This is a genomic window from Halomonas cupida (genome assembly GCF_900142755.1).
In the GTDB taxonomy this organism is placed as follows: Bacteria; Pseudomonadota; Gammaproteobacteria; order Pseudomonadales; family Halomonadaceae; genus Halomonas; species Halomonas cupida.
Genome location: NZ_FRCA01000012.1, coordinates 1 through 56621, shown reverse-complemented (window position 1 = coordinate 56621; position 56621 = coordinate 1). Strand labels below are relative to the sequence as shown.

Here is a 56621-nt window from a genome sequence, read left to right as displayed (position 1 = left end):
CGGCTACCCGTGGTCATGGATGGCTTCATTGCCACCGTGGCGGCCCTGGCGGCGACACGCCTGTGTCCAACGGTGAAGGATTACCTGATTGCAGGCCATCGCTCCGACGAAGCTGGCCATGGTCATGCCCTGGCGGCGCTGGATGTCGAACCCCTGCTGTCACTGGGGCTGCGTCTCGGCGAGGGCAGTGGGGCGGCGCTGGCGTTTCCCTTGCTGCACTCGGCCTGTGCGGTACTCGCTGAAATGGCCACCTTCGCTGATGCCGGAGTGGCTGACGAACCCTCATGATGTCGCTTGCCGAGATACTGTCTCCCGAGGTACTCGCTCTCGAAGTGCTGGCTCCCGAAGTGCTGTCTCCCCAACTGGGGGTAATGATCCTGCTTGCCCTGGGCCTCGATCTGCTGATCGGCGATCCGCGCTGGCTGCCTCATCCGGTGGTGCTGATGGGGCGCCTGACGGGGCTGCTCGAGCGGCACTGGAATTGCGGCACCGCACGGCATAAGCGCTGGCGCGGCATGGGTCTGACAGTGACGGTGGTACTGGGCACCTGGCTGATCGCGGCAGGGTTGCTGGCGGTACTCAGTGCCATTCATCCACTGTTGGGCAACCTGGCCGAGATCCTGTTGCTGGCTTCCTGTCTGGCGGTGCGTGGCCTGGTCGGTGCGGCGCGAGCGGTGTACCAGCCCCTGGCGCGTGGTGACCTGGCAGCGGCCCGCGAGGCGGTGAGTCATATTGTCGGGCGTGATACCTCTCAACTGGATGAGCGTGGGGTGACCCGCGCCTGCGTCGAGAGCGTGGCCGAGAATACCGTCGATGGCATTACCGCGCCGCTGTTCTGGGCGGTGCTGGGGGGAGCGCCATTGGCGTTGGCCTACAAGGCAGTCAATACCCTGGATTCCATGGTCGGCTATCGCAACGAGCGTTTTGCCGACTTCGGCTGGGCTTCGGCACGCCTGGACGACGCTGCCAACTGGTTGCCTGCTCGCTTGACGGCACTGGCCATGTGGTGGGTATCCTGGGGTGTGCCACGCCTGCACAGCAGCGGCGCCTGGCGTGCAACACGCCGCCAGGCGCCCGGCCATCCCAGTCCCAACAGCGGTTGGCCGGAGGCCATGGCCGCCAACCTGTTGGGTATACAACTGGGAGGGCGCAATCAATATGGTGACCAGATCTCGCAACGTGCCTTGATGGGAGAGCCGCGTCAAAGACTATGTGGCCAGCATATCAAGGGAGCCTTGACCTGCCTGTATGCGGGCACCCTGGGGGTCTGTGTGATGCTGGGAGGCTTTATCCTGGTACGCACCTTGATGGCGGGAGGACCGATATGACGCGACAGGGTTCATGGCCTGCCCATGGCGGCGAGGCCGGCGCCACGCTGGCGTGGTTGGGGGTAACTCCGCCACGACATTGGATCGATCTCAGTGCCAGCCTGAATCCTCTGGGGCCGCCCGACTGGGTGCCGGATTGGCTGAGTGCCAATCTTGTCGAGCTGTATCGCTATCCGGACGGCCAGTGTCGCCTGGCTCGCCAGGCGTTGGCCGAATGGCATGGCCTGTCCGAGGAGCAGGTGTGGCTAACCAATGGCGGGGCCGAGGCCATTGACCTGGTGACGCGAGCTCATCGGGGCGGGCGGGCCCTGATTGTCGAGCCGACCTTCGGTGAGTATGCCCGATCCTGTGCGAGCAGCGATATCACCGTGCAGCGCATCTCGCTCGAGGGCGATGACTTCAGATTACCGTTGATGTCGTTGCTGGAGCGGCTCGATGATGTGGACCTGCTGTTCCTGTGTCGTCCCAACAACCCCACGGCGACCTGTGTCTCGCGTCAGGAGATCGAGACGCTGCTCGAGGCTGCCCGGTGTAGTGATACCCTGGTGGTAATCGATGAAGCCTTTATCGACTTTGCCGTGGACCAGACACCGCTCGACGATCTGTTGGCGCAGGATTATCCGCTGGTGTTGCTGCGCTCGCTGACCAAGTTCTATACCCTGGCGGGGCTACGTATCGGTTATCTGCTGGCGGGTGCCGAGCGGATTGGCCGTCTTGCGGCACACCAGAGTGCCTGGAGCGTCAATGGCCTGGCGGCGGCCATCGTCCCGCCTCTGTTGAACGATCAGAGCTTTGCCGACGCTACCCGACAATGGGTGGCGGCCGAGCAGCAGCGGGTGCCAGTGCGCATGCGTGAAGAAGGACTGGTGGTGCCGGACTGTCAGGCCAACTTCGTGCTCTGTCGACCTCCCGGGGAGACGAGTGTTGAGCGTGGCGAGGCATTGCTGCGCCATCTGGCCGGGCACGGCTTCATCGGCCGCCACACCCACACCTTTGCGGGCCTTTCAGGTGGATGGGTGCGTCTGGCATTGTCGACTCCAGCCACCAATGATGCCCTGCTGGGGGTTCTCGCCGAGGCGTCTGGAGGCTTTGAGGGGGGAGGTCGCGGTTGGGGAGAAAAAGCGTGATCGTTTTCGTCAGTGGCGGCGTGCGTAGTGGCAAGAGCCAGGCCGCCGAGCAACTGGCCGAGGGGCTGTGGTTACAAAGGCCGGGGGTTGAAAGAGCGGGGGTTAAAGGAACAGGGGCACAACAAGGTGACCCCTCACGCTCGGAACTGACGGATGGAGCCTCGCGTCTGTGCTATCTCGCCACCGCGGCGGTCGGCGGTGGTGCCAGTGCTGGTGATGATGAAAGACCTGACGATGAGATGTGCGAACGCATCGCACATCATCGCGCCCGTCGTGGCGACAACTGGGTGACATGGGAAGCGCCGGTGGACCTGCTTGCTGCCTGGCGGCAGATCGCGCCGGGGGATACCGTATTACTTGATTGCCTGACACTCTGGGCCAGCCAACTGATGTTCGCCAGTTCGCTGAGCGAGGAGGAGGGGCTGGCGATGCTGCAGCAACTGGTGACCGATGCACGTCGACGTGATATCGCCCTGGTGGTGGTATCCAATGACATCAACGAGGACTTGCCGCCAACGGATGCGTTGGTTCGGCAATATCTGGCCTTTCTGCAGACACTGCACCGTGATCTGGCCCAACGGGCGGATCGGGTTATCGAAGTCGTGGCGGGCTGCTGGATCGATTGGAAGACCTCGAACACGGTGGCAACGACCGTCTCGAATGGCCTGAGGAAGTGCTGAAGAAATGTCGCGAGCGATGAGAGTCTGGCCGCCGCCGGAACGGAAAGGCCGGAGTTTACAAGAGCGTAAATGAGGATCTTGAGTACCGCCGGCGGCCAGAATATTGAGCGCAGTAGTTTATGCAGCATTTCCCTGATGGACAGGAGTTCTCCGATGAACGAAGGATCACAGCCATCGCGCCCAGCCTGGCGTGATGCGCTGGAAGGACTCGGATTGGCGCTACAGTTTCTGACCCGCCTGCCGGTGCCGATGCAGTGTGACTGGAATCTGGCCACGCGCCGCTGGGCGACCACAGCCTACCCACTGGTGGGGCTGATCATCGGCCTGCTGCTGTGGGGAGCGTCCGTGTTGCTGTCAGCCCTCCCCGAGCCGTTGTTGGCGTTGGTGCTGGTGTCGCTGTGGGTGGCCATCTCCGGTGGCCTGCATCTGGATGGCTTGATGGATCTTGCCGATGCGCTGGGCAGCAATACCTCGCTCGATCGGCGTTGGCAGATCATGAAGGACCCCCAGGTAGGGAGTTTTGCCATTCTGGCGCTGGTCTTCCATCTCGTCTGGAAGCTGGCGCTGGTGTGGACGCTACTGGTCTGGACATTCCAGGCGGGGGCCAGTCCAATCTGGCTGCTGGCGATTCCCGCGCTGGCGAGATTCATGGCCGTCGTGCTGCTGGTACGGGTGCCTGCCGCCCGCTCCGGGGGCCTGGCCTACGGCTGGCAGCAGGGGTTGGGTTGGAACGATCTGGTGCGAGCGGCAATCCTGCCGTTGGTGCTGTGTCTCGGGGGCGGAGGCGTCGGCGTGCTGATGGTTGTTGCTGGCCTCGTATTCGTCGTCGGCTTTGCCTACGGTGCCAGGCGTCTATTCAACGGAATCAACGGCGATATGTTGGGCGCCGCGATCGAAGGAGGAGAACTATGGCTGATGGTATGTGTCTCGAGCTGGTGGTGGTTCGCCATGGCCTGACGCAATGGAATCTCGACAAGCGCTACCAGGGGCAGCGGGATATTGAACTGCTGCTGCCTGATGCACTGCCCGACATGGATCGCCTACGCAATGAACTGGCCGGTGAATCCTTCGACGCCGTGGTCACCAGTGATCTCGGTCGCTGTCGCCAGACCCTGGCGCATATCGCCGAGGGACGCGACTGGCCCGAAGCGCGTCAGGACCAGCGGTTGCGTGAGAACGATTTCGGCGACTTCGAGGGCCGCAGTTGGGAAGAATTGAAGGATAGCGAGATCTATCGCGACTGGATTGATAGTGCCGGAGAACTGGCACCGCCCGGTGGCGAGTCCGCTGAGCAGCTTCGCCAACGCCTGCAGGCGGCACTGGCGGATATCTTCGCCACAGCGAAAGCCGAGGATCACCGCAAGGTATTGGTGGTCACCCATGGGGGTGTCATCCGTGAATTACGACGCGTCTACGACGGTGTGCCGTTCTGGGAAGGCGTGGTCGGCCAGGCGGCGGGGCGTCGCTGGATATTCAATGAGCAGAACGTCGATGGGCCAATTATCAACGGGCAAACATCCCACGGGAAAAGAGGAGAATGGCAATGCAGCTCTTCCTCGGAGGTACCTGTGCCGGCAAGCAGGACTGCGTAAGGCAACGTTTTCCCGATGCCCAGTGGCAAGCGGTCGGAGAGGCTCTTTTTCAGACGCAGAACCCCGCCCGGACACAGACCTTGCCCGATGCAGACCGCAGCCGCGACAGGCCGCTGGTAGTTCATGGCTGGCTGGACTGGCTGGCCGAGCAACTCGGCGAGCAGGATAACCAGGCCTTGCGTCGGCGCTGGCAGGAAGGTCTTGCCTATTGGGCTGACTCAACAGCGAATGAGTCATCCGGGCCGGGGGGGCTTGAGGTCGTATTGATCGTGCCGGAAGTCGGCCGAGGCATCGTACCGGTCGAACCCGAACAGCGGCGTTTGCGTGATCTGGCCGGTTGGCTGGCCCAGGACGCCGGGAGGCTATCGCACCGGGTGTGGTATGTGCGCCACGGCCTGGTGATGGCGCTCAAGGGACCTCCAGTAGAGGAATAAGCGCTGGCGGAACAAGTGCCATCAGAAAGCGTGGTATCAGAACGAGCGGCGAGCCTGCTGTTTGACGCCGGTGATCGCCACTGCTAGTTTACGCGACACTCTCAGGTGCCCTTGAGCGCGCGCAGATGCGCCGGGGTGAAACGGGAAGTCGGTGCCATTCCGACGCTGCCCCCGCAACGGTGATCGAGTCGAGTACGACCCTTGCATGCCACTGTGATCGACTTCTGAATCCTGCTTCCGGTAGTCAGAGGTGTCACGGGAAGGCGGTCGTACCCAACGCTGTGATGTTCCGAGCCACGCCTTTCAGCGTGGTGGTTCCCGGAACACCGGTGTTGACTCGTCAGCCCGGAGACCGGCCTGAAGTTCCATGCCAGGGGCGGTGGGCTCCCGACGGCAAGGTGCTTCCTGACCCGACGCCTCCGTTGCCATCCCGCCCCCTGGACGACTCCAAGGGTTAACGTTGTGCGGGTGCGCATGGCGTAAAGGGAATACTTGATGATTCGCTCCTTCTCTCCGGCCCGCGCCGGCCTCTCGCTGGGGCTGTTCGCCGCGCCATGGCTGCTGGTCGCCGAAGCCGGCGCCCAGACTTCCGATGATGGTGACACTGCCATCAATCTCGATCCCATGGTGGTATCGGCAACATTGGCCCCCAGTACTGCCAGTGACTCCCTGGCATCGGTTACCGTTATCGACGAGCAGGCTCTGCGCCGCCGTGACCCCATCAGTCTGACCGATACCCTGCGTGGCCAGCCGGGGGTGGATGTCTCCACCAGCGGGGGCTTCGGCAAGAATGCCAGTGTGTATCTGCGTGGTACCGGCAGCGAGTCCGCGCTGTTGATGATCGATGGTATTCGTCTGCGCTCGGCAACCAATGGCGGGCCGGGATGGCAGTTCCTTGATCCGCAGATGTTCGAGCGTGTCGAGATCGTGCGTGGTCCACGTGGCACCCTGTATGGCGCCGATGCCGTCGGCGGGGTGGTACAGCTGTTTACCCGCGATGCCGAGGAGGGGAAGCCCGAGCCTGGTGTCAGCCTTGGGGGCGGTTCCTTCGACAGCGTGCGCGGCTTTGCCAGCCTGGCCGGTGGTGCCAACGGCACCCGTTACCAGTTCAGTGCCAGCCGCCTCGAGACCGATGGCGCGCCGGTTCGCGAAGGCGGGGAAGACAAGGGCTACGACAACACCACTGGCCTGGCGCGCGTCACGCACCGCTTCGACAATGGCGCCGAAATCGGGGTGCTCGGGCTGCGTGCCAGCGGCAATACCGAGTATGAGGGCGGCGATTCCGACTACGTCCAGCAGGTGGCGGGTGCCTTTGCCGAGCTGCCGGTCACTGCTGATTGGACTTCGCGGGTGACCCTGAGCCAGGCACAGGACCAATTGGACGACTACGCCGAGTTCGGCAACTCGGTGTTTGATACCACCACCAATACCGTGCGCTGGGACAACACCTTCCGTCTCGGACGCCATCAACTGGTCGCGGGTGCCGAATATCTCGAGGATGAAGTTGATGGTTCCACCGCCTTCTTTTCCTCTTTCGACGAAGACAGTCGCGATAACGTTGCGGTGTTCGCTCAGGCGCTGATGGATTTCGATCCGCTCAGTGTTCAGGCCGGGCTGCGCCATGATGACAATGAGGCTTTCGGCGAGGAAGTTACCGGGCACCTTGCGCTGGGCTATCGACTGGACGATGACCACACGCTGCGGGCCAGCTATGGCACCGCCTTTCGTGCGCCGACCTTCAATGAGCTCTACTATCCGAACTACGGTAATCCAGACCTCGATGCCGAGCAGTCGGAAAGCGCCGAGCTGGGTGTGCGCGGTCAGTACCGTAACGCCTTCTGGGATCTGGCGCTTTACCAGACCGACATCGATGACATGATTGCCAATACGGTACGTGATGGGATTTCCGCCCCCTATAACGTCAACAGTGCCCGGATCCGTGGTGTCGAGTTGTCTGCGGGAGTCGGTCTCGCGCAGTGGGATCTGACGGCGGCACTGACCTGGACCGACCCGGAAGATCGTGACACCGGCAAGCAGTTGGCTCGCCGCGCTCAGCAGAGTGTGCGCCTGGATGCGGACCGTCAACTGGGTGACTGGAATCTGGGCGCCTCCTTCGTGGCTCAGAACCATCGTTACAACGATGCCGCCAATCAGCAGCGCCTGCCGGGTTACGGCACTCTGGACCTGCGTGCTGGCTGGCGCTTTGCTCCGGGGTGGAAGGCACGGCTGTCGGTCGAGAACCTGTTTGATCGCGAGTATGCGACGTCAAGTTCCTTCGAGGGTTGGGACTATATCAATCCGGGCCGCACTGCCTGGCTGACGGTCGGATTCGGCGAATGATACCCAGTGGGAGAAAGTCGGCGGGGTTGCTGAGGGGATTGGCGACGGTCCTGCTTGCGTTGGGCAGCGGTGGGGCGGCGCCCATGGCTCTGGCATCGACGGCCTGCGTGATCGATGATGCCGGACAGCAACTGTGTCTGGAACAGCCTGCGCAGCGCATTGTTGCGCTCTCTCCCAGTGTCACCGAGCTGTTGTTTGCCGCCGGGGCGGGGGAACGGGTGGTTGGCGCTGTCAGTTTCAGTGATTACCCGCCGGAGGCCGAGGAGCTACCACGTATCGGTAGCTACGACCGTCTGGACCTCGAAGCGTTGCTGGCACTGGCGCCGGACCTGGCGGTGGCCTGGGCCGGGGGGAATCCGCGTGAGCAGGTGGAGCGTCTTGGCGAGTTGGGCATCCCGGTCTTCCACGCTGATGCCTCGACCTTCGAGACCATTGCCACCACCCTCGAGCGACTCGGGGCCCTCGCGGGGACCGAGGAGGCGGCACATCGGGCGGCCGAAACGCTGCGCCAGGACGTAATCGAGTTGACCGAACACTATCGGGATGTCGAGCCGGTGGAGGTGTTCTACGAAGTCTGGGAAAGCCCGCTGATGACCATCAACGGCGAGCACTGGATCAGCCGCTCGCTGGCCTTGTGTGGCGGGGTCAACCTGTTCTCCGAGCAGCCGCCTCTGGTTCCGCGCGTGGCCGAGGAAGCGGTGCTGGCGGCCGACCCGGAGGTGATCATCACTGGCGGCATGGGCAAGGCGGATTCGACCTGGCTCGATGCCTGGCGCCGCTATCCACAGATGAGCGCTGTGCAGCGCGACAATCTGTTCTTCATCAATCCCGATCTGGTGCAGCGTGCCACCCCACGACTGGTCGAGGGCACGCGAGCTCTGTGCCGCCAGCTGGAGACTGCCCGTGCTCGCCGCTGATCGTGCCACTGCAGGGCATGGAGCGCGTTTCCGGCCATTGCTGTGGCTGGCGTTGCTGGGCCTTATTGCCATTCTGGTATCGCTGGCGCTGGGCAGTGTGAGCCTGACACCGCGCGAGATGCTGGCCACGTTGATTGGCGAGGGCAGTTCGCTGCATCACACCCTGGTATGGGAACTGCGCCTGCCGCGAGCACTGGCCGCCTTTGGTACTGGTGCGCTGTTGGCATTGGCCGGCGCACTCATGCAGGTGTTGCTGCGCAACCCGCTGGCCGACCCTTATGTGCTGGGGCTGTCCGGCGGCGCTTCGGTAGCGGCATTGCTGGCGATGCTGGCCGGGGTGGGGACGGCACTGGTGTCGGCCTCGGCCTTTGTCGGTGCTCTGGTGTCGACGCTGATTGTCTTCGCCCTGGCCCATGGCAGCGGTAGCTGGACACCGGCTCGATTGCTGCTGACGGGGATCGTCATGGCTTCCGGTTGGGGGGCGATCATTACCTTCCTGCTGGCGGTCAGCCCGGTGGAGCAATTGCCGGGTATGCTCTATTGGCTGATGGGGGACATGGCCTATGCCGGGTCGCCCTGGCCGGTACTTTGCGTGGCGCTGTTGAGCATGGTGGTATTGGTGCCGCTGGGAAGAACCCTCAATGTACTGGCGCGGGGTGGGCTTCAGGCCGCCGCGCTGGGGGTGGCGGTACGGCCACTGGAGTGGACGCTGTATCTGGCCGCGAGTCTGGCCACGGCCATGGCGGTGACTACCGCCGGTAGCGTCGGCTTCGTCGGCCTGATGGTGCCACATATGCTGCGCCTGAGGTTGGGTGCCGACCAGCGCTTGATTCTGCCGGCCTCATTGCTGGCCGGTGGCGCCTTGCTGACCCTGGCCGACACCCTGGCACGCTCACTGATAGCCCCTCAACAGTTGCCGGTTGGCGTGATCACGGCGCTGATTGGTGTGCCGAGCTTTCTTTACCTTCTACACCGGAGTCGGGGTTAGCGCATGAGACTCCACTGCGACGCCTTGCAGGTCGACATTCCCGGTCGTGCCCCGAGCCAACCGTTGTCATTGACGGTGGAGCCGGGCAGCCGCTGGGGCGTTCTCGGTCCCAACGGTGCCGGCAAGACCACTTTGCTTCATACCCTGGCAGGATTGCGACCTGCGGCAGCCGGACAGGTAGTGCTCGGTGAACGTCCGCTGGCTGCCTGGCGACGGCGCCAGGCAGCGCAGCATCTTGGTCTGGTCTTTCAGGAGCGCCATGATGATTTCCCGGCCACAGTGCTGGAGACCGCGCTGATCGGACGCCATCCCTTCCTGCATGCATGGCAGAACGAAAGCGCCGAGGACGCCGCAAGAGCGCATCAGGCGCTTGACCAACTGGGCATTGATCATCTGGCCGAACGACCGCTGGCGACGCTGTCCGGAGGTGAGCGTCAGCGAGTCAGTATCGCCACGGTGCTGACACAGTCACCGGATATCTGGCTGGTCGATGAGCCCACCAATCACCTTGACCTGCACCACCAGGTGGAGGTCATGGGGCTGCTTGACCACCAGGCCCGCAGCGGCCGGGCGGTGGTGATGTGCCTGCATGATCTCAACCTCGCCGCTCGCTGGTGTGATCATCTATTGCTGTTGTATCCCGATGGCACAGCTTGCTGGGGGCCACGAGATGACATCCTGGTGACCAGTACCCTGGAGCGACTCTATCGCCAACCCTTGATGACGGCCGAGATCGACGGCGTGCCGGTGTTTCTACCACGCGTCACGGCCCCCTCATCGTCCTCTCTATCCTCCTCCTCTCCATCAACATTCTCTCGAGGCAAGCCCCATGACGCGACCTGACGTGGACCCCGATCGCCATGCCCAACGCATGGCCGCCAAGCAGCGCATCATGCGCGAGCGTATCGCACGTGCCGACCGTGAGCAGGGCGTTCTGCTGGTGCTCACCGGCCCCGGAAAAGGCAAGAGTTCGTCGGCTTTCGGTATGGTCGGGCGAGCACTGGGTCATGGCATGCGAGTGGCCATCGTGCAGTTCATCAAGGGCGCTTTCGCCACCGGGGAAGCGGCGTTCTTCCGCGATCAGCCTGGTGTCAGCTTCCATATCATGGGGGAGGGATATAGCTGGGAGACCCAGGATCGCGAGCGTGATGTGCAGGCCGCCGAGGTTGCCTGGCAGCGAGCGCGCGAGGTACTCGCCGATGCCGAGGTGGATCTGGTCGTGCTTGATGAGCTGAACATTGCCCTACGCCGTGGTTACCTGGAGCTCGATAGGGTGCTGGATGACCTGCAGGCGCGCCCGCCCATGCAGCATGTGGTGGTGACCGGCCGTCACGCTCCCGAGGCGCTCATCGAACTGGCTGATACGGTGACCGAAATGAAGGTGGTCAAACATGCCTTCAAGGATCAGGGCATCAAGGCCCAGAAGGGCGTGGAGTTATAGGGAAACACTGAATAAACTGCTGCGCTCGACATTCTGGCCCCCGGCGGTACTCAAGATCCTCATTTACTCCCTTGTAAATTCCGGTCTTTGCGCTCCGGCGGCGACCAGGCTCTCATCGCTCGCGACATTTATGCAGCGTTTCCATCATCCGTAAAGGAAATATCCAGAATGACCACCTTGATGGTTCAGGGCACAACCTCGGATGCCGGAAAGAGTACGGTGGTGGCAGGACTGTGTCGTGCCCTTCATCGTCGTGGCATCAAGGTGGCGCCGTTCAAGCCGCAGAATATGGCCCTCAACAGTGCCGTCACCCCCGAAGGTGGTGAGGTCGGGCGTTCGACGGCGCTTCAGGCCCAGGCGGCCGGTGTGGCCCCGCATGTCGACATGAACCCGGTGCTGCTCAAGCCGGAGAGTGATCGCGGCGCCCAGGTGATCCTCGCCGGAAAATCCATCGGCAGCATGCAGGCACTTGATTACCACGCCTACAAGCGCCGCGCCCGCGAAACGGTACTGGACTGCTGGCAGCGGCTGTCACGCCGCTACGATGTGATCATCGCCGAAGGGGCAGGGAGCCCGGCGGAGATCAACCTGCGCGAGGGAGACATCGCCAACATGGGCTTCGCCGAGGCCATCGATTGCCCGGTGTTGCTGGTGGCGGATATCGATCGCGGCGGTGTTTTTGCTCAGATCTGCGGCACTCTGGCGCTGGTCTCGGCATCCGAGCGGTCGAGAATTCGTGGTCTGGTGATCAATCGTTTCCGCGGTGACATTAGTCTCCTCGAGCCAGGCCTGGAGTGGCTCGAGGAGCGAGAGAACAAGCCGGTGCTCGGTGTCCTGCCGTACCTTTCCGGCCTGATGCTGGATGCCGAGGACAGCCTGTCGCTGGAGCAATGTCACGATGGCGATGCGCAGGGCATGCTCAAGGTGGTGGTGCCAGTTCTGCCACGGATCAGCAACCATACCGATCTCGATCCCCTGCGGCTGCATCCACGGGTAGCGGTCAGTCTGGTGGGGCCGGATCAGCCCATGCCCGAGGCTGATGTCATTCTGTTGCCGGGCAGCAAGAATACCCTGGCGGATATGCAGTGGTTGCGCGCTCAGGGCTGGGAGTCGCGTATTCAGCGCCATTTGCGCTATGGCGGACGTGTGCTGGGAATCTGCGGTGGCTTCCAGATGCTTGGCGAGTGGATCAATGACCCGGACGGCATCGAGGGGACGCCAGGGGGCAACCCCGGGCTGGGCCTGTTGGAGATGACCACGACCATGGTGCCGGGCAAGCAACTGCGCCGGGTGAACGGTCGACTATCTACCTCAACTGGCACCTGCAGCATTCACGGTTACGAGATTCACAACGGGGTCAGTCGTGGCCCGGCGCTGGAGCGTCCGTTACTGATTCTCGACGGATTGGGTCTCGAAGGGCAGGGCCTGGAAGGACACAGCGAAGGCGCGATCAGCGCGGATGGACAGGTGATGGGCACTTATCTGCACGGCCTGTTCGATGGGCCGGATGCGTGTGAGGCATTGCTGGCATTACTCGGGCTGGCACCGAGTGAGCAGCGTCGGGTCGATCTCGATGCCCACCGCGAACGGCAGCTCGACCGGCTGGCCGACGCGGTGGAGGCGCACCTGGATATGGATGCCGTGCTGGCGCTGGTAAGGCCGCAAGGCTGATCAGCTCTGTGAAATGCCCGCTGCCACAAAGCGACCTGGGTCATCGGAAATGACCGTGGTAACGCCCCATTCCCAATACTTGTCGAAGGCAATCGGGTCATTGGCGGTATAGCAGAGCAGAGCCACGCCAGCCTCATGGATCTGGCGGGCGCGCTTCTCCTTGAGGCGCTTCCAGTCGGCATGAATGCTGAACGCCTGAAGCTGGCTGACTTCCTTTTCCCAGCCGCGTGGAATCGAATCGTAGAGGATGCCCAGGGCCAACTGCGAGGCATCGGCGAGGCCGCGGGCATACTCCAGGGAGGCGGGGCTGAACGAGGAGACCAGTCGCCGTTCGTAGGGCAGTACTTCGAGCAGGCGTGGAATCGCCGACTCCGCCAGCGCCTCGGGGTCGCGTCCGCGGGCGACCTTCAGCTCCAGATTGAGTCCCATGTTCAACTCGTCGAGCAGCGACAGCGCTTCGTCGAGGGTCGCTATGCGCTCGTCACGAAAGCCGTCGGCGAACCACGCGCCCACATCAAATTCCTTGGCCTGTTCGAGTCGTAGTTTCGTCAGCTTGCCGCGCCCATTCGAACAGCGCCGCATACCCGGGTCATGCCAGATCACCGGTGTGCCATCACCCAGCAGTTGGACATCCAGCTCCACCCACTCGAAGCCTGCGGCATGAGCAGCACGGATCGCCGCGAGGGTATTTTCCGGGGCATGGGCGGAGAGGCCACGATGGGCCATCAGGCGGGGTAGATCCATCGGGGGTCGATTCATGGAGGGTAGAGCCATTGCATCTCCTCGGCTGGCAGAGCATCCATGTCATTGCGTCGTCCGCCCATCATCGGTCAGTCCGGGAGGCGGCGCCAGTGTCATTGTCGAGGGCCTTGATGACGATGGTGTGGCATACCTCTGTAAGTGGCCAGCTCATGGTTGCGAACAGCAGGCATGGTCGTGGGGAACTGGGGAGGGGCATCGGAGAGGAGGAATGGGTTGGGGTGAACGGGAGAGGAGAGCCCGTTGGTGGAATATGGTAGTCTCGCCCGATTCACTGAGTCCGTCAGGCGGCGGGTGTGTATCACGTGCACTTGTGTCAGGTGCGTGGAGACGCCGCGGAACACAGCCGTCAGCAAACAGCAGAAGAGGTTTATTCATGAAGGTCGTCAAGATCAACAATCTCCAGCAGCGCGAGGCCTGTCTGGCGCGCCTGTGTGCCGAAGCCTACGGTCACGAGGCTGGTATCACGCCCCTGGTGACCTTCGCCGGAGTACTGGGAGTGCTGTTCAAGCAGGAGGCTGCGCGCCTGCTGGCACTGGTTGACGACCAGTCACGCCCCATTGCGCTGGCGCTATTGGTCAGCGACGAGGCGGGCAGCAGCATGTGCGTGGTACAGATGGTCTCACTGGACCCGGATGCCGAGAGTGGTCAGGCCAATACCGATGAGGAAAAGCCACGTTCGGGTGGCCTGAATCCGGCGCTGCGGCTGGTTGCCGAGTTGGCATCGCGTGCCCCTCTGCGGATTGATGCGCTGAGTGATGCCCACAAGGCACAGTTCACCGCTGCTGGTATCCAGCGTTGGCTACAGGGACCGGGAGATCTGCAGATTGGTCTCGGACCGAAGCATCCAGCCACCAGTCTCGAGGATCTGCCACGTATCCTCACCGTGGACGAGGCCTCGGTTGTCGCCAACTTCAAGCAGGATCCGAAGCTGTTCGAGGACTACAAGAAGCGCTTTATCAGGGGCCTGGAGCAGTTCCCCTCCACCTTGTAAGGCCTGTCGTCCTGCATGAAGAATGCCCCCTGCGGTTGTCCGCCGGAGGCATTCACATATCTAACGTCGTCATACTGGCCCGAGCGTTATTGAGGGCTTGGGTCGGCGCGACCATGCTGGTTGTGTCAACCCAGAGGGTTCATCCCGCGCACCGGCACCGTTTGCGGGAAGGAGTGCTGATCGCGCCGTCAGGATGGGGACCCACCAGTCGAGCTGCCCTCAAGGCCCGAACGACAGTGGCTATTATTAACATGGCAATCAAATAGCTCATCCTGATCGATTTGATTGTCGTCCGCACCCCACTGGCACAGATGCGCGGATCTGCTGGTATGGTGCGGTCTCGCGTCGGCCTGATGTCCGACGGCGGCACGTCCCTGTGCCGCCATTAACCCAACATGAAAACATGCCGGGTTAATAATGGATCTCCCATACTCGGTCGGAAGGTACGCCTATCAGGACTCGCTGACCTGGAAGGTACCTTTCATCAGTGAGTAATGGCCGGGGAAGGAGCAGAAGAAGGTCAGATCCTTGCCAGCCATTCCCTCGGTGGAGAACTCGATGGTGGTGCTCTCGCCGCCGCCGATCACGTCAGTGGCCGCCAGTACGCGATCATCGTCGGCAGGCAGATAGCCGGCATCGGGACCAGCCTGCATGCCTTCCTTGGCGACATCCTCGTAGTCTTCGGTGGCCGCCAGTACCCAGTTGTGTCCCATGGTGGTCGCGTCCATTGAGCCGCTGTGTTCCAGGGTCAGGCTGACAGTGGAGCAGCTTGCAGGCACGGCCAGCTCGCTCTGATCGAATTGCATCTGATCGTTGCTGGAAATGGTCAGGGCGCACTCTTCCGGGATGCTTTCCTCTTCTGCCATGGCAGAGGAGGCCCCGACGAAGGGCAGTGAGGCCAGGGCAGTGGTGGCCAGAGCCAGGCGCAGGGTGAGGGCTTTGCTACGTGTCTTCATGTTGTCACTCCTTTGAATACAGGCAACTTGTTGCTGTTGTTGGGCGGTGAAGTTCTCACGTCGTCAGTAAAAACTGTATACATTTCCAAATGTATTGTGAATACACTTTTCGTGTCAAGGGTCGACCGGCCTTCAGCATCAGGGTTGGCAAAATCACTGGCGGCGAATGACGGCAGTTGCCAGTCCCGCACCGACCATGCACACCGCTCCTGTCCTATGGATCAGACGCCTTGTCGGGGCTCTGAGCATCTGGCCACCGCTGGATGACAACAGGGCGTAGGCAAGGTCATTGAACAGGCCCAGACCAAGGAAGGTCAGCCCCAGCAGAATGAGCTGGGGAATGGCGGCGGTTGTTGGGTCGATGAACTGTGGCATGAAGGCCAGAAAGAACAGCAGTGATTTGGGATTGAGTACGCTGACCAGGAACGCCTGGGCGCCGAGGTGCCGTGTTCCGTTCACTGTCGGTTCGGCGTCACCCAACTGGCGAGCCTCGCGCCACATGCGCCAACCAAGATAGACCAGGTACAGGGCCCCCAGCCACTTGAGCAGCACAAACAGCTTTGCGGAGGTCATCAACAGGGCCCCGAGGCCGGCGAAGGACAGCACCATGGCCACCAGATCACCGAAGAAGTAGCCGGGTATCAACGACAGGGCTGCCCGTCGCCCACGAGAGAGACCGGTGCTGACCATCAAGGCCACGGCCGGACCCGGGGAAATGACCAGTAGCAGGGAGGCTGCGGCAAAGGACAGCCATACCTCCAGCGACATGACATCGGTGAACATGGTGAACTCCTCGCGGATTGGGCTCGTGCTCCCGTCGGCCAGGCAATGCCGACAGGAATCCATGCCGGAACAGGATGAACCCAGTCCAACACTCTGCCCATGACGGTTGTCGAGAGCAACTCTTGACCCGGAGAAGGCAGCGCGGTTGACTGATCAGGAAGATTATTAGCCTTATAAGGATGCAAGTCATGGTCAAGAGAGTCCAGTTTTCTCACACCGGAGGCTCCGAGGTACTCGAGCTGGCGGATGTCGTGATGGCCGATCCCGGTCCGGGCGAAGTCCGCATCACCAACCATGCCATTGGCCTGAACTTTATCGACATCTACTTCCGCACCGGGCTGTATCCTGCACCTGCTCTGCCCTCGGGCTTGGGCACTGAAGGGGCTGGCGTGGTTGATGCCGTGGGCGAGGGGGTGACGCACCTCAAGCCGGGAGATCGTGTCGCCTATGCCCAGGGGCCGCTGGGGGCCTATGCGGAGCAGCATGTGCTGCCGGCCGAGAAAGTGGTGCCGCTGCCGGATGGCATCGGCTTCGATACGGCAGCCGGCGCCATGCTCAAGGGGCTGACGGTGCAGTATCTATTGCGTCAGACCTATCCGCTCCAGGGCGGCGAGACCATTCTCTTTCATGCCGCTGCCGGTGGTGTCGGCTCGATTGCCTGTCAGTGGGCAAGAGCGCTGGGCGTCAAGTTGATCGGTACCGTCAGTTCCGAGGAGAAGGCCCAACTGGCGAAGCGCAATGGTGCCTGGGCGACTATCGACTACAGTCGCGAGGATGTTGTTGAACGGGTGCGTGAACTGACCAATGGCAGGATGGTTGATGTGGTCTACGACTCGGTGGGCAAGGATACCTGGTTGACCTCACTGGACTGCCTCAAGCCGCGGGGCCTGATGGTGAGCTTCGGCAATGCATCCGGCCCGGTCGAGGGCGTCAACATTGGCATTCTCAATCAGAAGGGCTCGCTGTTCGCTACTCGCCCGAGCCTCAACGGCTACGCGGATACTCCGGAGCGGCTACAGACCATGGCGGCAGAGCTGTTCGAGATGATCGGCAGCGGCAAGGTCGAGATCGATATTGCCCAGCGCTACCCGCTGGCCGAGGCCGGGGCCGCTCAGGATGCAGTGGCTTCAAGGAAGACAACTGGCTCGACCATTCTGCTGCCTTGATGGTAAAGCTGCTGCTCAGGGAAGAGCAGCCACATCAGCCCGCATGCTGCATGATCGGGCAAGGAGGCCGGCCTTTACCAGCTCTGGTCTGAATGCCCCGAGCGCTACAACGACGCCCCCAGTTCCTGAATCAAGGTCTCGCGCTGCTTGAGGGCGGCCACGCCCTGGTCGCCCAGGCGGTCGGCCACTTCGCTCAACAGGCCCTGGGCGAGCAGCATGAAGGCACACATGCTGTTGGAGAAGAACAGGCTGTCGTTGGGAACATGGAAGGCCAGCTCCGCATTCCGGGCCAGTGGTGAGCTGGTGCCGTCGCTCAGGGCGATTACGCGGATGCCGTGGCGTGCGGCAACTTCCGCTGTCTTCAGTACGCTGGTGGTGTAGGGAAAGCAGCTCGCCACCAGCAACACATCCCCAGGATCAAGCTGTGCCAGGGCATCGGCGGCACCATGACGGCTGGCATCGAGCTCTGCCACATCGGCCCGCAGCATTCCCAGACCATAGGCCACGAACTGGGCCAGCGAAGCGAACTGACGCTGGCCGTGTACCCGGACTCGCCTTGCCGTCACCAACGCCTCGACAGCAGCGTCGTAGTCGCCATCATCGAGCCGTTCGAGCAACTCTGCAAAGTTGGTGCTTTCCTGGCGTCCCAGGCGGGCAAGACGCGCTAACCCCTCTCCCTGTTGTCGATCTGTCGCCAGGCGGGCCGCCAGGTCGCTGTAGAAGTGCTGTCCCCCCTCGGTCAGCTCGCGGCGAAATACCGCCTGGAGTTGAGAGAACCCCTGATACCCCAGACGTTGTGCCAGCCGGGTCAGCGTCGAAGCGTTGACGGTGAGACGTTCAGCCAGCTCACTGATCGATGTCACCGCACTTTGCCTGGGGTTCTCCAGCAGCGCGGCCAGGACGCGTTGTGAGCGTTTGCCGAGACGAATCTCGCCGTCGCCTTGCTGTATCGCGACAAGTTGCTGGCGTAACGCTTCCAGCGAAGTAGCAACAGAGTCGTGTTCGGCGGGCATGGCTACTCCTGGCGAAACGGGGTGGGGACAATCGGCCCCGAGCCGCCGGGACTGCAAGGGCGGGTTCTCGAGACCAGGTCGAGGGCTGCATTCTGCCATCCCTGTGTCGGCAATTGAAGCAAATCTGAATTGCAAAAAATAGTTATGCACGATATTTTTGCAAATGTTGAGTGCATTCTGTTCTTGCCTGGAGCGTCCCATGAGCCATGTCTTCCACCGCCATTTGAAGCAGCAGTATCCCACCGCCGTCGCCGGTGACGGCCCCTGGTTGATCGATTCGCAGGGACGTCGTTATCTCGATGCCTGTGGTGGCGCTGCCGTGTCCTGTCTGGGACACAGCGACAGCGAGGTGCAGGAGGCGATCAGCGAGCAGGTCCAGCGTCTCGCCTATGCACATTCGTCGTTTTTCACCACCGAGCCGATGGAGGAACTGGCGGACTTCCTGGTGGCTCATGCACCTGAAGGTCTGGAGTCGGTGTATTTCGTCTCGGGGGGCTCGGAGGCGGTGGAAGCGGCGCTGAAGATGGCCCGCCAGTATTTCCTCGAGATTGGTCAGCCGCAGCGCCGCCATGTGGTTGCCCGTCGCCAGAGTTACCACGGCAATACGCTGGGCGCGTTGGCCGCTGGTGGCAACGCCTGGCGACGCAAGCCCTTCGAGCCCTTGCTGCTGGAGATGTCCCATGTCAGTCCCTGCTATGCCTGGCGGCACCAGTGGGCAGACGAGAGCGAGGCCGATTATGTCGAGCGTCTGGCGGCGGAGCTGGAAGAGCGTATCGAACAACTGGGGCCGGAGAATGTGATGGCCTTTGTCGCTGAGCCAGTCGTCGGGGCCACTCTGGGGGCGGTGCCGGCGGTAAATGGTTACTTCCGGCGTATCCGGGAGATCTGTGATCGCCACGGTATCCTGCTGATTCTCGATGAGGTGATGTGTGGCATGGGGCGTACCGGCAGCTTGTTTGCCGCCGAGCAGGAGGGCATCAGTGCGGACCTGATTACCATCGCCAAGGGCCTCGGTGCCGGTTATCAGCCGATCGGCGCGACCCTTGTCAGTGCGCGTATTCGCGATGCCATCGCCAATGGTTCCGGGTTCTTCCAGCACGGCCATACCTACATCGGTCATGCAACCGCCTGTGCGGCTGCTCTGGCGGTGCAACAGGCGGTGCAGTCACGTGGTTTGCTGGCACGGGTCAGAACCCTGGGCGAGGGGCTGAACCAGCGCCTCCAGCAACGCTTTGCCGAGCACCCCCATGTGGGAGATATCCGCGGGAGGGGGCTGTTCCGAGGCCTGGAACTGGTTGCCGACCGGGACAGCAAGGCACCGTTCGATGCCTCCCTGAACCTCAATGGTCGAGTCAAGATGGCCGCCATGGAGCAGGGGCTGATGTGCTATCCCGCCGGTGGTACCCTGGATGGGCGCCAGGGCGATCATATTCTCCTGGCACCCCCCTTTATTCTCGACGAGTCTCACCTTGATGAGATCGTCGACAGACTCGGCAGGGCCATTGATCAGGCCTTGCCGGCTTGACCCCTGCCATCGAGCCGTCGGCCCATCAGCAACTCAGCCAAACCATTAACAACTCCAGCCAGAGGCCCCTCCATGTCGATTCAATCGCGCCTGACTCCCCTGAACCCCGAGCAGATGAGTGATGACCAGCGCCAGGTGATCGAGGCCATTCTCAGTGGCCCACGCGGCAATCTCGATGGGCCCTTTCTGGCCTGGGTGCACAGCCCGCAGTTGGCGGATCATGCCCAGCAGCTTGGAGCTTTCTGCCGCTACCACACCCAGTTGCCGTTGCGTCTTACCGAGCTTGCCATTCTGGCGACAGCCAGTTGGTGGAAGTCCCAGGCCGAGTGGCAGATTCACGCTCCGATCGCTCGTGAAGCCGGAGTGGCCGAATCGGTGATCGAGGATCTGCGGCAGGGACGTGAGCCCGACTTCGAGGCCAGCGATGAAGCGCTGGTCTACCAGTTGGCACAGGAACTCTATGCCACCCGCCGTGTTGGTGATGCACTCTATCGGCAGGCGGTAGAGACGTTTGGCGAAGCCGCCGTGGTCGAGCTGGTGGGGGTGTTGGGTTATTACGCCCTGGTGGCGATGACTCTGAATGTGTTTGAAGTTCGCCGAGGGACCAACGAGTCGCTACCTTTTGATGAGACGCGTTTGATGGAACATGGTTAGAAGCATGAACTGCGACGGATAATCCAGGGCTGGTCACTCACCAGGGAGAGGCGGGTATGGCAGCAAGTTATCAGGTGTTCATTCTGCTCGGCGTAACTCTGGCGGCCTTTGTCTGGGGACGTTTTCGCTATGACCTGGTGGCAGTGGCCGCCCTGTTGGTGGCGGTAATCCTTGGACTGGTGCCTGCCGATGAAGCCTTCATGGGCTTCGGCCATCCGGCAGTGATCACGGTGGCGGCGGTGCTGGTCCTGAGTCGTGGCTTCGAGCGCTCTGGGCTGGTCGATATGATTGCTGAACAGGCGCTCAAGGTCGGTAGTCACCTGATGCTGCAACTGTTGGTGCTGACCGGCGTGGTGATGGTGCTGTCGGCGGTGATGAACAACGTCGGTGCCCTGGCACTCCTGCTGCCGGTTGCCCTGCGCATGGCTAGAGAGCACAACATCTCTCCCTCTCTCCTGTTGATGCCGCTGGCCTTTGCCTCATTACTCGGCGGCCTGATGACGCTGATCGGTACGCCGCCCAATATCATCATCGCCAACTATCGAGCCACCCAGACAGGGGAAGCCTTCGGGATGTTCTCGTTCTCCCCGGTGGGGGCGGTTGTCGGGGTTGTCGGTCTGGTGTTCATCATTCTGCTGGGGTGGCGGCTGGTGCCACAACGGGCCAGCAAGGCATCCACCGAAGCCATGTTCGAGACCTCCAACTATCTGGTCGAGTTGCGTGTGGACGAGGAGTCGCGGGCCAATGGCTGGTCGCTGCGTGAGCTGCGCCGCCAGCTTGAGGAGCCGATGCCGATTCTGGCGGTGATTCGTGATGAAAAGCGCCACCCAGGGCACGCCTTCATGGGCCAGTTGCAGGCCGATGACCTGCTGTTGGTGGAAGCCGGCCCCGACGAGATGGCCACCCTGGCCGACAAGGCCGGGCTCAAGCTGGGGCGTAGTGAGGATGACAACGAGTCGGATGAGTCAGTCGAGGCCGAGGATGGTAACGGCGAGGAAGCGAAGAAGCGCAAGGTCGATACCGAGGACCTGCAGCTGGTAGAGGCGGTGATTCGCAATGACTCGGTAATGGTCAATCGCACCGTCAACCAGTTGCGCCTGCAGAACCAGCATGGACTGCATCTGGTCGCGGTGGCCCGCGATGGGGGGCGGCTCAAGCAGCGCTTGAGAGACATTCGTTTCCAGTCCGGCGATGTGCTGTTGCTGCAGGGCGATGAAGGTGAGATCTCCGAGGGCCTGGCGGCACTCGATTGCCTGCCGCTGGCCAGCCGTAACCTGGCCATTGGTCAGCCCCGGCTACTGATGCTGTCGATCGCCATCTTCGCGCTGGCCATTGTGGCTATGCTGATGGACTTCATGACCTCTGCGGTGGCACTGTCCACGGCGGCGGTCATTTCGTTGCTGATCGGCGTGCTGCCATTGCGTGATGCCTACAAGGCCATCGATGGCTCGATCATCGTGCTGCTGGCGGCCATGATACCGGTGGGGCAGGCACTGGAGACCAGCGGCGGCGCATCCATGGTTGCTGGTGCCATGCTGACCCTGGGTAATCAATGGCCTCCGGTCGTCACCCTGGTGGCGCTGTTCGTGATTACCATGATGCTCTCTGATGTGATCAACAATGCCGCCGCGACGGTATTGATGGCGCCCATTGCCGTTAGCCTGGCCAAGGGCTTCGACGCCTCCATCGATCCCTTCCTGATGGTGGTGGCAGTCAGCGCGTCCTGTGCCTTTCTGACCCCCATAGGCCACCAGTCGAACACCCTGGTGATGGGGCCGGGGGGGTATCGGTTTGGTGATTACTGGCGGATGGGGTTGCCGCTGGAATTGTTGATCATTGCGGTGGCCATACCGATGATCCTGCTGGTGTGGCCGTTGTAGGGTTGTATGAGCTACGAGCTACGAGCTACGAGCTATGAGTTATGAGTTATGAGCTTCGAGCCAGAACCCAGAAAGCCAGGACTCAGAAGCCGGAAGCGGGGCTCTGCTGGACTCCATGAAAAAGGGCCCCGATGAGGGGCCCTTGAGGTTGTCGAGTCTGGCGGATCACGCCGTGGCGTTGTGTTTCACCACCTTGGTCTTGTCGATGACGAAGGCATCGAACTCGAAGTCGTCCACGGTCAGCATGTCGAGTACCTCGGCTTCACGCTTGCGCATGAAGTCGGCATCGTCGGTATCAATGATGCTGGCTGCCAGGGCGGCCTCGAGGCGCTCCTCGGGATGCAGGGCCTCGGCGGGCAGTTCACCCTTGTTGTATGCCTTGTTGATGCGCCGATACAACTCCTCGGCGCGTTCCTGGGTCTCGAGCAGCGCGTTGTAGCGAGCCAGCGGGTTGTCCTGTACCTGGTCGTTGCTGCCCCAGGCGCCGGCCAGCAGCTTGCGGCGCAGTGCACTGGCGCTGGAAACGTTGCCGGCGATGGAGCGCGCGAGGTCGTCGTGCGGACGAGCCCAGCGACGACCACGCGGCATCACTATCAGCTTGAGCGTGCGTGCCAGGGCGCGATTGGGCAGGTTGTCGAAGACTTCGACAAAGGCCTGTTCGGCGCGAGCCAGCAGGAAGTGGCTGGCGTAATGGAGCAGGTCCGCTTCGCCTTCAACCTTGTCGCTCTCATGCCATTGCTTGAGCACCATGCTCAACAGGTAGAGGTTGGAGAGGACGTCGCCGAGGCGTGCCGAGAGCATTTCACGCTGCTTGAGCGTGGAGCCGAGGCTGGCCATGGCCGCGTCGGCACACAGGCTGAAACCTGCCGAGATACGGGCCACATCCTGAGCGTAGGGCGCTGCGGTGGCATCGAAGGGGGTAGTGGGCTTGCCGATACCCAGCCCAAGGGTAAAGGCGCGAGCAGCATTGCCGAAGATCAGTCCGGCATGGCCGAAGAAGGCCTTGTCGAAGGCGTTGATGTCATCGGCATCGCGTGCGGCGAGTTCCTCGAGCACAAAGGGATGGCAGCGAATGGCGCCCTGGCCGAAGACCATCAGGTTGCGGGTCATGATGTTGGCGCCTTCCACGGTGATCGCCACCGGGTTGGCACTATAGCCGATACCGATATAGTTGCGCGGACCGAGGGTAACCGCCTTACCGCCATGGATATCCATGGCATCGGCGAGCACGTCGCGCTGGAATTCGGTCAACTGGCTCTTGAGGATGGCCGAGGGCACTGACGGCGATTCACCCTGATCGATGGTATTGGCCGTCTGATAGACCGCTGCTTGAGCAATCCAAGCCTTGGCGGTGAGACGGGCCAGAGGTTCCTGCACACCTTCCATTTCTGCCACGGGGACATTGAACTGGCGGCGAATCCGCGCGAATCCGCCTGCCCAGCCGATGGCATAGCGGCCAGTACCGGTGGCGCCGGAGGGCAGGGTGATGCAGCGTCCCACGGACAGACACTCGACCAGCATGCGCCAGCCTTCACCAGCCATCTTCGGTCCACCGATGATGGTATCAAGGGGCACGAAGACATTCTCGCCGCGAATCGGGCCGTTCATGAACGGGCTACCGATGGGGTGATGGCGGCGACCAATCTCCATGCCGTCGGTATCGCGGGGTATCAGCGCGCAGGTGATGCCGAGGTCTTCTTCCTCGCCGAGCAGGTGGTCCGGGTCGAACATGCGGAATGCCAGACCGACAACAGTGGCAACGGGGGCGAGGGTAATCCAGCGCTTGTTGAAGGTCAGGTTCAGGCCCAGCACTTCCTCGCCGTCGATGACCTTGCGGCAGACCACACCCACATCGGGGATCGAGGTAGCATCGGAGCCGGCACGCGGGCCGGTCAGGCCAAAGCAGGGAATTTCTCGACCATCCGCCAGGCGTGGCAGGTAATGGTCCTTCTGTTCCTGGGTACCGTACTTGAGCAGCAACTCGCCCGGGCCGAGAGAGTTGGGAACGCCAACGGTGACCATCAGGGTCTCGTTGACGGCCAGCTTCTGCAGCACAGCAGATTGTGCTTTTGCCGAGAAGCCCAGGCCGCCGTACTCCTTCGGAATGATCATGCCGAAGAAGCGTTCCTTCTTGATGTAGTCCCACAGCTCGGGGGGCAGGTCGGCGCGTTCCTGGGCGATGTCCCAGGCATTGCACATGCCCGCGGCGACGGTGCACTGGTGGTCGATGAAGGCCTGTTCCTCGTCGCTGAGGCCATCATCCTTGAACTTCATCAACTGCTGCCAGTCGGGGCGTCCGGAGAACAGCTCGCCATCCCAGGCCACGCTACCGGCTTCCAGCGCAGTACGCTCGGTATCGGAGACCTTCGGCGCCACCTTCTTGAACATACTGAACAGGCGTGGTGTCAGCCAACTGCGGCGGAGCGCCGGCAGGCCACAAGCGGCGATCACTACCGCGCCTACCAGCAGCAATACTCCCGCTACCAGGGCACCAGTGACCAGGCCGATCAAACCGATAACGGCGCACACCGCAAGAGCAGGCAGGGCACCGGCTTCACGTCGCGCAACGGCCGCGAGAGCGGCGATGGCGAGCACTATCAAGAGTAGGCTGAGCATTGAGTAAATCTCCCGAACATCATGGTATGAAGGCTGTGGAGACTGCTCTCGACGGCACCATCGCAAGGTGCAACCGAGAAACCGCAATCAAACAGTTGTTTTAATTTCTCTAGCCTAGCGGATTGCCGGGCCGGGAACCAGCACCAGCAACGTCAATTAGAACCAAGGTCGCATGGTTGGGCACCAGGAGTGAACAGCTATAGGCTAGCCTGGAAAGCAAGGTGGTACCGGATACAGGAACACCGCCCGCACTGATGATCAGCGGGGCGGTGTTCGACGGCAGCGAGATGCGCCGGTTTCTTCAGAGGGCTATGCCAACGGCTGGCCAGGCGTCATGCGGCGTCATGACGCCTGAGAAGCGACCAGCGCTCGCATCGCAGTCCGTCGCTCTTTAGCGTTGTTGGCCACGTCGCGCCGGAGCGCCATTGGCCACGTAGTAGGGCGCGTCGCTGGACGGCAGCATGTCGCGCTGGCGGATACGGTCGGCGATGCGCTCGGCGAGCATGATGGTCGGGGCGTTGAGGTTGCCGGTGGGAATCACCGGGAACAGCGAGGCATCGACCACGCGCAGGCCATCGACACCGTGAACGCGGCCCTGACCATCGACCACACAGTCATCACCGTCGCCCATGCGGCAGGTGCCACAGGGGTGATAGGCGGTCTCGGCGTGCTGGCGCACGAATTCATCCAGTTCGGCATCGCTCTGGATGTGGGCGCCTGGAGAGATTTCCTGGCCGCGATAGGCATCCATGGCCGGCTGGGCGATGATCTCGCGGGTCAGGCGGATGGCGTCGCGGAACTCCTGCCAGTCCTTCTCGGTGGACATGTAGTTGAACAGGATCGAGGGCGCCGCACCGGCATCGCGGGAAGTCAGGCGCACGCGGCCCTCGCTCTCCGAGCGCATCGAGCCGACGTGAGCCTGGAAGCCGTGAGCCTGAACCGCACTCTTGCCGTTGTAGCTGATGGCGATCGGCAGGAAGTGGTACTGCAGATTCGGCCAGGGTTCTTCATCATTGGAACGAATGAAACCTGCCGCCTCGAACTGGTTGCTGGCGCCCACACCGGTGCCATTGAACATCCATTCGGCGCCGATCTTCGGTTGGTTGTACCACTTGAGTGCCGGATACAGCGAGATCGGCTGGGTGCATTCGTACTGGATGTACATCTCGAGGTGGTCCTGCAGATGCTGGCCCACGTTGTCGTTGACGTGCACCGCTTCGATGCCGAACTCATCAAGAACATCCCGTGGGCCGATGCCGGAGCGCTGCAGGATCTGCGGTGATCCGATGGCACCACTGCACAGCAGGACTTCGCGACGTGCCATTGCCTCATGGGTCTGTCCCTTGCGCAGGTAGCGGACACCGGTGGCGCGCTTGCCTTCGAAGGTGATCACATCCGTGGTGGCATGGGTCTCGATGGTCAGGTTGGGACGCTGCCGAGCCTGATCCAGATAGCCGCGGGCGGTGGATGAGCGACGGCCCTTCGGGGTCACGAAGCGATCCATGGGGCCGAAGCCTTCCTGCTGATAGCCGTTGACGTCCTCGGTGGCCGGGTAGCCTGCCTGCTGACCCGCCTCGATAAAGGCGTGATAGAGCGGGTTGTTGTCGGCCTTTGGCGTGGTCACGCTGATTGGACCATCTCCGCCGTGATAGTCATTGGGACCGATGTCGCGGGTCTCGGCCTTGCGGAAGTAGGGCAGGCAGTTGGCGTAGTGCCAGTCTTCGAGGCCGGGACGCTGTGCCCAGTTGTCGTAATCCAGTGCATTGCCACGGATATAGCACATGCCGTTGATCAGTGACGAACCACCGAGGCCCTTGCCGCGCCCGCACTCCATGCGGCGGTTGTTCATGTGCGGCTCCGGGTCGGTCTCGAAAGCCCAGTTGTAGCGCTTTCCCTGCAGCGGGAAAGCGAGGGCAGCCGGCATCTGGGTACGGAAATCGAAGCGATAGTCGGGGCCACCGGCTTCCAGCAGCAGCACGCTGACGTCGTCGTCTTCAGTCAGGCGGGTCGCCAGCACGTTGCCGGCAGAGCCGGCGCCGATGATGATGTAATCGAATTCACGGAGCTGAGTCATGGGGGTCTCCGGTCCTCAGGTGTCAGGGGGAGACCGGCGCCATGCACGGCGCCGGTGATCAGGGAGCAGCAGTTATGTCGGGGAGTCCGTTGATGTCAGAATACGGATTCGAACGGCCCCATCTCGACCTGCACGGATTTGGTCTGCGTATAGTGGGCCAGGGTCTCGATACCGTTCTCGCGGCCGACACCGGACTGCTTGTAGCCACCAACCGGCATCTCGGCAGGGGACTCGCCCCAGGTGTTGATCCAGCAGATGCCGGCTTCGAGCTGATGAATCATGCGGTGGGCACGATTGAGGCTCTCGGTGAACACACCGGCTGCCAGACCGTAGGTGGTGTTATTGGCGCGGGTGATGGCTTCCTGATCGTCATCGAAGGCGAGAATCGACATCACCGGGCCGAAGATTTCCTCCCTGACGATGCGCATGTCGTCAGTGCAGTCGGTAAACACCGTGGGAGCAGCCCAGGCGCCATTGCCCCAGGCGTCCTGGTCCCAACGGTCTCCGCCGGCCAGCAGACGTGCGCCTTCCTGCTTTCCGAGTTCGATATAGGACAGCACCTTGGTCTGGTGTTCGAAGCTGACCAGTGGGCCGAAGTTGACCTCCGGGTCGAGGGGGTCGCCGGCTTTGATACGAGCGACGCGCTCGACAATGCGTGCCTCGAAGTCGGCCTTGACGGTACTGTCGACAAACACGCGAGTGCCGTTGGTACAGATCTGTCCGCTGGAGTAGAAGTTGGCCATCATGGCCGCGTCGGCGGCACGGTCCAGATCGGCGTCCCGACACACGATCAGCGGTGACTTGCCGCCCAGCTCCATGGTCACATCCTTCAGCGATGAGGATGCGGAAGCGGACATTACCTTCTTGCCGGTGCCGACCTCGCCGGTAAAGGATACCTTGGCGATCTGCGGGTGAGCAGTAATGGCCTGGCCAACGGAGGCTGCGCCATGCACGACGTTGAAGACACCGTCGGGTAGACCTGCTTCGGTGAAGATCTCGGCGAGTACCATGGTGGTCAGCGGCGTGACTTCACTGGGTTTGAAGACCACCGCATTGCCGGCGGCAAGTGCCGGGGCAGCTTTCCAGCAGGCAATCTGGATAGGGTAATTCCAGGCGCCGATGGACCCGATAACACCCAGAGGCTCGCGACGGGTATAGACGAAGCTGTCCTCGCGCAGCGGGATCTGACTGCCCTCGATGGCGGCGGCCAGTCCGGCGTAGTATTCCAACACATCGGCACCGGTCACGATGTCGACGCTGGCGGTCTCGCTCAACGGCTTGCCGGTGTTGAGGGTTTCCAGGTGGGCGATCTCGTCATTGCGCTCACGCAGCAGTGCAACGGCACGTTGCATGACACGGCCACGTTCCATGCCTGACATTGCCGCCCACACCTTCTGGCCACGCTCCGCCGATGCCACGGCGGCATCGACATCGGCCTCACTGGCGACCTGAACCTCGGCAAGGTGGCTGCCATCGTAGGGGTTGATGACGCTGAAGGTTTCACCCGAGGTGGCCTCGCGGTGCTGGCCATCGATGTAGAGTGTCTGGGGGGCGTCGAGAATTGCCATGGCATCCTCCTGTCGAGCAGATGTCACATCAGCCATGATGTGAATGAGTGTCAGGGTACTGGTGGCCTTGAATGGCCGGCCCTATTGCTGTGATTCGATAGATGCTGTGATTCGATAGATGCTGTGGTTCGACTGGTACGGGGATCAGCCGTTGTAATCGCGAATCAGCCGGTCGAGATACTCGAGAGCCACACGGCGCGCTCCGGCAACATCAAGGCCCTCCGGCGAGAGGGCGCCACGCAGCCATAGACCATCAATCATGGCGGCCATGCCACGGGCACAGTCGCGAGCCTCGTCACGCGGCATCAGACGGCGAAACTGGTGGCACAGATTGGCGTAGAGGCGACGATCATTGACGTATTGCAGGCGCTGCAGCTCTGGCTTGTGCACGGAGCTGGCCCAGAAGGCCAGCCAGGTCCGAGCAGCACTGGCATTGACCTGGGAAGAGTCAAAGTTGCCGTCAATGATGGCCGAGAGGTGGGCTCGCGGGCTGGTATCCGTCAGTGTCCGGCGCCTTTCGCTGACCGCAGTACCGAGATCATGAAGAATCTGGCGCATGGTCGCTTCAAGCAGGCCGTCCTTGCCGCCGAAATAGTGGCTGATGATGCCCGCGGATACGCCCGCATGTCGGGAAATGCGTATGACCGTGGCATCGGCAAGGCCGACTTCATTGATTGCCGTCATGGTGGCGTTGATCAACTGCTGCCGACGTATGGGCTCCATTCCAACCTTGGGCACTGCGTTATCCTCCAGCTTTGACCGGGCTTTCTGCGACTCGAGCTCTGCGTTTCCTGCTTGAGCTCTGTGTTTCATGAAAGTCCCGAGGTCTGTATGGAGAACAGTATGCCTTTTGTTGATTGCACGTTCAATATAAAACGGTCGCATCAGTAATGTGGTGGAAGGGCTTGCCAAGCCATCTTTCGATGTGCATAATTCAGCCCCGTCGACGCGGCCTAACCGGGTGCGAAGACAGAAAAAGGCTACGTAGCTCAGCTGGTTAGAGCACATCACTCATAATGATGGGGTCCCCTGTTCAAATCAGGGCGTAGCCACCAGATTCAGTAGAACGCCCACCAGGCCATGCCGGTGGGCGTTCTGCGTTATGTGTTCTAAACAGGGGTTTTCGACCCCCGACGGTTGAAAGTGGGAACGGGCTTGTGACTTGCTGGTTCAGCTTTCTCGGGGAAGGTTGTAGGATGAGATGGCTGCACCGGAAGGGAGGTGCTCGCGTCGGTAGCGAAGTCATCGCGGTATCAGAGAGTTAAGCCACAATTTGCCTTGTCAGGCTTGACGAATCGAAGACGATCCGTATACTACGCCCCGTGCTTGAGGCGATTCCCCGATAGCTCAGTTGGTAGAGCAAATGACTGTTAATCATTGGGTCGTAGGTTCGAGTCCTACTCGGGGAGCCAGCTTCTCATCAGAGAGCTGACTTTCTCGCCGCAGCACCGACAGTTCAAGGTCATTCCTCGATAGCTCAGTTGGTAGAGCAAATGACTGTTAATCATTGGGTCGCAGGTTCGAGTCCTGCTCGAGGAGCCACCTTCCTACCTGAACCTGTCGCTTGAATATTGCACATCGTTGTTCCCCGATAGCTCAGTTGGTAGAGCAAATGACTGTTAATCATTGGGTCGTAGGTTCGAGTCCTACTCGGGGAGCCATCATCCTCATCCTGTAGGGTGCTTTCGTGCTGAAGCACCGACAGTTCAAGGCCATTTCGCGGTAGATCGGTTGGTAGAGCAACTGACTTGTAATCAGTAGGTCCCGGGTTCGACTCCTGGTGTCGGCACCACATTTGAGTGAAAAAATTCAATTATTCAGTAGATTACTGAATATAGGAGCTGCCTTCAAGGGCGGTTTTTGTGTGTCTGTAACACTTGGCGCCTAGTACACATATTCTCTCTTTCAAGTGTCTTGGGTAGCTGGTACTCGACCCGGATCGTCGACGTGCTCGCTGCATCAGGTTGGCTTGGGGGCTTGTATTACTCTGGATACCCAAATATGACGTATCCTGTGGCTATACACGACAAGGACCTGACATCAGGAATGAATTGTGCCACGACACATGACAATCACCGGCTCGCCTGGCGCCTGGCCTCGTCTCTGACCCAATACCATGGGGAGTGAGGGTGAGAGGGCGCCTGACCTTGAATCCCCGCTTGCAGCCTGACATGAGAGTCATGTTGATGGTCTCCCGTTGGCGGCCTGCCCTTGTTGCGTTCTGGTTAGCTGGTGCATGGCTCGCTGAGCAACCACCACAGCGGTACGGCGACGCTGGAGGCCTCGCCGCCGTGACGATAGCAGGCGATCTCAAGGCGAGGACTGTCGAGGGAGTCTTGCAGCGACCGCAGCTTGCCGGTTTCCAGTTCGTGCTCGATATACGCAAAAGCATGCTGTACGACGAGGGAAAGGAAATGGCCAGGCATGCAGGAGTCACCTTGAAAACCGGAGCGGCCATTTACTTCTGTGACCTGCACTGTCGATGACGTTGGGGGTCCAACGAGAATATCAATGGGTCGGCCCGCGATTACCTTCCTAAGGGAACGGATCTATCGGTATACAGCCGGGAGGAGTTGGATGCCATTGCCTGAGCTGAATATACTCCCCTGCAAGTGTTTTTATTTCAAATGCCAACAGAACTGATGAGTGAGCTAATTGCGAAGTATCACGAAAGGCTATTACTCGTATAATGATATTGCTGCACTCAGGGTCTGCATCTGGCATCTTTATGAACAGACAAAGCCCTCGCTGATCATATCAGCGAGGGCTTTGTCTTACGCTCTTCATTCGGGGATAAGGTAACCGCCGATGAACCGATCAGGTCGCTTCGGGCGGGGGAGAGGACTGGGCTTTCAGCCCGGTCGAATGGCGCTTTTCCCACTTATCGTGCGCCTCGGGGGAGTAACTGCGCGACGGGGTTTGTTCAAGGCCGAGTTTTGCAGTACCGACGGAGACCAGTCGCAACAGCGCCGCGGTGGCACCCATGACGATGAACAGTGCAGGTACGCCACCAAGGTTCGAGAGCATCTTGATCCCGTCGATACCGACGAAGGCGGTCATGATCCATGCCACCAGACCAATGGTGGTGCCCCATATCAGCTTCAGGGCCAGTCGACCGTTGGAGCCTTCTGCGTCACCGGACAGGGCAGTCTGACTGTCCGTGCTGCACAGTTGACTGATCGCTTCCGTGTTGGAGTCGGCTGCGGTGACGTAGGACAGAAACGCAATCAGCAAAAAGGCTGCGGCGGTCATGCCGCTGAAGGGGAGCTCATTGAGCAGCGCATAGATCATGGAGCCGGCGCTGCTGTCGTCGAGTCGCTCAAACATGGCACCCTCGGAGGCCAGATCGAAATCGATCATGGCCCCACTGAACACCGTGATATAGGCAATGGAAAACAGCGCTGGGGCGCACAGGTTTATCAGTAGGAACTGGCGGACCGTGTAGCCGCGAGAGATCTTTCCGAGAAACAACGCAGTGATTGGTGCCCAAGTCATCCAGTTGGCCCAATAGAAAATGCTCCAGTTCTTGGGCCATGGGTCGTCGTCGAAGGCACCGGTGAACAGGCTCTTCTGCATGAAGGTGCCGAAATACTCACCGGCGGCTTCGACGCCGTAGTTGAGTACGGTCATAGTCGGGCCAAACAGGAATACGAAGATCAGGAACAGGAAGAAGGCCCGGGTGTTCAGAGCGGATAGCCGAGCGATGCCACGTTGCAGACCGCTGACGGCGGAGGCGGTGAAAGTGGCGACGATGGCCAGAATGATGACACCAAGCATGAGTGGTCCAGTACCGGTACCGAGAAAGCGATCGACGCCGCCGGCGAGTGTCATGGCACCAGTGCCAAGGGATGCTGCCATGCCGCAGACCAAGGCATACAGTGCCAGGGCATCCAGCGCTCGCCCCTTGCGACCGATCAGCTTGTCGCCGAACAGTGGCACGAACAATGCGCCCAGCGAGAAGGGTTTGCCGAGGTTGTAGTGCATCAGCGCAAACATCAACGCCGGCACACTGTAAATCGCATAAGGAGTGAAGGACCAATGCAGGTAAAGCGTCGATAGCGAGAAGCGCGCGGCGTCCGCTGACCCGGCCACTATACCCATCGAGTTGGGGGGCGAGTGCAGGTGATATAGCGGTTCGGCGGTGGACCAGAACATGATGCCGACTGCCACTGTGGTACACAGAGTGATCGAGAACCAGCGCCAGCGATTGAGCAGTGGAGTGGCTTGTTCGCCGCCAATGCGGATACGTCCAAGGGGGGACAGAAAGGCGATCAGGCAGGTGATGACCATGACAACGGCGGTCAGTGAAAATAGCCAGCCGATGCGCTCAAGTACTAAGTTATTGAGCGTAGAAGTAACAGCGAGAAAACCGTCAAGATCGATAAGGCTTGCGGTAACGGCAACCAGCAGCAGACTAAAGGGAGGCCAAAACACCAATGGCCTGATGGATGAACCGAACATGGCGAACTCCTTAGTGTTGTTGTGTGGTACGGCGGTGCGATATCGAGGTGGCACTCTCCTGTTGGGAGCCGACCCTGGGGGCGGCTCGGTGTTCTGGGGCATGACTTTCAGTTCTGGAGGGACAGGGCTTCAGCGGTAAGTGGCCCGGTCAGCGCGGGTAGCGGCAAGCCGGGTCTCGTCAAGCTCGATGCCTAGCCCCGGTGACTCATCCAGGACCAGCCAGCCTTCGGCGTCGGGCAGGATCGGCGTCTTAAGTGGGTAGTCGCGGGCCTCGGGCGTCCACTCCGGTGGGTCGAAGGGATACTCTAGATAGGGGCAGCCATCGGGCCCTACGGCGCCAGCGGTGAGGTGCAGGTTAGCCACAAGGCCGATGCCATTGCCCCAGGTATGCGGCGTGAACCATTTGCCGCCCTCGATGACTCTGCTTGCCAGCCGTGATAGGCCTAGCAGGCCTATGGAGCAGACCGCATCCGGCTGATAGACGTCTAGGCAGCCTTGGCGCAGCATCTCGATAAACTCGTAGCTCTCTCGAGTCATTTCACCACCAGCGATTTGCAGGCGATCGCCGGTCTCTGCGTTCAGCTCGGCCATGCCACGATAGTCGCCGCGGTACAGCGGCTCCTCCATCCACAGCACATTGTGGCGAATCAACTCCTCGGCCACCTCGCGTGCCTTGGCGAGTTCCCATGGTGCCTTGACGTCCCAGGGCATACGCCACCCCTGGTTACAATCCACCATCAGATCGATGTCGGCGCCGAGTGTCTTGCGCACGGCCGTTAGTGCAGCCAGGTCATCTTCGATATTCGCTCGTCCGAAGCGCAGCTTCAGCGCCGGGAAGCCGGCATCGCGGACGTCTTCTGCAAATGCCACAACCTGCTCCAGTGGACGATGAGTACCGCTTGATGCGTAAGCTCGCAGTCGGTTGGACACCCCTCCCAGCATTCGCCATACAGGCTCGCCGCGGATCTTACCTGCCAGATCCCATAGCGCCACCTCCAATGGCCAGCAGCGCCCGGCGTGAAAGCCGATGTTGTCGAGCACGCCGCTATGGCGCTCGAGAGCGATCGGATCCTGGCCGATGAATAATGACCGAAAGTCGTCGAAGCCGTACATCACGTCTCCGGATCCGATTCCCTCGCGCCCTTCGCTGTCGACCACGCGCACGATGGTGGCAGGAAACAGCTGGCGTGGTTGGCTATCCCAAGCTGCAGGGAAGGGGGGGTGCAGCGTCTGCTGGTGATGGCTGATCTCGATGCGCTCGATAACATTCATGCTGGCGACTCCTCGGCGATGGTCAGGGTGCTGACGCGTTGCTCGAACAGCGCCACTGTTGCTTTGGCCAGGGCTTGCCAATCGTCGGTGCCGGGCTGTCGGGCGGCGTTGTGAGCCATAGGGGCGTTTTCCTCAGCCTGCATGGCCTCGGCCAGAGCAGCGGGGTCCAGCCGTCGAGAGGCAAAGGTGGCTAACGCCTCATTGAAGTGGACAGCGTCCACCAGTTCGCTGAACAGTGTCGGCAGCTCGCGGGGGGAAGCGCCTTGGCGCAGCGCATTGGCCGAGGGCTCGAAGATGTCCTCGTTGCCTTCGATCGACCAGGCCAGGGTCGCCTCGACGCCGAGCGTCACAGCGATCCCATGAGGAAGATGATAGAGGCTACCGAGGGCATGGCCGATGTTATGGCCAAGGCCCGTACCGCCGTTATCGATGGCTTGGCCTGCCAGGCAAGCGGCAGCCTGCATTTGTTGGCGAGCAACGAGGTCGTTGGGCTCGCGAATGGCCTGCGGTAGGGCTCGTCCTACGAGCCTGATAGCCTCGAGGGCCGGCGCCTGGATAAAGGAGTGGCGGCCCTTCCCGGTGGTGGCCTCCAGGGCGTGGATCAAGGCATCGAGGCCGGTGGCGGCGGTCAGCGAGCGTGGCAGCGAGCGGGTCAGTTCCGGATCCAGCAGCACTGCGTCGGGCAGCAGCTCGTTGCCCCATGCCCACTGCTTTAGCCCATTCGCGTCGGCCACGATCGAGGTGCGGGTGACCTCGGATCCTGTGCCTGACGTGGTCGGGATCATCAACGCCAAGGCGCGCCCGGACCATGGCGTTTTTGCCAGCAGATAGTCCGACATGGAGCCGGGGCTGACCGCCAGAGCCGCTAACAACTTGGCGATATCGAGCGCGGTACCACCGCCTACGCCGATCACGATGGGCGTGTCGAGTCGGCGTACGGCCTCGGCTCCGGCATCGACTGTGGCGAGGTGTGGTTCGCCGCTGGGGGCCACAAAGGTCTCGATGCGAAGCTCATCACCGACGGCGGTGATGACACGGTCTAGCAAGCCGCTGTCACGGATGCCCGCATCGGTCACCACCAGCGCGCTTTTTGCGTTGTACGAGCGGCTCAGTTCAGCGAGGCGCGATAGTCCCCCCGCGCCCACGTACAGTTGGGCCTGTCGGCCAGTATCGAAAGTGGTCAGCATGTCAGTTCCCCAGGTTGATCCAGGTCGTCTTGAGTTCGGTGTACTTGTCGAACGCATGCAGTGACTTGTCGCGCCCCTGACCGGACTGCTTGAAGCCACCGAAGGGGGCATTGATCGAGGTGTGGTCATAGCAGTTGACCCACACGGTGCCGGCACGCAACGTGCGTGCAGCGCGGTGAGCATCGTTGATGCGATCGGTCCAGATGGCGGCGCCGAGACCGTAGTCCGAATCGTTGGCGATGGCGAGCGCCTCATCGACCCCATCCACCGAAATCACCACCAGCACCGGCCCAAAGATCTCCTCCTGGGCGATGGTCATGTGATTGTCGACGTCATCGAAGATCGCTGGCGAAATAAAGTCACCGCCGCTGTCCTTGAGTACCCGCTCACCACCGAATAGCAGACGAGCACCCTCGGCTTTACCGCGCTCGATATAGTCGAGTACCTTGTCGGCGTGGGACGGCTCGATCATGGCACCCATGGTGGTGTCGGGATCCAGAGGATCGCCTGGTTGCAGTCTCTGGGCCCATTCAGCGATGCGTGGCAGCAGATCGTCCTTGATCGCGCGGTCGACGATCAGGCGGGTGCCAGCGTGGCAGGTTTCGCCCTGGTTGTACCAGACACCGTAGGCGACGTACTGGGCGATCAGGTCCAGGTCGGTAACGTCACGGGTAACGATGTGGGGGCTCTTTCCTCCGCACTCCAGGCCAATGCGCTTCATGTTGGAATGTGCCGAGTATTCGAGAAATTTCTTACCGATCTCAGTGGACCCGGTGAAGCCGATTGCATCGACGTCGGGGTGCAGACCTAGTGCCCGGCCGGCCTCATGGCCGAGTCCCGTGATGACCTGGAAGGCGCTTGCGGGGATTCCAGCGTCGAGCGCCAGCGAGGCGACGCGTAAAGTAGCGAGGCTCGACTGCTCGGCAGGTTTGAGAATGACGGAATTGCCAGCGCCCAGTGCCGGGCCGATTTTCCAGCCAGCGATAATCAACGGATAGTTCCAAGGCACGACGGCAGCCACGACGCCGACTGGCTCGCGGTCGACAATGCACAGGCTCGTGGCGCCGTTGGGAGCCGTCTCGCCGTAAAGCTTGTCGAGGGCCTCGGCGTACCAACGCAGGCTACTGACCAGGCCGGGGACGTCGACGCTGGTGGTTTGGGTGATCGGCTTGCCGGTCTCTAGTGTCTCGAGCAGGGCGATTTCGTCAGTGTGAGCGTCGATGGCCGATGCCCACGCCAGCATACACGTCTTGCGCTCGGTGGGTGGCAAGTCCCGCCATTCACCGCTGGCGAAACCTTCGCGAGCAATGGCTACGGCGCGATCCACGTCAGAAGCTTGGCAAGCTGCAATTTCGGTTAGCACATTGCCGGTGGCCGGGTTCTGCGTGGCAAAGGTCTGGCCACTCTGGGAATTGCACCAAGTACCGCCGATGTAAGCCTGCCGGGGGAGTGGCAGGGACTGGGCCAGCGCGTGCCAGCCGTCGCGGTCACGGCTGCCGGGGGGCAGTGGCAATGTCATGGTGGACTCTCCGGTCGGGGAAGTGATGGCGTCAGTCTGAGGCGAGGCAGAAGGCTCGACAAACGACGATTTGGTCGCTCGGGTATGAGAAAAACACATGGGGTTGCCGACTAAAGGTGTACATTGTGAAGTTAAGGCGCTTTTCGTGAGACAAAAACGCATGACTGGAGGTGTTTCTTGAGTCGTCAGCTCCCGCCGTTGAATGCCCTCAAAGCCTTCGAGGCGGCTGCCCAGTGCCAGAGTTTCACCGCCGCAGCTAAGCGCCTGCACGTCACTCAGAGTGCCGTCAGCCGACAGGTGCGCCATCTCGAGGAGCAACTCGGTGTGTCACTGTTCGAGCGGCATCCCGGTCGTCTCCGGCTGACTGCCGCTGGCCGTCGCCTGGTGCCGGCGCTAAGCGCGTCATTCGATCGTATTGCGCTGAGCGTGCGAGACCTTCAGGCGCCGACCTCGGTCACCCGTCTGCGTCTAAATGTTCCACCTACCCTCGCTAGCCGCTGGTTGGTGCCTCGGCTCAAGGATTTACGTACGCGCTACCCGAGCCTGTCGCTGACGCTCGCGACCCGTGCTGATGACGGGCTGACAAATGACAGCGCCATGGACGCGGCGATTCGTTTCGGCGCCGGCGACTGGCACGACGTTGATACCCACTTCCTGATGCAGGAAAGCCACATCGCGGTGTGCTCGCCGCGACTGTTACGGGATGGCAGACCGCTTGAGTTGGCAGAGCAGACGTTGTTGCACGTGATGCGCACGCCGGAAGATCGCTTCCCTACTTGGCGTCACTGGCTCGATGCCGCTGGTATCGAACATGTCTCCACCGAAGACGGGCTTGAATTCGATCTTTTGGAGCTGGCGATCCGAGCGGCGTTGGAAGGACTCGGCGTGACCATCGCTGATCGTGCCATGGTGGCTCGGGAGCTCGCTCGAGGGGAACTGGTGCAACCACTGGCGGCTGAGATGCCGGGCCACCAGTCCTATTGGTTCGTGACCCGGCCCGGTCAGGCCGACCAACCTCCGATAAGGCTGCTCTACGATTGGCTGCTGAGTGTGGTGGCGGCACACTGATGAGCTAGCCGTACCACGGAACAACCCACACGAAGTCTAGTCTGGCGTAAGATCCCGCAGATGAGGATGCCACGGTGACCTCAACGGGTGTGGTGTTGTGGGATCCTGGGTGATGGATATAGCGAATGTTCTGGAGCCGACTGATGCGACGATTACCTTCCCTGACCGCGCTCAGGTTCTTCGAGGAGACTGCTCGCCAGCTTAGCTTCGGCAAGGCGGCCAAGGCGCTGTTTGTCACTCAGGGGGCCGTTAGCCGCCAGATAAAGTCTCTTGAGCAGTCGCTCGGTGTGACGCTGTTCGAGCGTCATTCCCACGGGCTCGTCCTGACCGACAACGGCAGGGCACTACTGCCTTGGGTGACGGATGCCTTCGATCGGCTGGAAGACGGCGTGACGACGCTGGATCCTGATGACGGAAGTGCCTGCCTGCGCCTGGTGGCACCACCGGCCTTTGCCACCCACTGGTTGTCACCTCGGTTGGGTGCCTTGGCGGCCCAGATGCCTCAGGTCGATGTATCGCTTCTGACTGCCGCCGATGAACGCTGTGATTGTGAGATTCGGTTCGGTACCGGGGCCGAAGCCAGTGGTCATTCGGAGCTACTGTTCGTGGAACGCCACATTTTGATGGGGCCGCCCTGGCTCGCCGCCGCTGAACTCGATGACCTGCTGGATGAGCAGCCTCTGCTGCACGTGCTGGAAGGAGGCCAACGGCTGGGCATGTGGACAGACTGGTTGGCCAAGGCCGAGCGAGAGGTTGACCGACGGCGCAAGGGGATCGAGTTTTCCAGTCTGACCCAGGTAATTCGGGCGGCTCGAAAGGGAGTGGGGCTCGCTCTTATCGACGCTCATATGGCGGTGGAAGAACTGGCCGAAGGCGACTTGGTACCGCTGTCGGACATTGAGGTCAACGGCCCCTATGGATACTGGCTCGATATTCCTCAACGATCGATGGCTGTAGGACGCGTACAAGCCTTCGCCCAGTGGTTGCAGGAAGAGAGCTCTCGAGCGCAGTAGCCGGTGTGCGATCACTGACGTTCCAGCCCTCTTGAGAGGGCTGAGGCGCCAGTGAATCGCCGTGGTCACGGTTGCAGTGGAGGGGCCTTGATCAAAGGAGCGCAACGGCGGGACTCCCAGGTATCAAGGGCCCTTTCGGTCAGCAAGGCACCCTGGCTTGTGAGTTCGACCTGACGACACATCTTGAGGAAAGCTGCCGCGGCGCAGACGACGATCATCAGACCGGGAACCCCTGATAGATTGAAGAGCATCTTGATGCCATCGACGCCGATATAGCTCGCGCTGACCCAGGCTACGAAGGCCACGGCACCTCCCCACATGGCCTTGACCCAAAGCGGTGACGAAGTGTTGTCGGCGGTGACCCCGTGGGTACAAAGCCCTCCGATGGCATCGGTATTGGAGTCCGCGGCGGTGATGAAGGTGATGACGCAGGCAAAGATGAAAAGTGCACTGAGGATCGTGCTACCTGGTAACTGATCGAACAGAATGTAGATCAGCGAAGCGAAGCCGCTCTCCTGATAGGCGTTGTACATGATGTTGTTCTGGGTCATATCGAAAAACAGCGATGATCCGCTGAAGATGCTGAACCAGAGAAAGCTAAAGGCTGATGGCAGTAGCAGGTTGACGATGATGAACTGCCTGACTCGATAGCCGCGCGCAATCTTACCAAGAAATAGGCAGCTCAACGGTGCCCAGGCAAACCAGCTGGCGAAGAAGGCAACGGTCCACCAACCGGGCCACTGGCTATTTCCTGAGGCACCTGTCGCCAGAGACCTTGAGAAGAAGTCGGACAGATAGACGCCGAGTGATTCGACGCCGATCGAAAGAATGAAGGTAGTAGGGCCGACCACGAAGATGAAAATGGCACCGATGAAGTACAGCCAGGTATTGATGCGAGCTAGTGTCTGGATACCGCGGTGCAGGCCGGTGGCGGCCGACAGGATGGCAGACCCGATGATGACGATGGCGATGATGGCCAGCACCAGTGGCGACTTGCCGATACCGAAGGTCGCCGCCAGTCCGTCGGCAATGACCAGAATGCCCGATGACAGGGTGGCTGACATGCCGAGCACAACGGCGAACAGGGCTATGCCATCGATGATCTGCCCTCCGAGGCCGTTGACTCGCTTGCCGAGCAGCGGACGCAGCATCGACCCGATGGAGAACTTGAGTTTCAAGTTGTGAAAGGACAGCGCGAAGGTCAGGGCGGCCACGGTGTAGATGCTGTAAGGCGTGATAGTCCAGTGAACGAAGATAGTCGACATGGCGAAGCGCATCGCCTCTGGAGTCTGGGCTGTGATACCCAGGTAGGCGGGTGGCTCCTGATAGTGCACGATCGGCTCGGCCACCGACCAGAACAGGATGCCCATGGCAATCACCGTGGTCAGCGAAATAGCGAACCAGCGGAACGGGGTAAGCAGTGGCGTTGCATCTTCACCGCCGATTCGCACGCGGCCGATGGGCGCAAAGAACGCATAGATGACGACGCCGACCAGGAACAGGGCGCTGAGATCGAATAGCCACGACAAGTGGTCGATGATGGCGTCGTTGAGCGACGACGTTGCCGAAATGAAGTTGTTCTTGTCGATCACCGTGTAGATGATCGTCACGCATAGACAAAGGCAGGCAGGCCAGAACGTTAGAGGGCGGATTCTTTTCATGGTGATGAGGCTCTTGGAGTTCTTGGGCATCACGGTGGGGTTGGCGGAAGGACGTCGGGCGCCACCTGACGTGGCTCCCGACGTGTATCCTTCCGCGTCGGCGTGCAGGAGGGGTTATAGGCCTCCCATCAGCAGGTACTTGATTTCCAGATATTCGTCGATGCCGTATTTCGACCCCTCGCGGCCGAGCCCCGACGCTTTCACGCCACCAAAAGGCGCCACTGGGGTGGAAATCAGGCCTTCATTAATGCCGACGATGCCTGCTTCCAGCCCTTCAGCGACTCGCCATACTCGGCCAATATCCCGAGCATAAAAGTACGCCGCCAAGCCGTAGTTGGTGTCATTGGCCAGGGCCATGGCCTGGATTTCATCCTCGAAGCGAAAGCAGGCTGCGACGGGACCGAAGGTCTCGTCGCCGGCCAGCATCATACCGGCCTGGGCATCGGCGATTACTGTGGGCTGATAGAAGGTCCCACCGAGGGAGTGACGCTCTCCGCCACACAGCACCCGACCCCCTTTCTCGCGCGCATCGGCGACGTGGAGCTCGACCTTGTCGAGAGCACGATCGTTGATCAACGGCCCCAGCTCGGCCCCGGAGGTAAAGCCGTCGGCCACGGTTAGTGCGGCGACGCGCTGGGCGAGTTTATGGGTAAATGCCTCGTATACACTGTCCTGTATCAGGAAGCGGTTGACGCAGACACAGGTCTGCCCAGTATTACGAAACTTCGAGGCCATGGCACCTTCCACCGCAGCGTCGATGTCGGCATCGTCGAAGACGATGAAGGGCGCATTGCCGCCGAGCTCCAGAGACAGCTTCTTGACCGTGTCCGCGGCTTGACGCATCAGCAATTGACCGGTGGCGGTGGAGCCGGTAAACGATAGCTTGCGCACTACTGTCGAACTCATCAGCGCGGCACCGATGCCGGCGGCATCGCCTGAGACGACGCTGACGACACCGGCAGGAACACCAGCGCGCTCACCCAGCACCGCCAGAGCATTGGCTGACAGCGGTGTTTCCTCGGATGGCTTGACCACGACGGTACAACCTGCGGCCAATGCCGGCCCGACCTTGCGAGTGATCATGGCCAGTGGGAAATTCCAGGGCGTGATAGCGGCGACGACGCCGATCGGTTCCTTGAGCGTCAGAATCCGGGCGTCAGCCTTGTGGGTCGGAATCACATCACCGTAAACACGCTTGGCTTCCTCGGCGAACCAGTCGAGAAAGCCCGCTGCGTAGGCCACTTCACCCTTGGCTTCGGCTAGCGGTTTGCCCTGCTCAAGGGTCATTAGCCGGGCAAGATCGTCGACGTGCTCGTGCATCAACTGTGCCCAGCGCTTGAGAACACCTGAACGCTCGGTGGCGGTGGTGGTCTTCCAGGTCGTAAGGGCCTGCTCGGCGGAATCGATGGCAAGCTGGCACTCGTCACGACCCGCGCGAACCACGTCGGCAACGACGCTTGCATCGGCGGGATTGTAGACGCTGTAGCGAACTCCTTGTTGGTGCCATTGGCCATCGAGATAGAGCCCCGTCTGCAGCAACTCGGAATCGTTCAATATGATCGCCGTCATAGCGCCATCTCCTGTGTAATGAATCGTCCTGCCGCGGGACGAGGTGCACGACTGATACGGCACCCGGCAGTGTCGTCGCGGATCACGTCGCAGGGGGTGTAGTTGCGACCCAGTTCGTGGCGTTCCTCGTCATCGAGCTCGAGGCTCAGTGCACTGACGGCCGTATCGAGCTGTTGTGCACTGTCCACGCCGACCAGCATCGAGGCGACTCCCGGGCGTTCCAGCACCCAGGCCTGGGCAACCTGAGCGGCTGTGATCCCTCGTGCTCGGGCGACGCGCCCCACCGACTCGGCGATCTGGATAGAGATGTCGTCGCCGTACATTTCACCGGTAAAATTGTCGGTGCGATTACGCGTTGACTGGCTATCGCCGGACAGCAAGCCACGGGCCAGGGGGCTGAAGACGGTGACACCGATGCCCTGATCCTGGCAGAAGGGGACCATTTCCCGTTCTTCCTCGCGATAGGCACAATTGAGCTGTAGCTGCATGTTGATCGGACGCTCCCAGCCGTGCTTGTCACACAGCCAGAGCATGCGAGCGAACTGCCAGGTGCTCATGGTCGATACTCCGATATAGCGCGCCTTGCCGGCGCGAACGATATCGTTGAGTGCCGACAGTGTCTCCTCCATCGGCGTTTCCCTGTCGAAAAAGTGCAGCATATACAAGTCGACAAAGTCGGTGCCAAGGCGTGCCAGTGACGCATCAATGGCGGCCATGACATGCTTGCGCGAATGGCCTTGCTGATTGGGTGCGTCGCCCATCGGATAGCCGACCTTGGTGGTGAGGATGATCTCATCACGTGGCACTAGGCTCTTGATCAGGCGACCGACGACTTCCTCTCCTACACCTGTGGAATAGAAGTCCGCCAGGTCGATGAAGTTGATGCCGTGATCGAGTGCACGACTGACCAGCGGGCGGCTCTGATCTTCGTCGAAGATCCAGGGCTTCCACTGAGGCGTGCCCATGTTCATGGTGCCGAGGCACAGGCGCGATACCTTGAGGCCACTGTGGCCGAGTCTTACATAATCCATGCCAGGATCTCTCGTGTCTGGCGCCTAGGCGCTCGGTGTGTAGAAGGGGTTGCCGAGCTGCTTAAGGGCCTCACTCAAGTTATCTCTGGTGGGGGCTCGGTCGAGCGCCATATGCAGGGCGGTGCGGGTAGCCTGATAGTTGTGCTCGAACACGGCATCAAGATCGTCGCAAGCCGGATTGACCCAATTGGCGGTGACGATAGCCCAGTCGTCCTCGGCTTCGCTTGGCAGCACTCCCTCCAGCAGTGCTTCGGTGATGGCCTTGGCGATACCTGCTTGAGACGCGCCCCAAGTAGCCTGGCCGTGCAACTCGCTCTCGATGGGGGTCTTGTTGCTGTAAACCGTCATCGGCTTAACCGGGGTTCCAGGTCTGACGATCAGCATGAACGGGGCGTGACCTTGACTCGGTGACGCGAGGGCGCCGACGAATGCCTGGCCGACAGGGCCGGTCTTCGGACCCATCATCAAATTGACATGGGCCGCGTTGACGCCGGGTCCTTCGAATCCTTCACCGATCAGCATGGTGCTCATTAGTATCTCCTGGTGGTGATTGGCTGGTAGTGGAATAGGGGCGAGTCGCGAGCCATCTCAAACTGGGTCGTTATCGCTGGTGAGTAGTGAATCACCGTGCTTCAGGAGTGGGGTAACCATGAAAACTCATGGGGGCATGTCGTCTTGTTATTAGACGAATGTCTCATGAAGAAGGGGCATGATCTCCTTGCCGCTTCCAATCATGCTATGGACGTCGTATAGCGCCGGGCGCTGGCTGGCAGGAGCGGGATGCAAGCAAACCATAATAGAGAGGGAACTGATGTCAGGTCTGTGTATCGTGATTCTATTGGTTGCATCCTTGGTGCTGTTCGTATGCGTCATCAATCCACGCTGGGCCTTGCCGTGGTCCTCCACGCCCAAGCGGTTTAACGCAAAAGACCTCTTTTGCAGGCTTCGGACTGATGATGGACGCAGGAACGAGAGAGCAGATCGCAGAGGAGGCCTGGCCGCCGTGACGACAACAGGCGGCCTCAAGGCGAGGACCGCCGACGGAATCCAGCAGTAACATCAGCTTGTCGGTCTCCAGGTTGTTCTCGATCAGCCCGTGAGGCAGCCCTTCGTCCCGCGCCCGCTCATGGCCATCGCGAGATTGCCGCCGGCCGAGCGCCCGCAGAGGATGACATGATCGGCACCGTACGCTTCGATCGCGTGCCCGTAGACTGCCAGCAATCCTCCAGAGCGTCCGGATAGGGGGGGATCCGGGGGCATCCGGTAGTCAACACCATGCCATGCAGGTCTGCGTGCATCCGCGCACTTTGGCGGCAGGCTTCTCCACCACCAAAGACCAGTGCGCCGCCGTGGTGAGCCGCAGGGCGACAAACAACCGTTAGTCTGCCCGGCACAATCCCGATCGACACCAAAGTGCGCCGACTTTACCTGATCGAGCCGGGTGGCGTTGCGCAAAGCTATGAGATCGGTGTTGGTGCCGAGGGCTTTGGCTGGTTTGGCACCGAAATCATCAGTGCCAAACGGGAGTGGCCCGATTGGCGACCGCCCGCGCAGATGCGTGCCCGTCGATCTGATCTGCCCGCCTTCGTTCCTGGGGACCGGAACATCCAATGGGTCCCCGGGTACTGTATCTGGGCCAGACTCTCTATCGGATCCATGGTTCGAACGAGCCTGAGGCCGTAGGCGATGCGGTTTCCTCCGGCTGCTTTCGCATGACCAATGCCGATGTGATCGATCTCTACAATCGTGCCCGGATCGGCTGCGGGTTCGAGTCTTCTGGCAAGGTGTTGGCGAAGAAGCGGGCGTTGCCAAAGACTTGCCGTCACGGCTTTGTCATCGGGTCAGCGTAGTTTTTTGCTGGAAGCCTTGCTGACTATTCATTGTCCAGGAATATTCCCATGTCGAAAGTCGCCGCCTCTGCCCCCGTGGATCCTAAATCGGTCGATCCCGACAACACTAAAGCCTGGAACGAGGCCAAGGAACAGGCAAAGGACGCCGGCATCCGTTGGGAGCGTCCAGAAGACGACAAGCGTACGGCGAAGGAAATTCTGAACGATAGCTCGCTGCTGAAAAACCTTGGTAATCAGGCTGGCGTGCGCGAGTCGCTGGAAAAGCGTGTAGGTGGCAAGATCGGCGAGGATGCCGACGCGACCTACCGCGCCGTGCAGGTGCTGGAACATGTCGAGCGCTACGATGGTGACGGAAAGCGTCTGATAGGTGACGATATTGGCAATGGCGAGATCAACGGGTTCTCGAATAGCGGAGAGGCTTATCACGGCACTGAGGCCGGGCGACTGCAGGATTTTGGCAAATACGGTTTCGACAACCTCAAGGGTGAATTGCAGCATATCAAAAGTGCGTCTGAAGACCCCAAGGCCCGCGAACGAGCCGAGGCCCTGGGGATCGAATGGGAACTGCCCGAAGGCGACGACAGTACCGCCAGGGACATCATCGACAAGAACCCATTGCTGAAGAACCTTGGCAATCAAAGCCACGTCAAGGAGATGCTGAAAGAACGGGTTGGCGATTTCGAAAATGATCCGAATGCTGCCCACCGTGCTGTGCAGGTGCTGGAGCACATCGAGCAATATGATGAGGACGGTAATCGCATTGCCAGCAAGGATATCGGGAACGGCGAGATCAACGGATTCTCGAAGGACGGAGAGGCCTATCACGGCACTGAGGCCGGGCGTCTGCAAGACTTCGGCAAATACGGTTTCGAAAACCTGAAAGGCAAGATCCGTGACAGCGACAACGCCGCCGACGACAAGGATGCGCGTGCCAAGGCCGAAGCTCTGGGCATCCATTGGGAGCGCCCCGAAACGGACAAGCGCAGCGCCAGGGATATTGTCGAGAACAACCCGCTACTGAAGAACCTGGGCAACCAGTCCGATGTAAAAGACATGCTGAAGGAACAAGTTGGCGATTTCGAAAATGACGCCGACGCTGCTTTCCGTGCAGAGCAGGTTCTGAAACATATCGAAACTTATGACGCCACCGGCAATTCGACCGGCGGGGAAAGCGATGGCAAGATCAACGGCTTTGATCCCGAAGGTCGGGCCAAGACCAACACCGAGGCGGCCCGGTTGCAGGATTTCGGCAAGTACGGCTTCGACGCCTTAAAGGGCGAGATGCCCGACGAAATTACCCCCAAGCATGAGGCGGCGGTCGAAAAGGAACGTATCGACGCCGTCAACAAGGCGCGTGAGGATGCCGGCCTGCCGCCGATGGACAAGCAGGATGTGACGCAGCTGCTGACCTCGGACAAGGACGCCGACGGCAATAACCTAACGGTGACCGAATCTGCTTGGCAGCAGGTTATGTCCGACTGGAAGACCGGCATCGAGAACGGCTCGATCAAGGCCGATGACGACCGTGCGAAGCTTTACAATGCGATGAAGGCCGGCGCATTCCTCGACAACGGTGCGCAGATGTATACGCTGAACATCAGCGAGGGAGTCACCACCCGTGCCGTCACCGGCCACGACATGGAAGACATCATCGATGGAGAAAAGATCGATAAGCAGATCTCCGAGTTGATGGAATCCGAAGCGGTGAGCAAGGACATCACCGAAGCCCGCGAGACCGCGCTCGGTAAGGTCGAAGGCGGCGACAAGGTTGTCGAAGGTCTGAAGAAGATGGCGGAAAGCCCGGAATACGCGAAATACATACAGGATCTCAGCAAGGACCCGGAGATGAAGCAGGTGGCCGAAGACGACATCTCTTCGACCTATACCTCACTTCTGGCAGCCGATCCCGAAGCCGCGGCCAAGTTCGCTCAGAACATGCAGATCGACAGCTTGACGATGGAGCTGGACGCTCTGATGGCTGATCCCAGCAAGATCAGCGAGGAAAACCTGAACCTTGCCGGTGCTGACGCGGGCAAGATGATTTTGACGCTGCTCAAAAAGGCTGGGCTTGACCTGGGTCGCCGCGCAGCCGAGGCGCAGAAATTCCTGGAAGGGATGATCGGCGACAAGAAGACCAGCAAGGAATTTGCGCAGGCAATGGCCGAGATCGGGGCAAAATTCTCGCATAGCGGCGAAATCACTACCAAGGATGTCGAGAAGATCATCGGCAGCGGTAAATACGAGGGCTTGCAAAAAGGTGGTGCGCGCGCCTTCTTTGAGGAGATGACCAAGGCGGGCGTTATCGGCTCGCTGGGTGGCGTGGTCTCGCTGGCCTCGGGGATCTATCAGCTAGCGGGCAAGGGCGGCACGCTGGCCGACACGACCGAGGAGCGACTGGCCATCGCCAAGGATTTCGTCAGCTTCATCGGTGCGGGCAAGCATTTCGCTGATCTGGGGAACCACATCATCGGCGAACACAACAAGGACGTGATCAAGTTCAATGAGGACATCGACAAGCGGTATGTCGCCAGCGATGTCCCGCATGACGGTAACGGTCCTGACCCGCGCGAGGACGAATCGCGCGAACTGAGAACCCAGGCCGAAATCGACGAGATGAAGAAAAAGCCGTCGCAGTCGCTGCTGGGGCTGGACAAGACGTTGGGCGATTTGCTGCGCGGCCCGTCGGTTACCACGCCTGCCGGGCCGCATAACCAATACGCTGATTTTCATGCGGCCTTCGAGGAAGCACTGAACAACTCAAGCAAAAGTGACAAATACACTGAACGGCTGAGTCAGTTCAAATTGGACAACAAGGAAGGTGAGAAACTTATCAAGTCAGTGGAAGACGGATTCCAGGCCCGGCCGGGGCTCAAGGGGCCGGACGGCAATCCGGCCAGTTGGCTGCACAAGGGCTCATCCGCGTTCCTGCTGGTGGCAAGCGCCGGTGCAGACACTTTTGCAGGTGCCGCTGACATCGCCATCGGTGCGCTGACGATCAAGAAGGGGCTCGCCAAGGGCGATGATACCACCACCGCCAAGGGCGCGCTGCAGGTCGCGGCGGGAGGTTTCGGCTTGACGGGAGGTGTTGCTTCTTCCCTGGGCTTGCTGAAAAGCCTCCAATTCGTCAAGGCGGCCGCGGCACCGAGCTTCCTTGTTTCGGCAGTGCTGGCGATCGCTACGGTCATCCCGGACATCATCAACGACATCAAGAAGACCGACCAAATCAAAGGTTACCGCGAGGACCTGCAGGAATTCATGACGCAACTGGACGATCAGGGCCTCTTGACCGAAGACGGGCTGGACAAGTTCCGCTTCCTCGACAGCTACATGGCCAACTATGGCCAGCGTGATGCGCCAGACGGCCTCAGTATCTTCGATTACCGCGACGAGGAAGTAGATTACTTCCTGAACTATTGGAATGGTGAAGCCGGCGAGAAGGCCGAGGAACGCGGCCAGTTCTCCTCCACCTTTGGTTTGGATGAGGACAATCACGCAGATTACGGGGGAGACGGCGACAACCTGAACACCGATATGGAAGATCAGGGCGGCCTGTCCTGATCCTTGCGCGAAACCTGACGATCCCGGTTTTCCGGGAGCGGATTTTGCCACATTTAATTCATTAGGTGGAATGCCCTCAGAAGGCTGGACACCGTCAAGCCTCACAATGAGGCCTGCTCAAAGGCCCCCGGGCTGACGCCGGCGCGATAGGCTGTATCCCTTCGCGACGACTACCTGACCCGGATCTTCGAAGAGGGCTACACGCCGATACGTGCTGGTGAGAACGCACGTTTCCATGGCCCGCCAGCTCGGCAGTTAAAGCGGGTCTGATCATACTCACTTCTCTGAGGGGCGACGCCTGACCTCGGGGAGAGCTCGCTCCTTTTTCTTACCACGGAGGCGAGCATGACGACTCAACCCCGGCTCCGGCGCCTGGAGACGGCCCGGGGCTTTTTCTGGACAGCTATGTCGCTGATAGCGACAGCGCAGTGTTCCTATCCCTCTGGGGACGGGATACCGCGATCCATGAGCTGATGGCCAAGCTGACGTTGCCGATTGGCGAAGGCGGCCTGGACAGTTTGACCTTGATGGGAGAGCGGCCAGTCCGGTTGCACTTGAACCGCGACCGACCAGGTAAGCGCACCACGCGGACCTATCGACAAACGCGATTCGGCAGTCTGCTGAACCTCTGGCTGTTCGATCAGTGCTACCAGGAGCCCGACCGGGCCAATCGGCAGTGCTATGCCATCTTCAACGAAAGAGATTCCCTGCAGAACAAGAGCGCGATGCCCTGGTCAAGATTGCGTGACCTGATGGCATATCCGCTCCCGAATCACTGGCGACCTACGATCGTGCAGCTGCTCCTCGAGCATGGTGGCATTCGCATGCGCGATCGCACGTCCGAGCCTGTCTGTTAGGGCTCGACCTCCTCCGGCTCAACGGCTTTCGTGGGAGGGATCTGTGACCGCGCCTATGGCCGTCGCAATGACCGTGCTGCCGCCGGTCACTTCCAGGATAGTACGGCTGACCTCAGGTGCATGCAGCAGATCGACAATGGTCGCTGCCACGTCGTCCCGGGCGATCTCTCGGTGGGTCTGCGCCAGGCCCAGATCGACCATTCCCGTACCGGGATCATCCGTCAGGGCCGAAGGTCGGAGGATCACCCAGTCGAGACCGGATCGCACGAGCTCAGTTTCGGCCTTCTTCTTCTGGAGCATGTAGTGCTCGAAATTGTCGTTCATGTGCCGCTCGCGCCAGGCTTCCGGGAAAACCGAAACCAGCAGGTAGCGCCGGACGCCAGCAAGCGCCGCGGCGTTGGCTAGTTTGCGGGGACCATCGCCGTCGATGGCGCTCGTTGCTGCTGGACCACCCTTTCCACCTGCGCCGGCGGTGAACACGACAGCGTCGCTACCATGCATCGCCTGTGCAAGCTCCGCCACCGACATGGTGAGGATGTCGCCCTGGATCGATGGTACGCCGTGGTCGGCCAACTGGTCGATCTGTTCCGGGCGCCTCACGGGGCCGATGGCCTCATCGCCCCGCGCTATCAGCGCCTTGGCGAGCCGGCGGCCGATGCCGCCGGCGATTCCGATGACAAAGACTTTCATCTTCATTCTCCCTGGGGTCGTTCAGGTTGACTTCCGTGAGGCCCGACTGGGACGCACGCGACTGATTCGGAAACAGGAGCGGCGGGGCGAAGCCGCCGGCCGGATCGCGTAGCAGTCCGACGATCGCCCTCGATCCACAATCACGGTCGGAATGTGTCTGGCGATGGAGCGCTCGACCCCATCGCCGGAGTGCTCAGTCACCGATGAATGCCAGAAGATCGGCGTTGATGATCTCGGAATGGGTCGAGGCCATACCATGCGGTAGACCCGGATAGGTCCTGAGCTCACTGTCCCGCAGAAGTTCGACCGCCTTCAGCGCAGTAAACTCGATCGGTACGACCTGATCGTCCTCGCCATGCATCACGAGGACCGGCACCTCGATGGACTTGAGATCCTTGGTGAAATCGGTCTCGGAAAAGGCCGCGATGCAGTCGAACTGTGCCTTGGCCCCACCGGCCATACCCTGCCGCCACCAGTTGTCGATTAGACCCTGGCTGACTTCGGCACCTGACCTGTTGAAGCCGTAGAACGGGCCCGAAGGCACGTCGATATAGAACTGGGCCCGGTTCGCCGCCAGTGCGGTGCGGAAGCCGTCGAAGACTTCCATCGGGAGCCCGTCGGGATTGTTCTCGCCGAGCAGCATGATTGGCGTCACCGCCCCAATCAGCACGGCCTTCGCCACGCGGCCGGGCTCGGCACGGGCGACATAGCGGGTGACCTCACCGCCGCCGGTGGAATGGCCAACATGAATCGCGTCACGCAGGTCGAGCGCGCGGACCAGTTCCGCTACGTCTGATGCGTAGGTGTCCATCTCGTTGCCGGTATCGGTCTGGTCCGACCGTCCATGGCCGCGCCGGTCATGGGCGAGGACGCGGTAGCCCTTCGACAGGAAGAAAAGCATCTGATTGTCCCAGTCGTCCGCGCTCAGCGGCCATCCGTGGTGAAAGACGATGGGTTGGGCAGTCTTCGGGCCCCAATCCTTGTAGAAGATGCTGGTGCCGTCTGTGGTAGTGATGAATCCGCTGCTCATTGGTCTGCTTCCTTTTCGGGGTCGAGAAGTCGGTGGTCGTCGCGACCGTCCTGGTCAAAATGCAAGTCCTGACGCCAGGGCACTGCCCGCAATCAACAGGGCCCAGCGGCTCGGGAAACCGGTGTGAAAGTCGCCTGTCATGCTGTGTCGCTTTTGGTTGGACGGTTCCGTCCGGGACGGACGCCGGCTATCTTGTTCAGGCAGTCCCGGCCCTGGCCAGGGCGGCGAGAAGGGTACGTGCGGTCTCGGTCGAGGACGCCGGGTTCTGACCTGTGATGAGACGTCCGTCGGTGACCGTGTGAACGCCCCAGTCCTTGACCTTCGAAAAGATGGCGCCCTGGCCGATCAGTTCGTCTTCGACGAGGAACGGCACGACCTCGGTGAGCCCGACGCCTTCTTCCTCGCCATTCGTGAAGCCAGTGACGTGTCGGCCCTGAACGAATGGGGTGCCGTCGGGGTTCGTGACGCGACGTAGGGCCCCTGGCGCGTGACAGACGAGAGCCATCGTCTTGCCAGCCGCCCAGAAGGCTTCGATCAGCGCGATCGAGTAGGGGTCCTCGGCCAGATCCCACATCGGGCCGTGACCGCCGGAATAGAAGACCGTGTCAAAGTCCTTCTGGTCGACGCTGTCGAGCCTCACAGTGTCGGCGAGCAGCGCGTTTGCTGCTTCGTCGGCGACGAAGCGCCGCGTCGTGTCGGTCTGGAAGCCGGGATCCTCGCTCTTGGGATCGAGCGGGGGCTGGCCGCCAGCAGGCGAGGCGAGGGTGATCTCGGCGTCGGCATCCTTGAAAACGTAGTAGGGTGCGGCAAGTTCCTCGAGCCAGAAACCTGTCTTCTTGCCGGTATCACCGAGTGTGTCGTGAGAGGTGAGAACGATGAGAACCTTCATGAGTTTGATCCTTTTGGCTATCCGGCACGGTCTCATGCCGGTGGCGGGACGATTTGCGAAACACGTCAGGGTCTCTGTAGCCCTGCCGATGAGTGGAATGTGGCAGGACCATAGATGTTTAGCTAATTTACTTCTCAAACTTTAGATATTCATATCGTTTATATTTTATGAAATACGACCTGAACTTGTTTCCAGCCTTCATGGCGCTGATGGAAGAGCGGAGCGTGACACGCGCGGCCGACCGATTGGGAATCACCCAGCCGGCGTTGTCGAACGCGCTGAACCGTCTTCGCGAGACGTTTCGCGATCCACTCTTCATTCGGCAGAGATACGGTATCGCGCCGACGGAATTCGCGGAGAGCATTGCCCCGACCATCGCCACGGCACTGCGGCAGTTCGATGACCTCGTCCTCACCCAGCAGGAGTTCCACCCCGAGAAGGCGGACCGCCTGTTCACGATTGCGCCCAACAGCTACGTGGAGATCGTTCTTATGCCGCTTCTCGTCGCTCGGCTTCGAGAGGAAGCGCCGGGGATCCGCCTGCGGATGACACCGTTCGGCAGCGATCTGACCGAGTCGGGTATCATGTCCGGCACGACCTCTCTAGCACTCGGTCGTATGGTCGATCCCCCGGACAACCTTGTCGTACAGCATCTAATGGATGAAGGTCTGGCCTGTGTGGTGCGTGTCGACCACCCGGATGTCCAGGACAGCATTGATCGTGCACAATACGAACGCCTTAGGCATGTCAACGTTCTTCCGTCGGGCCGGTTGCGTGCCGGTCTGTACCAGGCGCTGGACAGGCAGGGCCTTCGGCGCAAGGTGGCCGTCTCAGTAACCCACTTTCTGGCCGTACCCGAGATGATCGCCGTTACGGACTATTGTGCCACGCTGCCCCGCCTGATCTGCCACGGGTTCGCGCGTGATTCGCGACTCAAGGTCCTCCCGGCGCCCGTCGATCTCGGCACGTTCCCCGTCGAGATGGCATGGCACGTGCGGTATCGTCAGGATGCCGCGCATCGCTGGCTCAGGTCTGTCGTCGCGGATCTTGGGAAGGAGCTTCATCAGCGAAGCCTCGAGTCATGAGAGCAGCCAGATCTCGGCGGTGAAGGATCAGCATGTTGCGCCTGCAAGGTGCTTTGGCCTCGGCAATGCTCCCTAAGGGCTGTCCTTTCGAACAACGGTGATTCTGCAAACGCTAACTGCATCTGTTCCAGGACGGTTGATAGGGGCATAAATGGTGAATCCGTTTCAGCAATCACGAAGGTCTGGTTTCTTTTGACGTACGACCTTGCCTCCTACCGGAGTTGACCTTTGGTGCAGAGCTCCTCTTGGGACATACCTGAGTCGGACCTGGATACACAAAATAGTGGTGGCGAGTCGGTCGAGATGGAGTTGGCGAGGCAATTTGCCGCTTGAACCTGCGATAGTTCCAACGGCCTGAGTTCTGTGTTTCACAGGGCTCAGGTCTGTCTACGTTAACGCCTTATATGGGCGGTTCAGTAGCCGCGACGAGCAACTTATCTTACAGTATCATGGTGATTTCAAGTGACCTCAATGGAGCTGAAGCCTTGAAGCTTTATCACTTCATCTCAGTGACAATGGCAGAGTAAATTTTTGATATTGGATTACAGCCTGGATTTCATCAGGCACCCTGATGGATATAAAGAGAAATCATTTGGCTTGCCAAGTCAGATACCCCATCTTTTATTGGTGTGCCTGACGGCTCAAAACTGCTGACCGAAAGGCAGGGAATGTATCAGGAAAAGTTAATAGGAAAAGAACAAGAAAGCTTGGAATAGAATAATAAAAAAGAGATAAAAATCACATTGAATCCTCAGGATGGAATTGATGGGCTTTTACGGTTTAGGGACTTGACCCGAATGTGCGGTGGTGACCAGTATTGGGAAAAAAAGTTGGATTAAGTTCAGTTTATGACTTGAAGCGCCTCGATTCAGAAGAACGTCGTTCCCTAATGAATAAAAATAAAAGTTCGGGTAAAAGGAGCTGGTATGTCTGCACAAAGCCAATTCCACTTTATAAGATCGAATGTGTGGAATATTTTGATGGAAGGAGGTATGTTGATTATGAGTACCCTCTTCAAGGAGTTAAAACGCTTGAAGACAGCGGCTACATCCATGTCCCCATGGAAATCAGTCGGCCTTTGCTGGAAGGTATAAAGCCAAGTCATCCGTATGATCCTCCCACAGTAGTTGCCTTCTGGGAGGATCCGGATGGAGATCAAAATATTCAGCTGATGGCTTGCAGAATCGTTGTTGATATTACACTGGGAGAAGTTGTTCATATAAAAGATCTGAGTGGGTGATTATAGCCGAAATTTATCCAAAAAACTGGTCTCAGATTGAGCCTGTGTACATAAAGATATATTGCGAAAGTTTGGGGGAGCGCAGTAGGACGGTTCTATGTCTATTATCCGAAGCGCCGTAAACAGGGCAGTATTTCGCGTAGTTGGGCGTAGTTGGGCGTAGTTTGGCGTAGTTGGGCGTAGTTGGGCGTAGACATGGGCTGCTCTCATTGGGCTTCAGCAACAGTAGCATAGTGTGTTGCATGTCATGGTCAGACGTGTGTCGGCCTCGCTTATTCCCCCCGGAATGAAACATTTCCAGTGATCATTATTTTCATGGACATGGGAATAAACTACCAAGGCGAGCGTCACACGGGTTCCGACGCAGCCAAACGCGCTGTGGGTGTCGGATTTCACCTATGTCGCGACTTGGCAGGGCTTCATCTATGTCGACTATGTCATTGACGCCTTTGCCCGACGGATCATCGGCTGGCGAGTTTCCCTCACACCGCGCACCGACATGTCGCTGGATGCGCTGGAGCAGGCGCTTCATGAGCGCCCCCAGCGATCTGGCAGTGACTTGATCCACCATAGAGATAGGGGCGTGCAATATGTCTCTATCCGCTATACGGAGCGCTTGGCGGATGCCGGCATCGAGCCGTCGGTTGGGAGCGTGGGCGATTCGTACGACAACGCGCTGGCCGAGACGGTCACCGGGTTGTTCAAGCCCGAAGTGATCCGCCTACGCTGGTCATGGCGAAACCTGGCAGCCGTTGAGTTTGTCACCCTGGAGTGAGTCGACTGGTTCAATCACCGGCAGCTACTGGAGCCGATCGGCAACATGCCACCGGTTGAGCGAGAGGCCCTGTATTACGAGCAACAGGGTCAGGCCAAGAAGGCGGTCTGACTCAAATCAACGAGTCTCCGAAAGCCGGTACGGTTCAGTTCAGGACGCAAAGGACTGGAGATTCCAACGTGAGCAATACAACGCTTGAAGATCATTATGCAAGACTGGTCAGGGTCAGGCCCCGCATGCTGTCTTTCGCCCGCCTCCATCTGCGGGATCACACGGCAGCCGAGGATGCGGTACAGGAGGCCCTGATTGCAGCAATCGAGAAAAATGACAGTTTTTCCGGTCGCTCCGGTTATGAAACCTGGGTATTCGGTATTCTCAAGTACAAATTGCTTGATCAGATGCGTCAGCAGAAACGTCAGGGCAAATGGGAGCCCTTCGATGAGGACGCTGGCGAAGAGATACTTGATCAGATGTTCAAACGCAGCGGCAGCTGGGCACCCAGCGCAGCCCCTCAATCCTGGGGGGAGCCGGACAAGGCACTGGAAAACGAGACCTTCTGGCAGGTATTCGGTGCCTGTATGCTGGCCCTGCCGGATAACGTGGCCAGAGTCTTCTCACTGCGCGAATTGATGGGACTGACCACGGAACAGATCTGTGAGGAAGTCGGCATCAAAGAGAACAATGCCTGGGTCATTCTCCATCGTGCACGCCTGAAACTACGCTCCTGTCTCGAAAAGGGATGGGTGGAGAACGACGCATGATGATGTGTCGAGCCGCCACCAGGCTCATGTCGAAACAGCTTGATGGTCCTCTGAGTCTCTGGGGGGCCACACTGCTTCGTATCCACGTAATGATGTGCAAGGCCTGTCGCCGTTGCCAGCAGCAATTCAACATGCTGCACGACATTCGCGACCCATTCTTCGAACGTGCTTCAGACAGCACCGAGAACCATGAACGCCATCAGCAGGCCGAACCGTCCCGGTTATCTCAGAGAGCTCATCGTTTATGGGCGGATGCAGGTTCTGAGTGCAACACTATTAATGAGTCAATGACGGGGCTTCATGATACTTCGCCATCAGTTCGCTCATCATCTCAATGGGACACTTGAAGTCGAAGCGCTTTCGCGGGCGCATGTTGAGCTCAAGCGCTATTTCATCCAGTTCTTTCTGGCTGTAGACCGATAGGTCCGTTCCCTTGGGCAAGTACTGCCGTATCAGTCCATTGATATTTTCGTTGGCGCCTCTCTGCCACGGGCTGTGCGGGTCGCAGAAGTAGATGGCAACGCCGGTGTTCTGGGTGATTCTGGTGTGCTTCGCCATCTCACGTCCCTGGTCATACGTCAGGCTCTTCCGTGCGGCCA

49 protein-coding genes, 4 tRNA genes, 2 pseudogenes and 1 riboswitch (1 of these 56 running past the window's edge) are annotated in these 56621 nt (G+C 60.4%); of the genes and pseudogenes, 33 read left to right on the top strand and 22 right to left on the bottom strand.

Annotated features, from left to right (window positions below):
- From cobT to BUE38_RS18675, 13 genes are all read left to right on the top strand, one after another.
- Positions 1-288: the end of a nicotinate-nucleotide--dimethylbenzimidazole phosphoribosyltransferase gene (gene cobT, locus BUE38_RS18735; RefSeq protein WP_073436823.1), read on the top strand. 750 nt of this gene lie to the left of the window's left edge; 288 of the gene's 1038 nt are visible here — the last part of the coding sequence; its start codon lies beyond the left edge, outside the window; the stop codon is at positions 286-288.
- Positions 285-1328, top strand: a complete 1044-nt coding sequence (gene cbiB / locus BUE38_RS18730; RefSeq protein ID WP_234987097.1) for an adenosylcobinamide-phosphate synthase CbiB — start codon at positions 285-287, stop codon at positions 1326-1328. The genes cobT and cbiB overlap by 4 nt, the downstream gene beginning before the upstream one ends.
- Complete coding sequence (locus BUE38_RS18725; RefSeq protein WP_073436763.1) at positions 1325-2455, top strand: pyridoxal phosphate-dependent aminotransferase; 1131 nt, start codon at positions 1325-1327, stop codon at positions 2453-2455. Before cbiB ends, BUE38_RS18725 begins: the two co-directional genes overlap by 4 nt.
- Positions 2452-3135, top strand: a complete 684-nt coding sequence (locus BUE38_RS18720; protein ID WP_073436762.1) for a bifunctional adenosylcobinamide kinase/adenosylcobinamide-phosphate guanylyltransferase — start codon at positions 2452-2454, stop codon at positions 3133-3135. The genes BUE38_RS18725 and BUE38_RS18720 overlap by 4 nt, the downstream gene beginning before the upstream one ends.
- Positions 3136-3288: 153 nt before the next feature.
- Positions 3289-4092: an adenosylcobinamide-GDP ribazoletransferase gene (locus BUE38_RS18715; RefSeq protein ID WP_073436761.1), complete on the top strand. Its 804-nt coding sequence runs from the start codon at positions 3289-3291 to the stop codon at positions 4090-4092.
- Positions 4044-4727 (top strand): histidine phosphatase family protein, encoded by a 684-nt coding sequence (locus BUE38_RS18710; RefSeq protein ID WP_073436760.1) that lies wholly within the window; start codon positions 4044-4046, stop codon positions 4725-4727. The genes BUE38_RS18715 and BUE38_RS18710 overlap by 49 nt, the downstream gene beginning before the upstream one ends.
- Entirely contained in the window at positions 4679-5161 is a 483-nt protein-coding gene (locus tag BUE38_RS18705) for a bifunctional adenosylcobinamide kinase/adenosylcobinamide-phosphate guanylyltransferase (RefSeq protein WP_073436759.1), read from the top strand. The genes BUE38_RS18710 and BUE38_RS18705 overlap by 49 nt, the downstream gene beginning before the upstream one ends.
- 86 nt (positions 5162-5247) lie before the next feature.
- A riboswitch (cobalamin riboswitch) is annotated at positions 5248-5536 on the top strand.
- Positions 5537-5656: 120 nt separating this feature from the next.
- A complete protein-coding gene (locus BUE38_RS18700) occupies positions 5657-7501 on the top strand; it encodes a TonB-dependent receptor domain-containing protein (protein ID WP_073436758.1) in 1845 nt (614 codons plus the stop codon).
- A complete protein-coding gene (locus tag BUE38_RS18695) occupies positions 7498-8418 on the top strand; it encodes a cobalamin-binding protein (RefSeq protein ID WP_234987096.1) in 921 nt (306 codons plus the stop codon). The genes BUE38_RS18700 and BUE38_RS18695 overlap by 4 nt, the downstream gene beginning before the upstream one ends.
- Positions 8405-9406 carry a FecCD family ABC transporter permease gene (locus BUE38_RS18690; RefSeq protein ID WP_073436756.1) on the top strand — a complete coding sequence of 334 codons (1002 nt, stop codon included), beginning with the start codon at positions 8405-8407 and terminating at the stop codon, positions 9404-9406. The genes BUE38_RS18695 and BUE38_RS18690 overlap by 14 nt, the downstream gene beginning before the upstream one ends.
- 3 nt (positions 9407-9409) lie before the next feature.
- Positions 9410-10249, top strand: a complete 840-nt coding sequence (locus BUE38_RS18685; protein ID WP_084542038.1) for an ABC transporter ATP-binding protein — start codon at positions 9410-9412, stop codon at positions 10247-10249.
- Positions 10236-10847, top strand: a complete 612-nt coding sequence (gene cobO / locus BUE38_RS18680) for a cob(I)yrinic acid a,c-diamide adenosyltransferase (RefSeq protein ID WP_073436755.1) — start codon at positions 10236-10238, stop codon at positions 10845-10847. Before BUE38_RS18685 ends, cobO begins: the two co-directional genes overlap by 14 nt.
- 168 nt (positions 10848-11015) lie before the next feature.
- The gene (locus BUE38_RS18675) at positions 11016-12518 is read left to right on the top strand and encodes a cobyric acid synthase (RefSeq protein WP_073436754.1); all 1503 of its coding nucleotides are present in this window, start codon (positions 11016-11018) and stop codon (positions 12516-12518) included.
- Here the strand turns inward: BUE38_RS18675 and BUE38_RS18670 are convergent, their stop codons facing one another.
- On the bottom strand, positions 12519-13292 hold the full coding sequence (locus BUE38_RS18670; protein ID WP_234987095.1) for a glycerophosphodiester phosphodiesterase family protein: 774 nt from the start codon (positions 13290-13292) through the stop codon (positions 12519-12521).
- 361 nt (positions 13293-13653) lie between these two features.
- Here BUE38_RS18670 and BUE38_RS18665 point away from each other — a divergent pair, with 361 nt between their 5' ends.
- Entirely contained in the window at positions 13654-14271 is a 618-nt protein-coding gene (locus tag BUE38_RS18665; protein ID WP_073436753.1) for a hypothetical protein, read from the top strand.
- Positions 14272-14459: 188 nt separating this feature from the next.
- Here BUE38_RS18665 and BUE38_RS22735 read toward each other — a convergent pair whose 3' ends face one another.
- The 3 genes from BUE38_RS22735 to BUE38_RS18655 all read right to left on the bottom strand — a co-directional run bounded on the left by BUE38_RS22735 (position 14460) and on the right by BUE38_RS18655 (position 16010).
- The gene (locus tag BUE38_RS22735) at positions 14460-14657 is read right to left on the bottom strand and encodes a hypothetical protein (protein ID WP_143166392.1); all 198 of its coding nucleotides are present in this window, start codon (positions 14655-14657) and stop codon (positions 14460-14462) included.
- Positions 14658-14723: 66 nt separating this feature from the next.
- Positions 14724-15227 (bottom strand): azurin, encoded by a 504-nt coding sequence (gene azu, locus BUE38_RS18660; protein ID WP_073436752.1) that lies wholly within the window; start codon positions 15225-15227, stop codon positions 14724-14726.
- A 153-nt stretch (positions 15228-15380) separates the two neighbouring features.
- The gene (locus BUE38_RS18655) at positions 15381-16010 is read right to left on the bottom strand and encodes a LysE family translocator (RefSeq protein WP_234987094.1); all 630 of its coding nucleotides are present in this window, start codon (positions 16008-16010) and stop codon (positions 15381-15383) included.
- A 188-nt stretch (positions 16011-16198) separates the two neighbouring features.
- Between BUE38_RS18655 and BUE38_RS18650 the strand changes: the two genes are divergently transcribed.
- Positions 16199-17176, top strand: coding sequence for an NADPH:quinone reductase (locus BUE38_RS18650; protein ID WP_073436751.1), 978 nt, complete (start codon positions 16199-16201; stop codon positions 17174-17176).
- Positions 17177-17280: 104 nt separating this feature from the next.
- Here BUE38_RS18650 and BUE38_RS18645 read toward each other — a convergent pair whose 3' ends face one another.
- Entirely contained in the window at positions 17281-18189 is a 909-nt protein-coding gene (locus BUE38_RS18645) for a MurR/RpiR family transcriptional regulator (RefSeq protein WP_073436750.1), read from the bottom strand.
- 199 nt (positions 18190-18388) lie between these two features.
- Here BUE38_RS18645 and BUE38_RS18640 point away from each other — a divergent pair, with 199 nt between their 5' ends.
- The 3 genes from BUE38_RS18640 (at position 18389) to BUE38_RS18630 (ending at position 22248) form a co-directional block, all read left to right on the top strand.
- Positions 18389-19714 carry an aspartate aminotransferase family protein gene (locus tag BUE38_RS18640; RefSeq protein ID WP_073436749.1) on the top strand — a complete coding sequence of 442 codons (1326 nt, stop codon included), beginning with the start codon at positions 18389-18391 and terminating at the stop codon, positions 19712-19714.
- A 72-nt stretch (positions 19715-19786) separates the two neighbouring features.
- Positions 19787-20368 (top strand): carboxymuconolactone decarboxylase family protein, encoded by a 582-nt coding sequence (locus BUE38_RS18635; RefSeq protein WP_073436748.1) that lies wholly within the window; start codon positions 19787-19789, stop codon positions 20366-20368.
- Between the two features lie 56 nt (positions 20369-20424).
- Positions 20425-22248, top strand: coding sequence for an SLC13 family permease (locus tag BUE38_RS18630; protein WP_073436747.1), 1824 nt, complete (start codon positions 20425-20427; stop codon positions 22246-22248).
- 165 nt (positions 22249-22413) lie between these two features.
- On the opposite strand, the gene BUE38_RS18625 is transcribed toward BUE38_RS18630, so the two are convergent.
- The 4 genes from BUE38_RS18625 to betI form a co-directional block, all read right to left on the bottom strand.
- A complete protein-coding gene (locus BUE38_RS18625) occupies positions 22414-24864 on the bottom strand; it encodes an acyl-CoA dehydrogenase (RefSeq protein ID WP_073436746.1) in 2451 nt (816 codons plus the stop codon).
- 391 nt (positions 24865-25255) lie between these two features.
- Positions 25256-26938, bottom strand: coding sequence for a choline dehydrogenase (gene betA, locus BUE38_RS18620; RefSeq protein ID WP_073436745.1), 1683 nt, complete (start codon positions 26936-26938; stop codon positions 25256-25258).
- Positions 26939-27033: 95 nt separating this feature from the next.
- Positions 27034-28506 carry a betaine-aldehyde dehydrogenase gene (gene betB / locus BUE38_RS18615; RefSeq protein ID WP_073436744.1) on the bottom strand — a complete coding sequence of 491 codons (1473 nt, stop codon included), beginning with the start codon at positions 28504-28506 and terminating at the stop codon, positions 27034-27036.
- A gap of 144 nt (positions 28507-28650) precedes the next feature.
- Positions 28651-29244 carry a transcriptional regulator BetI gene (betI, locus tag BUE38_RS18610; protein ID WP_176594929.1) on the bottom strand — a complete coding sequence of 198 codons (594 nt, stop codon included), beginning with the start codon at positions 29242-29244 and terminating at the stop codon, positions 28651-28653.
- Positions 29245-29484: 240 nt separating this feature from the next.
- Here betI and BUE38_RS18605 point away from each other — a divergent pair.
- The 4 genes from BUE38_RS18605 (at position 29485) to BUE38_RS18590 (ending at position 30167) form a co-directional block, all read left to right on the top strand.
- Positions 29485-29561: transfer RNA gene (locus BUE38_RS18605), tRNA-Met, on the top strand.
- Between the two features lie 281 nt (positions 29562-29842).
- A tRNA-Asn gene (locus BUE38_RS18600) sits at positions 29843-29918 on the top strand.
- Between the two features lie 54 nt (positions 29919-29972).
- Positions 29973-30048: transfer RNA gene (locus BUE38_RS18595), tRNA-Asn, on the top strand.
- Positions 30049-30091: 43 nt separating this feature from the next.
- Positions 30092-30167, top strand: a tRNA-Asn gene (locus BUE38_RS18590).
- Between the two features lie 564 nt (positions 30168-30731).
- Here BUE38_RS18590 and BUE38_RS23155 read toward each other — a convergent pair.
- Positions 30732-30932, bottom strand: a complete 201-nt coding sequence (locus tag BUE38_RS23155; RefSeq protein ID WP_170234295.1) for a hypothetical protein — start codon at positions 30930-30932, stop codon at positions 30732-30734.
- On the opposite strand from BUE38_RS23155, the pseudogene BUE38_RS22730 reads away from it, so the two are divergent.
- A pseudogene (locus BUE38_RS22730) lies at positions 30879-31196 on the top strand (IS30 family transposase); the annotation flags it as partial. The gene BUE38_RS23155 and the pseudogene BUE38_RS22730 sit on opposite strands and share 54 nt — an antisense overlap.
- A gap of 127 nt (positions 31197-31323) precedes the next feature.
- Here the strand turns inward: BUE38_RS22730 and BUE38_RS18575 are convergent.
- From BUE38_RS18575 to BUE38_RS18560, 4 genes are all read right to left on the bottom strand, one after another.
- A complete protein-coding gene (locus BUE38_RS18575) occupies positions 31324-32967 on the bottom strand; it encodes a BCCT family transporter (protein WP_073436741.1) in 1644 nt (547 codons plus the stop codon).
- A 129-nt stretch (positions 32968-33096) separates the two neighbouring features.
- Entirely contained in the window at positions 33097-34239 is a 1143-nt protein-coding gene (locus tag BUE38_RS18570; RefSeq protein WP_073436740.1) for a mandelate racemase/muconate lactonizing enzyme family protein, read from the bottom strand.
- On the bottom strand, positions 34236-35426 hold the full coding sequence (locus tag BUE38_RS18565) for an iron-containing alcohol dehydrogenase (RefSeq protein ID WP_073436739.1): 1191 nt from the start codon (positions 35424-35426) through the stop codon (positions 34236-34238). Before BUE38_RS18565 ends, BUE38_RS18570 begins: the two co-directional genes overlap by 4 nt.
- 1 nt (position 35427) lies before the next feature.
- Positions 35428-36945, bottom strand: coding sequence for an aldehyde dehydrogenase (locus BUE38_RS18560; protein ID WP_073436738.1), 1518 nt, complete (start codon positions 36943-36945; stop codon positions 35428-35430).
- Positions 36946-37122: 177 nt separating this feature from the next.
- On the opposite strand from BUE38_RS18560, the gene BUE38_RS18555 reads away from it, so the two are divergent.
- Positions 37123-38013 (top strand): LysR substrate-binding domain-containing protein, encoded by an 891-nt coding sequence (locus tag BUE38_RS18555; RefSeq protein WP_073436737.1) that lies wholly within the window; start codon positions 37123-37125, stop codon positions 38011-38013.
- Positions 38014-38156: 143 nt separating this feature from the next.
- On the top strand, positions 38157-39026 hold the full coding sequence (locus BUE38_RS18550) for a LysR substrate-binding domain-containing protein (protein ID WP_073436819.1): 870 nt from the start codon (positions 38157-38159) through the stop codon (positions 39024-39026).
- Positions 39027-39091: 65 nt separating this feature from the next.
- Here the strand turns inward: BUE38_RS18550 and BUE38_RS18545 are convergent, their stop codons facing one another.
- The 4 genes from BUE38_RS18545 to fae form a co-directional block, all read right to left on the bottom strand.
- A complete protein-coding gene (locus tag BUE38_RS18545) occupies positions 39092-40687 on the bottom strand; it encodes a BCCT family transporter (RefSeq protein ID WP_073436818.1) in 1596 nt (531 codons plus the stop codon).
- Between the two features lie 114 nt (positions 40688-40801).
- Entirely contained in the window at positions 40802-42256 is a 1455-nt protein-coding gene (locus BUE38_RS18540; RefSeq protein WP_073436736.1) for an NAD-dependent succinate-semialdehyde dehydrogenase, read from the bottom strand.
- Positions 42253-43287: an aldo/keto reductase gene (locus BUE38_RS18535; protein WP_073436735.1), complete on the bottom strand. Its 1035-nt coding sequence runs from the start codon at positions 43285-43287 to the stop codon at positions 42253-42255. The genes BUE38_RS18540 and BUE38_RS18535 overlap by 4 nt, the downstream gene beginning before the upstream one ends.
- A 24-nt stretch (positions 43288-43311) precedes the next feature.
- A complete protein-coding gene (gene fae, locus BUE38_RS18530; RefSeq protein WP_073436734.1) occupies positions 43312-43818 on the bottom strand; it encodes a formaldehyde-activating enzyme in 507 nt (168 codons plus the stop codon).
- Between the two features lie 1079 nt (positions 43819-44897).
- On the opposite strand from fae, the gene BUE38_RS23145 reads away from it, so the two are divergent.
- The 3 genes from BUE38_RS23145 (at position 44898) to BUE38_RS18510 (ending at position 49552) form a co-directional block, all read left to right on the top strand.
- Complete coding sequence (locus tag BUE38_RS23145; protein ID WP_073436732.1) at positions 44898-45137, top strand: L,D-transpeptidase; 240 nt, start codon at positions 44898-44900, stop codon at positions 45135-45137.
- 48 nt (positions 45138-45185) lie between these two features.
- The gene (locus tag BUE38_RS18515) at positions 45186-48695 is read left to right on the top strand and encodes a hypothetical protein (protein WP_073436731.1); all 3510 of its coding nucleotides are present in this window, start codon (positions 45186-45188) and stop codon (positions 48693-48695) included.
- Positions 48696-49123: 428 nt separating this feature from the next.
- The gene (locus BUE38_RS18510; protein WP_143166391.1) at positions 49124-49552 is read left to right on the top strand and encodes a hypothetical protein; all 429 of its coding nucleotides are present in this window, start codon (positions 49124-49126) and stop codon (positions 49550-49552) included.
- Between the two features lie 18 nt (positions 49553-49570).
- Here BUE38_RS18510 and BUE38_RS18505 read toward each other — a convergent pair whose 3' ends face one another.
- The 3 genes from BUE38_RS18505 to BUE38_RS18495 all read right to left on the bottom strand — a co-directional run bounded on the left by BUE38_RS18505 (position 49571) and on the right by BUE38_RS18495 (position 52161).
- On the bottom strand, positions 49571-50242 hold the full coding sequence (locus tag BUE38_RS18505) for an SDR family oxidoreductase (RefSeq protein WP_073436729.1): 672 nt from the start codon (positions 50240-50242) through the stop codon (positions 49571-49573).
- Between the two features lie 193 nt (positions 50243-50435).
- The gene (locus tag BUE38_RS18500; protein ID WP_073436728.1) at positions 50436-51272 is read right to left on the bottom strand and encodes an alpha/beta fold hydrolase; all 837 of its coding nucleotides are present in this window, start codon (positions 51270-51272) and stop codon (positions 50436-50438) included.
- Positions 51273-51468: 196 nt separating this feature from the next.
- A complete protein-coding gene (locus BUE38_RS18495) occupies positions 51469-52161 on the bottom strand; it encodes a type 1 glutamine amidotransferase domain-containing protein (RefSeq protein ID WP_073436727.1) in 693 nt (230 codons plus the stop codon).
- 167 nt (positions 52162-52328) lie between these two features.
- Between BUE38_RS18495 and BUE38_RS18490 the strand changes: the two genes are divergently transcribed.
- The 5 genes and pseudogenes from BUE38_RS18490 (at position 52329) to BUE38_RS23380 (ending at position 56369) form a co-directional block, all read left to right on the top strand.
- A complete protein-coding gene (locus BUE38_RS18490) occupies positions 52329-53246 on the top strand; it encodes a LysR family transcriptional regulator (RefSeq protein WP_073436726.1) in 918 nt (305 codons plus the stop codon).
- Between the two features lie 817 nt (positions 53247-54063).
- Positions 54064-54486 (top strand): hypothetical protein, encoded by a 423-nt coding sequence (locus BUE38_RS22715; protein WP_143166390.1) that lies wholly within the window; start codon positions 54064-54066, stop codon positions 54484-54486.
- A 367-nt stretch (positions 54487-54853) separates the two neighbouring features.
- Positions 54854-55372, top strand: a pseudogene (locus BUE38_RS18485) (DDE-type integrase/transposase/recombinase); the annotation flags it as partial.
- On the top strand, positions 55369-56022 hold the full coding sequence (locus BUE38_RS18480; protein ID WP_307725406.1) for a sigma-70 family RNA polymerase sigma factor: 654 nt from the start codon (positions 55369-55371) through the stop codon (positions 56020-56022). The pseudogene BUE38_RS18485 and the gene BUE38_RS18480, both read left to right, overlap by 4 nt.
- Positions 56001-56369 (top strand): zf-HC2 domain-containing protein, encoded by a 369-nt coding sequence (locus BUE38_RS23380; RefSeq protein WP_327077524.1) that lies wholly within the window; start codon positions 56001-56003, stop codon positions 56367-56369. Before BUE38_RS18480 ends, BUE38_RS23380 begins: the two co-directional genes overlap by 22 nt.
- Here the strand turns inward: BUE38_RS23380 and BUE38_RS18470 are convergent.
- Positions 56299-56621, bottom strand: a 323-nt coding sequence (locus BUE38_RS18470; RefSeq protein WP_143166389.1) for an IS30 family transposase, incomplete at its 5' end; no start/stop codon positions are given. The genes BUE38_RS23380 and BUE38_RS18470 overlap by 71 nt on opposite strands.

What these genes read in the sequence shown, in the direction of transcription:
- cbiB (WP_234987097.1), top strand. Translation starts at nt 285, where the DNA reads ATGATGTCGCTTGCCGAGATACTGTCTCCCGAGGTACTCGCTCTCGAA.
- BUE38_RS18725 (WP_073436763.1), top strand. Translation starts at nt 1,325, where the DNA reads ATGACGCGACAGGGTTCATGGCCTGCCCATGGCGGCGAGGCCGGCGCC.
- BUE38_RS18715 (WP_073436761.1), top strand. Translation starts at nt 3,289, where the DNA reads ATGAACGAAGGATCACAGCCATCGCGCCCAGCCTGGCGTGATGCGCTG.
- BUE38_RS18710 (WP_073436760.1), top strand. Translation starts at nt 4,044, where the DNA reads ATGGCTGATGGTATGTGTCTCGAGCTGGTGGTGGTTCGCCATGGCCTG.
- BUE38_RS18705 (WP_073436759.1), top strand. Translation starts at nt 4,679, where the DNA reads ATGCAGCTCTTCCTCGGAGGTACCTGTGCCGGCAAGCAGGACTGCGTA.
- BUE38_RS18700 (WP_073436758.1), top strand. Translation starts at nt 5,657, where the DNA reads ATGATTCGCTCCTTCTCTCCGGCCCGCGCCGGCCTCTCGCTGGGGCTG.
- BUE38_RS18695 (WP_234987096.1), top strand. Translation starts at nt 7,498, where the DNA reads ATGATACCCAGTGGGAGAAAGTCGGCGGGGTTGCTGAGGGGATTGGCG.
- BUE38_RS18685 (WP_084542038.1), top strand. Translation starts at nt 9,410, where the DNA reads ATGAGACTCCACTGCGACGCCTTGCAGGTCGACATTCCCGGTCGTGCC.
- cobO (WP_073436755.1), top strand. Translation starts at nt 10,236, where the DNA reads ATGACGCGACCTGACGTGGACCCCGATCGCCATGCCCAACGCATGGCC.
- BUE38_RS18675 (WP_073436754.1), top strand. Translation starts at nt 11,016, where the DNA reads ATGACCACCTTGATGGTTCAGGGCACAACCTCGGATGCCGGAAAGAGT.
- BUE38_RS18670 (WP_234987095.1), bottom strand. Translation starts at nt 13,292, where the DNA reads ATGGCTCTACCCTCCATGAATCGACCCCCGATGGATCTACCCCGCCTG.
- BUE38_RS18665 (WP_073436753.1), top strand. Translation starts at nt 13,654, where the DNA reads ATGAAGGTCGTCAAGATCAACAATCTCCAGCAGCGCGAGGCCTGTCTG.
- BUE38_RS22735 (WP_143166392.1), bottom strand. Translation starts at nt 14,657, where the DNA reads ATGGCGGCACAGGGACGTGCCGCCGTCGGACATCAGGCCGACGCGAGA.
- azu (WP_073436752.1), bottom strand. Translation starts at nt 15,227, where the DNA reads ATGAAGACACGTAGCAAAGCCCTCACCCTGCGCCTGGCTCTGGCCACC.
- BUE38_RS18655 (WP_234987094.1), bottom strand. Translation starts at nt 16,010, where the DNA reads ATGTTCACCGATGTCATGTCGCTGGAGGTATGGCTGTCCTTTGCCGCA.
- BUE38_RS18650 (WP_073436751.1), top strand. Translation starts at nt 16,199, where the DNA reads ATGGTCAAGAGAGTCCAGTTTTCTCACACCGGAGGCTCCGAGGTACTC.
- BUE38_RS18645 (WP_073436750.1), bottom strand. Translation starts at nt 18,189, where the DNA reads ATGCCCGCCGAACACGACTCTGTTGCTACTTCGCTGGAAGCGTTACGC.
- BUE38_RS18640 (WP_073436749.1), top strand. Translation starts at nt 18,389, where the DNA reads ATGAGCCATGTCTTCCACCGCCATTTGAAGCAGCAGTATCCCACCGCC.
- BUE38_RS18635 (WP_073436748.1), top strand. Translation starts at nt 19,787, where the DNA reads ATGTCGATTCAATCGCGCCTGACTCCCCTGAACCCCGAGCAGATGAGT.
- BUE38_RS18630 (WP_073436747.1), top strand. Translation starts at nt 20,425, where the DNA reads ATGGCAGCAAGTTATCAGGTGTTCATTCTGCTCGGCGTAACTCTGGCG.
- BUE38_RS18625 (WP_073436746.1), bottom strand. Translation starts at nt 24,864, where the DNA reads ATGCTCAGCCTACTCTTGATAGTGCTCGCCATCGCCGCTCTCGCGGCC.
- betA (WP_073436745.1), bottom strand. Translation starts at nt 26,938, where the DNA reads ATGACTCAGCTCCGTGAATTCGATTACATCATCATCGGCGCCGGCTCT.
- betB (WP_073436744.1), bottom strand. Translation starts at nt 28,506, where the DNA reads ATGGCAATTCTCGACGCCCCCCAGACACTCTACATCGATGGCCAGCAC.
- BUE38_RS23155 (WP_170234295.1), bottom strand. Translation starts at nt 30,932, where the DNA reads ATGCCTGGCCATTTCCTTTCCCTCGTCGTACAGCATGCTTTTGCGTAT.
- BUE38_RS18575 (WP_073436741.1), bottom strand. Translation starts at nt 32,967, where the DNA reads ATGTTCGGTTCATCCATCAGGCCATTGGTGTTTTGGCCTCCCTTTAGT.
- BUE38_RS18570 (WP_073436740.1), bottom strand. Translation starts at nt 34,239, where the DNA reads ATGAATGTTATCGAGCGCATCGAGATCAGCCATCACCAGCAGACGCTG.
- BUE38_RS18565 (WP_073436739.1), bottom strand. Translation starts at nt 35,426, where the DNA reads ATGCTGACCACTTTCGATACTGGCCGACAGGCCCAACTGTACGTGGGC.
- BUE38_RS18560 (WP_073436738.1), bottom strand. Translation starts at nt 36,945, where the DNA reads ATGACATTGCCACTGCCCCCCGGCAGCCGTGACCGCGACGGCTGGCAC.
- BUE38_RS18550 (WP_073436819.1), top strand. Translation starts at nt 38,157, where the DNA reads ATGCGACGATTACCTTCCCTGACCGCGCTCAGGTTCTTCGAGGAGACT.
- BUE38_RS18545 (WP_073436818.1), bottom strand. Translation starts at nt 40,687, where the DNA reads ATGAAAAGAATCCGCCCTCTAACGTTCTGGCCTGCCTGCCTTTGTCTA.
- BUE38_RS18540 (WP_073436736.1), bottom strand. Translation starts at nt 42,256, where the DNA reads ATGACGGCGATCATATTGAACGATTCCGAGTTGCTGCAGACGGGGCTC.
- BUE38_RS18535 (WP_073436735.1), bottom strand. Translation starts at nt 43,287, where the DNA reads ATGGATTATGTAAGACTCGGCCACAGTGGCCTCAAGGTATCGCGCCTG.
- fae (WP_073436734.1), bottom strand. Translation starts at nt 43,818, where the DNA reads ATGAGCACCATGCTGATCGGTGAAGGATTCGAAGGACCCGGCGTCAAC.
- BUE38_RS23145 (WP_073436732.1), top strand. Translation starts at nt 44,898, where the DNA reads ATGGGTCCCCGGGTACTGTATCTGGGCCAGACTCTCTATCGGATCCAT.
- BUE38_RS18515 (WP_073436731.1), top strand. Translation starts at nt 45,186, where the DNA reads ATGTCGAAAGTCGCCGCCTCTGCCCCCGTGGATCCTAAATCGGTCGAT.
- BUE38_RS18505 (WP_073436729.1), bottom strand. Translation starts at nt 50,242, where the DNA reads ATGAAAGTCTTTGTCATCGGAATCGCCGGCGGCATCGGCCGCCGGCTC.
- BUE38_RS18500 (WP_073436728.1), bottom strand. Translation starts at nt 51,272, where the DNA reads ATGAGCAGCGGATTCATCACTACCACAGACGGCACCAGCATCTTCTAC.
- BUE38_RS18495 (WP_073436727.1), bottom strand. Translation starts at nt 52,161, where the DNA reads ATGAAGGTTCTCATCGTTCTCACCTCTCACGACACACTCGGTGATACC.
- BUE38_RS18490 (WP_073436726.1), top strand. Translation starts at nt 52,329, where the DNA reads ATGAAATACGACCTGAACTTGTTTCCAGCCTTCATGGCGCTGATGGAA.
- BUE38_RS23380 (WP_327077524.1), top strand. Translation starts at nt 56,001, where the DNA reads ATGGGTGGAGAACGACGCATGATGATGTGTCGAGCCGCCACCAGGCTC.